The organism is Neisseria canis (genome assembly GCF_900636765.1).
GTDB classification, from domain to species: Bacteria; Pseudomonadota; Gammaproteobacteria; order Burkholderiales; family Neisseriaceae; genus Neisseria; species Neisseria canis.
Map to the genome: position 1 here is coordinate 57,672 of NZ_LR134313.1, position 57,671 is coordinate 115,342.

A 57,671-nucleotide genomic window follows, 5' to 3' on the forward strand; every position below is an offset into this window, starting at 1 on the left:
CTTCTTCCTGTTTGTTCAGGCGCACTCTGAGCTGATACAGTGAAGCCGGATTATCATAACCGCAACGCCGCGCCAATTCGGAAATGGAACCCGCTTCCTCAATCAGGCGGTTGAAATTTTCATTACGGATTTCTTTTTTTGTTTTCATAAAGTCCACTTACTTTAGTTAATTGGGTTTTAAGATTGAAGTTGTAATATTTTTCAAAACATTTAAAACAGCATCATTCTGTTCAGGGGTGCCTACAGTAATGCGCAGACATTGCTCTAAAAGAGGATGCGTTCCATGTAGTTTTTTAATAAGAATGTTATTCTGCCGTAAAGTTTCAAATACTTTTACAGCATCATTCACTTTTACCGTAATAAAATTGGCTTCACTGGAAAAAACTTTCATTCCCAAATCTGAAAACGCTTCGCTCAAACGGCTGCGTTCCTGTTTCAAAATATCAATGTGCCGGTCAATCCAAGCTCGATTCTGCAAGGCAAATTTTGCAGCGGCAAGGCTCAATTGGTTCATATTATAAGGCGGCACAATCTTGGCCAGCTCCCTCATCACTAAAGAATGGCCGGCCGCATAACCTATTCTCAAGCCTGCAAAACCGATTTTGCTTAATGTGCGCATCACCACCAAATGGCTGCGACTGCCCGCCTGCGGTAAGAAGCTGTCGCCGCTGAACGCTCCATAAGCCTCATCCACCACGATGATTCCCGGAGCGGCATCAACAAGCGCCTGCACTTCTTCCCGCTTAAAACATACACCCGTGGGGTTATTGGGATAAGCTACGAAAACCAAAGCCGGCTGATGTGTTTCAATTGCAGACAACACAGCCGGCAGATTCATGGTGAAATCTTCGTTCAGCGGCACGCCGATATATTCCAAGCCAAACAGCTTTGCATTGTGCCGATACATCACAAAGCTCGGCTCCAAAGCCAAAACTTTTGCTCCGGGCTTGGCCACCAGCAGAGTCAATAGCTGGATGAGTTCGTCGGAACCATTGCCGAGAGCAATATCCGCCTTATCGGATATGCCGAAAGCTTGGCGTAATGCTTCTTGAAGCCCGCTAGCTGCAGGATTCGGATAAAGATTTTCCGGAGCTTCGGCCAACAAACGCCCCAACCGGGCTTTGAGCTCCTCCGGATAGCGGTAAGGCATTTCCATGGCATCCAACTTGATGCAGGAGGAAGGCGCATCTGCCACGGAATAGGCAGTCATTTCTTGAATATCGGAACGTATGATTTGGTGCAACATAGTTTGTGTATCCATCAACCGTATTAATTATTTGCTATCGGCTTACTGTAATATTACGTTCTAAAACCCATAACATATTAAATAAATATATTAAATATTAAGCCAAGTATAAACTATAACATAAATTATCAAACTTCGTTTACATGTTTGCTGCAAACAGTATCAGTATCGTAAAACCATTCAACAGATAATGCCTGTCTGAACACGCTAACATACTTTCAGACAGGCATTATATTCAGTAGCTAAATGTTTGGCACCATTTACCCGGCGGCAAGTACCTAATTATTCCAAATCCCCTTTTTCTTCTATGATCTGGTTGTAACCGCTCAAGGGATCTTCAAACGATACCGGCGGCGGTAACAAAGTATCCAGTGCCAGCGTATTCTTATCCAAAACCGGGTAGCCGCTGAACGTAACGGAATAGCCGCCATCCGAACTTGGTTTCACTTTGGCATGTCCGCCCAACGGGAAAGTGGATTTGTTGGTAATATGGCCGAACGGAAAACCTGTTAGCACCGGCACTTTGGCCACTCTGCTTATCGTGTTGACCACATGGGTAAAATCATAACTGCTGTCATAAATATCACGGATGGTTCCCATGCGGAAATCACCCAAAATAATGGCTTGCTGCTTTTGCAATACTCCGGCCAAAAGCAGAGTTTGCAGCATACGCTCGATTCGGTAAGGCTGCTCGCCCACATCTTCTAAAAACAAAATGCCGCCTTGGATATCCGGCATATAAGGCGAACCCACCAAAGATGCCAACACGCTTAAATTCCCGCCCCAAAGCGTACCTTCCGCGCTCACGCCTTTGCGCTGGATAGACGATACGGCGATGGTGTTTTGCGTATTGGTGGTACCGCTGATAAACGAATCCATTGTATAAGGACTGGGCATGGTTTTACCGAATTCACTATACACCATCGGCCCTGCAAAACTCATCATATTGCCCTTGGCCAAAAGCGCAAGTTGAATGGCGCACACATCGCTAAAGCCCAAAAACAGAGTTTGCCGCTCGCGCATTCTGGCGCCAAGCGAAGCAAAATCAATGTGCGGCAGCAAACGTGCCGCACCATAACCGCCACGCAGCCCCATCAGCACTTTCGGTGTTGCCACCCGCCCTGCCGCCACATCTTGAAAATCGGCAATCCTTTGCGCATCCGCACCGGCAAAGCGCTGGTAACGGCGGTAAGCCGCTTCTTGGTTGGTTACGGTAAATCCTGCATTATAAAGACGGGTTAATCCGATTTCGATGCGGCTTCGGTCTTCCGCAAAGCCTGAAGGTGCAACAACTCTTAACACATTGTTCCCCGATCGTTTAATGGTCGGCTTCGGCTGAACAGGCACGGCTTTTCCGGCGGATTTCACGGCCGGCTTTTTTTGCGCCCCGCCCGTACAAGCCTGCAACACACCGGCGCCGGCCACCGCCGCTCCTGCGCGCAGCAAATTACGGCGTGAGGTTTGCCAATCCATATCGTTTCCTTTTCATTCAGTTTAATTGATTAATGCTTTGATTTGCTGCGGCCAATCATGCGGCAGCGTAACAGTAGGCGTGCGCTTGGGAGCCGCCCAAATGGGCGCGGGGAAATGTGCGTCTTCGCTGAAACGCGCAATCACATGCCAATGCAAGTGCGGAACCACATTGCCCAAACTGGCCAAGTTGATTTTGGCAGGCCGGAACACTTGGCGCATTGCGCTTTCCACGCGGTACACCATATCCATTAATTCATTGCGTTCCGTAGCCGAAAGGTCGGTCATCTCCGCAACATGCCGCTGCCAAATCACGCGGCAGAAAGCCGGTGCATCGGCTTCGTCGTGCACGGCAATCACCCGTAAATTGTCGGTTTGCAGCAAAATGTCTTCGTTTTGCGCATTACATATCGGACACGCCACGGCAGCCTCCTCAAACAAAATGGTGTTTATTTTAAAGGATAAGCGTGTTTGTCGAAAGCCTGCAATGATAACAATGCCTGTCTGAATTTGGCTTTTCAGACAGGCATTGGTGCTCAATCAAGCTTATTGGCGCTGCGCATCCACAGCGGTTAATGCAATCATGTTCACAATCCGGCGTACGGTGGAAATAGGCGTAACGATATGCACGGGTTTATTCATGCCCATCAAAATCGGACCCACCGTGATGCCGTTGGTTGCATTCACACGCAACAAGTTATAGCTGATGTTAGCGGCTTCAACATTGGGCATAACCAGTAGATTGGCGGAACCGGTTAGCGTGGTTTCCGGATAAATGGATTTGCGCATATCTTCATCCATCGCCACGTCTGCCTGCATCTCACCGTCGATTTCCAATTCGGGATCCAGCTCCCGTATTATTTCGAGCGCACCCTGCATTTTCACGGCATCTTTATCTTGGCGCGAACCGTAGTTCGAGTTCGACACCAACGCCACCTTCGGCTTGATGCCGAACCGCTTCATTTCTTTGGCGCACATCAGGGTACCTTTAGCCAATTGCTCGGCATCCGGGTCTTCGTTGATATAAGTATCTGCAATAAAGAAATTGCCTTTATTGGAAATCAGCGCATTCATGGCAAATGCGTGTTTTTCAAGGTTGTTATAACCGATTACTTCTTCAAAAATGCCGAAGTGGTCGTAAAAGCGCCCCATTGTGCCGCACAACATGCCGTCGGCATGACCCAAACGCACCATCAACGCACCAATCAAAGTGCTGTTGGCGCGTACGCGGCGGCGTGCCATTTCTTCGGTAACGCCTTTACGCTGACGCAAGCGGTAATATTCTTTCCAACTTTCTTCAAAGTGCGGGTTATCGTCAATATCGATCAGCTCAAAATCGCGCCCCGGCTGAATAGTCAGGCCTTGCGACTGCAAACGCTCTTCGATCACTTTGCGCTGCCCCACCAAAATCGGGAAAGCCAGTTTTTGCGAAACCACTTGCTGCGCAGCGTGCAAAATACGCTCGTCTTCTCCCTCGGTCAGCACAATGCGTTTAATCTGTTTGCGCGCTTGATTAAATATCGGACGCATAAACAGGCTGGTTTTGTAAACGAACTGGTGCAGCTTCTCAACATAGGCATCCATGTCGGTAATCGGACGGGTTGCCACGCCGGAATCCATTGCCGCCTGCGCCACAGCCGGCGCGATTTTCGCAATCAGACGCGGGTCGAACGGTTTCGGAATCAGATACTCCGGGCCGAAAGTCAGATCGGCATCCTCATATGCACCCGCCACTTCCGCACTTGACTCAGCCATCGCCAAATCGGCAATCGCGCGCACACATGCCAACTTCATTTCTTCGTTGATGGTGGTTGCTCCCACATCCAGCGCGCCACGGAAAATGAACGGGAAACACAATACATTGTTCACTTGGTTGGGGAAATCCGAACGGCCCGTACCGATTACTACATCGGGGCGCGCAGCTTTGGCTTCAGGCGGCCAAATTTCAGGCTGCGGGTTCGCCAAAGCCAGTACGATAGGCTTGTCGTTCATGGTTTTGAGCATATCCACGCTCAAAAGATTCGGGCCGGAAAGGCCTAAGAAAATGTCTTTACCCACCACGGCATCGGCCAACACACGTTGCCCGTTATCTGCAATGGCATAGCGGATTTTAGATTCGTCCATGCGTTCGCGGTCTTCGCGAGTTTGGTAAATCACACCTTTTGAATCGCAAACCGTGATGTTTTCGGTTTTCATACCCAGCGCAACCAACAAATCCAAGCAGGCAATTGCGGCCGCACCGGCACCGGAACACACCAAACTCACATCGGCAATATTTTTGCCTACCACACGCAAGCCGTTGATTACCGCTGCTGCGGTGATGATCGCCGTACCGTGCTGGTCATCGTGGAATACGGGGATATTACAGCGTTCGCGCAGCTTTTTCTCGATATAGAAACATTCGGGCGCTTTAATGTCTTCCAAATTGATACCGCCGAATGTCGGCTCCAAAGAAGCAATGATTTCCACCAATTTATCGGGGTCTGTTTCGTTTACTTCGATATCGAAAACATCAATACCGGCAAACTTTTTAAACAAAACGCCTTTACCTTCCATCACGGGTTTACCGGCCAGCGCGCCGATATTGCCCAATCCCAACACAGCCGTACCGTTCGAAATCACCGCAACCAAATTGCCCCGTGCAGTATATTTGTAAGAGGCAAGCGGATCATTATAAATTTCCATACAAGGCGCCGCTACGCCGGGCGAGTACGCCAACGAAAGGTCATACTGGGTGGCCAAAGGCTTGGTTGGTGCCACTTGAATCTTGCCCGGAAACGGGTATTCATGGAAATGAAGTGCTGCTTCTTTGATTAAATCGTCCATTTTGTTTTCAATCCTAAATATCTGTATTTTTTGTGGGGTGTAATTTGGTGTAACCGTAATGTTAACACGGGAGGCGGTTATAAGGTAAGGCTTTTGCTGCGCGCGCCTGCTGGTTTTAACGGTTTCCTATGATGGTTAAACCAACTTGTTCGGCAATACCTGCCGCCAAGCATTATTGAAAAACAGATACCCCAAGCAAGCTTAAGCATAACTTATCATCAATCAAGCAAAATGCCTGTCTGAAAGTTTTCAGACAGGCATTTGGTATCATGGTCTCATATGAAACCAGAAAGAAACCGGTGTTTCGTTTGCCGAAATCTCAGCTGCCGGCCTCCGGCAGTTTTTCCATGGGAGACAGCGTTAAAGCGTTGCCTTTGTTTACCAGCCATTTATCTTCCACTCGCCATTTGCCGTCAGCATCCTCCACTCGCACATACCAATGCTTGGCAGGCGGAAGCGGTTTGAACACGGCGTGATATTCATATTTATCGCCGGATAAGCCTCCCGAACCCGCTTGCAGCGTTACGGTTTGATCATCTGCCTGACGTGCAGGATGCATAAACAGAATATTAATCTTTTCTTTAGGATTGAAATCGCCGCTGATAAATACTTTGGCCGCATCATTCGAAGGGCTGATCAACACTTGCGCCTGAATATTGCGCTTCTGTGCTTCCTGATCCCGCTCGATTTGCAGGTTGATGTATTTACCGTCTTTATAATAGTCATCAATTACCAAGTCCGAATTATTGGTTTTGGCAATGAAGAAAGTGGCTGTCGCGGCCACCACCACAATGGCAGGGCCAGCCATAAGAATCCAAGGCCAGGGCTCTTTATACCAAACCTTGGATTTTTTCGGTTCGCTCACGTTTTATTCTCCAACAAATGAGGATTTTTCTACCAGCTCCTCGGCATTTTCGGATGCTTCGGCCGCTTTTCTGTATTTGAATTTAAATTCAATCGGATGCGTGCCTTTATCGGCATATTCGGGATAAGTGGCAACCTGCACCGGCACGGTCAGCGTTTCACTTGGCGGCACGCGCAAACCTCCTTCAGGCAGCCCTGTCAGGACGATATCTTCAAAGCCGCTTACCGTTGCCGTAACGATTTGCTCTTCCTCGCTGTAGTTAACAACCCTCAGGTTATACGCATTTTCCAAACGGCCTTGTTTATTCTCGCGCACCATCACGCCACGGTCTTTAATGATGTCGACTTTCAAACTGTCGCGCGTAGAAAGGCCGAACAGTAATGCGGATACCGCGGCCAACAAAAACAAACCGTATCCAATCACTCTAGGTCTGAGCAGGCGCTTTTTGATTTGCTCTTCGGGATATTGATGTTTGAGCGCCGCTTCGGTGGTGTATCGGATCAGGCCGCGCGGATAATTCATCTTATCCATAATCTCGTCGCACGCATCGATACACGCGGCACAACCGATACACTCATATTGTAAACCGTCGCGGATGTCGATGCCGACAGGGCAAACTTGCACACACATGGTGCAGTTGATACAGTCCCCCAGCCCGCTTTCCTCTTTGCTCATATTTTTCTTACGCGCCCCGCGAGGCTCGCCGCGCTCTTCATCGTAAGAAATAATCAGGGTATCCGGGTCAAACATGGCGCTTTGGAAACGCGCATACGGGCACATGTATTTACACACTTGTTCACGCATCATATGCGCCATCAGCCAAGTCATAAAGCCGTAAAACGCAGCAGCAATCATGGGGGCGGTGTTGGCCGTGCCGTTGAAAATATTCGGCACAAATTCGCGTATCGGCGTAAACCAACCCGCAAATGAAATACCCGTCCATGCACATACGGCAAAAATCAACAGGTATTTAGTGGCTTTAATACGGATTTTGGTGAAATTCCAAGGCGATTTTTCCAGCTTCAAACGCTTGTTCCGATCGCCCTCAACCAAATGGTCGATCCACAGCATTACTTCGGTATAAACCGTTTGCGGGCATGCATAGCCACACCACAAACGTCCGGCAATGGTTGTCCACCAAAACAGGCCGAAAGCCGACACAATCAAAAGGCCGGAAAGATAAATCAAATCACCCGTGCCTAACGACAAGCCGAAGATATAAAAATGCCTGTCGGGAATATCGAACAACACCGCCTGCCTGCCGTTAACATTGAGCCAGGGCAACACATAAAACACAAACTGCGTTGCAAAAATGGCCACCACGCGCCAATTGGCAAAACGCCCTTTTGCCAGCTTGGGATGGATCCGCTTGCTGCCTTGATAAAGATTGATTACCTGCTCTTTAGGCTGGTTTCCAGCCTGTTTGGATGAGTTTGGTTTATGTTTGTCCGGCTGTGGGTTGGTTTGCTCAGACATATCACGTTCCTTAAAATATTAACTTATCTTGGTAATGAATATAATCTTATGTTTATTATTTGTTTTTTTATAAAAACAAATCAGAAAGAGGAAATTTTATTAACAGCTTCCATATTTCCGACTTCTGATATGACTATTATAAAACTATATGTGTAACGAAGAAAGCTGGCAGCCGTTTTTTTCAGAAACATCATCATAATAGAAATGCCTGTCTGAACCGTTTACATCCGTTCAGACAGGCATATTCAAAAACTGCAATCAAATTCTGGCAAATTTTAAGGCGTGGTTGATTTTAACAAATTGTTCTGATCTAGAATTTTCAGGCATCAATTTGCAAACCAATTCCATAGAATTGGTAATCGTGCGCACACCCACACGACGCATTTCAGTAATGGCGCACAATGTATCTTCCGCATCAAACCCGCGGCAGGCAGCCAAATTTAAAACGATATCCCAGTTGCCGAAAAAGCGTAACTGTTTAACCGTATCCTTTAAGCTGCGGTCTATTGCCGTGCCGCCTATAATCAAGGTAGATGCTTCCTGCTCCAGCAGCCATTCGATAAGCCCGGTACTCTTCAATTCTTCTTTATCGTGAAAACACAGGCTTTGATGCGCATCATTGGCGCAATTAACAGAAAAAATCTTGTGGTAACGGGACTCCGAAGGCATCCCTTGCAGCAGCTCGCTCCCCTCCATCGCATTAATCACATCAACAAAACCGGAACTCTTAAAAGGGGATTTACACGGCTGATCAAAAGCGTTCAATAAAGTATCAGGCTGGCTTCTGACCAAGATGCGTTGTTGGGCGAACAATGCGTTCTTGTTTAACTCTGCAACCATTTCCCCCATATAGGCTGCCGCAACCCTTCTCGATTGCCCGAGAAAGCTGCGTTGCGGTTGAAAGTCGATAGAAATGGTTTTCATGGTTGGGGGATGCCTGAAAATGATTATTTAGGGTGTCATATAACCTTCTTAAAGATAAGTGGCATTCTAAACAGACAATCGGTATTTTCCAATATTTTTTTTCATATTTTTATTGCACCAAATCAAACAACTTTCTTGATTATAAACTTAAGAAACCATATCGCCATGATTTATAACCAATTTATTTGTTTAACATATAAATAAACGTTTATCTCAAATAAAAACCGATTATTCCGATTTTTTCAACTTTTACACAACAATTATGATTATACGTCCCTTATAGCTTGACAAATACTTTTCACAACCGGTATTAACCCAAAGGTTCAAATAACAGAAGGCCAAAATACGGCAGATAAAACACAATGCCTGTCTGAAAACCGTTTCAGACAGGCATTGTGTTTTACATACAGCTTATTTACTCATTCAAATTTACCGCATGCTCGCGGGTTTCATGAAACACGATATCCGGCCAGCGCTCCTGCGTCAAATTCAGGTTCACACGGTTGGGCGCCAAGTAAGCCAAATTACCGCCTGCATCAATCGACAAATTAACGGCATTCGCTTTTTCAAACTCCGCCAGCTTTTTCTTGTCTTCGCAAGACACCCAGCGCGCCGACCAAATGCCGACATTATCAAACACCGCTTCCACGCCGTATTCGGCAGCCAAACGCGATGTAACCACTTCAAACTGCAACACACCCACCGCGCCCAAAATCAAATCGCCGCCTGAATGCGGTTTAAACACCTGCACCGCACCTTCTTCGCCAAGCTGTTGCAAACCTTTTTGCAGCTGTTTGATTTTCAGAGGGTTTTTAATCCGAACGCTACGAAACAGCTCCGGCGCAAAAAACGGAATACCGGTAAATGCCAACTGTTCACCCTCGGAAAAGCTGTCGCCGATTTGAATATTGCCGTGGTTGGGAATGCCGATGATGTCGCCGGCGTAAGCTTCTTCCACCAGCTCTCGGTCGTGCGACATAAACGTAACCACGCTGGAAGCGGCAATATCTCGGTTGATACGCAGATGTTTCATTTTCATGCCGCGCTCGAATTTGCCGGAGCACACGCGTAAAAAGGCAATACGGTCGCGGTGTTTCGGATCCATATTGGCTTGGATTTTAAACACGAAACCGGAAAACTTTTCTTCAGACGGCTCAACCACGCGCACAGTAGCATCCCTGCCTTTCGGTGCAGGAGCCCAATCGATCAGCGAGTTAAGAATTTCCTGAATGCCGAAATTATTGATGGCCGAGCCGAAAAACACGGGGGTCAACTCGCCGGCCAAAAATTCTTCAAGGTTAAATTCGTTTGATGCGGCCTGAACCAATTCGATCTCGGCACGCAGGTTTTCCATTTCCAGCGGAAACAGCTCATCCAAGCGCGGATTATCAATGCCTTCGATAATCTCGAATTCATGCGGCAGCTTTTCCCCGCCCGCATCAAACAAATATACTTCGTCATTCAGAATGTGGTACACACCCTTGAAGTTTTTACCCATGCCTATCGGCCAGGTTACCGGCGCGCAGCAGATTTTCAGGATGCTCTCAACTTCATCCAAAAGCTCAAGCGAATCGCGCACTTCTCGGTCGTATTTGTTCATGAAAGTAACAATCGGCGTATTGCGCAGGCGGCAGACGTTCAAAAGCTTGATGGTTTGCGCTTCTACACCTTTGGCCGCATCAATCACCATCAACGCGCTGTCGACGGCGGTGAGCACGCGGTAAGTGTCTTCCGAGAAATCTTGGTGGCCGGGGGTGTCGAGCAGGTTGACGGTGTGGCCTTTATACTCGAACTGCATCACCGAAGAAGCAACGGAAATGCCGCGCTGCTTCTCGATTTCCATCCAGTCGGAAGTGGCGAATTTGCCGGTTTTCTTGCCTTTCACCGTGCCGGCGCTTTGAATGGCACCTGAAAACAGCAGCAGCTTTTCGGTCAAGGTGGTTTTACCCGCATCCGGGTGGGAAATAATGGCAAACGTGCGGCGGCGGCGCACTTCTGAAGGAATATTCGACATTTTTTATTCTCAAAACAGCGTCTAGCGAAAAAACCTAATCACGGCACGAGCACAAGGCCGGAATATTCGGCAAGGCTGTCGAATGATTAGGTTTCACAGTTTAATCAGGCAGCGGATTCACCGCACCTGCATCACATTAAAGATGCGCGATTGTACTAAAAAACACGTTTTCATTCAATGCAGAACCCAAACCAATGCCTGTCTGAAAATTTTCAGACAGGCATGTTCCAAGCCACAATACAGCAATAGCAAATAAAGCTTACCGGCTATCCGCTGCGGCGAAAAACCGCACACTTTGTCTACAATTCGTGCAAACCGCCGGCTTTCGGATAAAATCCGTCTATAACATTTATACCCATAATATTTATATCCACAGTCAGCCAAACTGCAACAACACCGCAGTAAAAGTTAAATTGGTTGACTGTATTTCCACATCATGAAACGAATCCGCATACTCATTACCCTTATTTCCCTTATTGCCGGCATTTTCTATCTGCTGCCCGCCTGTCTCAAACACCGCGAGATCCGAGCCGCACAAGCCGATCTGCAACTTCTGGCTTCGGAAAACACGGAACCATCCAAGCATCCGAATAACGGCTACGCCGCATTATGACTCTTGCCCTACCAAACCGGCTCTGCAGCCGAACGCACCGGCTTAATGAAAAAATACCAAGAAGCCCTGCACAATACCGACGCTGAAATACCGCAAGAATTACAGGCATTGGCACTGCCTCTGCCTCAAAATGAAGAAATGCGCTGCGCTCCTAACGCATCCGAATGCCTGTCTGAAATCAAAGCCAAGCTTCCCGAATACAAGCAAGCTCTTTATCGATACCGCGACCTCATCCGCAATATCGACGCGCTTGCAGATTATGAAAATCTGTATCTCGACCATCCGCCCGGCGATGGTTTGCCCCCGTTCAAACAGCGCCTGCCCCAACTCAACCTACTTTCCTACGGGCGCGCCGCTGCTGCCGTAGAATGGGCAGACAACCAACCCAAACAGGCCCTGCAACGCGCCTGCCGCCAAATCAAATTAGGCAAAACCCTGATCCAGAAGCAACAAGAACTCGTCTACGCCATGATGGGCGATGTTTTAGTTTCCGGTAACACCCGTTTGGTTGCGCACATGCTTTCGGAAAAGCCCGAATGGGCAACGCACCTGCCCGAAACATGCACTCAAGCGCTCATGCCGTTCACACAAAACGAACACAACATTTGCGGTTCAATAAAAAAAGAATTCCGTTCGATCCGCAACCTGAATCGACAAATGGGAGCAAATTCCTCTTTCAACATCCGCCTTGAGCTTCTTACCAAACCGGAAAACTCATGGTTTCTGCTGCTTGACGATAACGAACCCTTTTGGCCGTTGGCTCTCCAAGCCATGACGCTGCCGGTGTGCGATACGGAACACAATGAAGCCATCCTTGCCGCATCCTACGCACCTTTCTGCCGCTCATCTGCTTTGCAGGCCTCGAAACAAGATACCGGCCCTGTCTCAATGCCAGAAGCAATCAGCTATCACAGCTGGTCATGCAAAAGCAATGTACTCGGCTGCCGGTTCTTCGGCTCAACCCTTGTTGATTTCTCCGACTATCAAAACCGCCTGCAAGACACCCAAATGCTATTGCGTGCCATCCAAGCTGGCTTGGATTTGTACCGGTTACCGACACAGCAAAGACAAGTTGCATTAAATTCCATTTTAGACCGCCATAGCAGCCCGTCCCGACAGCTACGGTGGGATACGGAAACACACCACATCACCTTCCCTCTCTATTTATTACACCCGCCATCAAGCACCCATGAGCATACCGGTTGCATTATCCAGCCCATAAACCAAATGCCTGTCTGAAACATTTCAGACAGGCATTTGTTATCGTGAAACAACGCTGCTCAAAGCATTTTATGCGACAAGGCCGGCAGCCTTGCGCGGACGCTTTTCAACCGCCCCACGTCCAACTCCGCCGTTACGATGCCCTCCCCTTCGCCCAAAACATTCAGTACCTCGCCCCACGGATCAACAATCATCGTATGCCCAAACGTTTTACGGCCGCTCTCATGCAAGCCGCCTTGTGCAGCCGCCACAACATAGCACTGGTTTTCCACCGCACGCGCGCGAAGCAACAGTTCCCAATGCGCCAAACCGGTCGTATAAGTAAACGCAGCCGGCAGCATCAACACATCAAAAGGCAATTGCGCTCGAAAAAACTCAGGAAAGCGGACATCATAGCATACGCCCTGTGCCACGCCCCAACCATCAACCCGCAAGCTGGGCACCGACTGACCTGCCAAAATCGTATCGGCTTCGGCATAACGTTCGCCCAAACCCGAATAACCGAACAAATGCATTTTGTCATAGCAGCTCAAGCGCTCGCCATCCGCATCAAACACCAGCATGGTATTTAAAACCTTATCCAGCTCTCTGCTTTTCAAAGGCACCGTTCCACCGAACAAAACCACACCGCATTCATGCGCCAGCTCACTCAAAGCCTGCTGAAACGGCCCGCAGCCCAAAGGCTCCGCCACAGCCAGCTTATCCGAATCCTGTTTGCCCATGAGCGGCCAATACTCCGGCAACAACACCCAATCCGCTTGCAATTTGGCAGCGCTCCGCACCAAATTTTTCATAGTTTCAAGGTTTTCATCCGGATGTGTAGAAGAAACCATTTGAATGGCCGCCACTTTAATATTATTCATACTTATTCCTTATTCGATACCGAAGTAACTTGATAATAACTGAAGCCACTAGATATCAGCAATGTTTTATCATCGAGTAACCGACACAGCCATATCAAATAAGTTTAAAAATCAGCATACCTTCCACATTCGGGCTTGACCAGAGTATCTTGAGTTTTGTTAACTTTTGGAGATGCTCGGGTCAAGCCCGAGTATGACGAAACACAAAAATACAGTTTATTCACAATATAACAAAGCCTGTCTGAAAAACAGTTTACAAACACTTTTCAGACAGGCATATATCTAATCCCAAGTAATAAAGCCCAAATAAAAACTTCTCAAGCTCCGGCCATAAATCCGTTTAGCTTGAGAAGTTTTATCTTTGAAACTGAAAATATATTCGGTATTAGCCTTTACGCGCAGGCAATTTTTCTTTAATACGGGCAGCTTTACCAGTCAAGCCACGCAGATAGTAAAGTTTGGCACGGCGCACATCACCACGGCGTTTCACTTCGATTTTCTCAAGACGCGGAGAATACAATGGGAAAGTACGCTCAACACCTTCACCGCTGGAAATTTTACGCACGATAAAGTTGCTGTTTAAGCCACGGTTGCGGCGTGAAATCACCACACCTTCATAAGCTTGCAAACGGGTACGGTTACCCTCTACCACGCGCGCCCATACCACAACGGTGTCACCCGGAGCAAATTCAGGGATATCTTTGTTTAAACGAGCAATTTCTTCTTGCTCTAATTGTTCAATCAGGTTCATTTCATTTCCTTAATTATGATTGGATTTTCCGTTGCTCTTCTTCAATTTCCTGTAAGAGTCGGATTTCCTCTGGGATTAAATTGCGCTTTTCCAGCAAATCCGGTCGGCGCAGTAAAGTGCGTTGCAGCGATTGTTTTAACCGCCACTTCGCTATCAAACCATGGTTTCCCGAACGCAGCACATCCGGAATATCCATACCTCGAAACTCTAAAGGGCGTGTGTAGTGCGGGCAATCCAACAGACCGTCGGCAAAAGAATCCTGCTCTGCCGACTGACTGTCGCCCAACACGCCGGGAATCAGGCGCAGCACCGCGTCCATCAGCATCATGGCCGGCAACTCGCCGCCTGACACTACAAAATCACCTATACTGATTTCTTGATCAACGCTTGTCGATAATATGCGTTCATCTACACCTTCATAGCGCCCACAAAGCAAAATCAAATCGCTCATCTGAGCGAATTCTGCCACTTTTTGATGTGTCAGCGGCATACCTTGCGGGCTTAAATAAATCACAACAGGCTGATTACCGGAAAGATTTTCCTTTGCCGCATCAATAGCTGCCTGCAATGGCGGCGCCATCATAATCATTCCGGGTCCGCCGCCAAAAGGGCGGTCATCGATATAACCCAGTTTGTTATCGGCAAACCGGCGCGGGTTAATGCTATCGAACTGCCACAATCCTTGCTTAAGGGCGCGGGAAGTTACGCCGTATTGCGTGATGCTCTCAAACATCTCGGGAAACAGGGTAATGGCTTGGATTTTCATCAATAATCCAAGCCCCAATCTACCGTAATGGATTGTGTTTCGGAATCAACGCGGTCGATATAGTGCGACACAAACGGTATCAGCTTCTTTCCGTAACTGCCGTTAACCATCAAAACATCATGCGCACCTGTTTCCATCAGGTTTTCGACTTTGCCTAACGAAACGCCGTCACGGTTGAATACTTCCATACCTACCAAATCGGCCCAGTAGTATTCATCTTCTTCAACCGGAGCAAATTCTTCGCGGGGAATTTCAATCGTATAGCCGCGCAGAGCATGTGCGATGTCGCGGTCGTCAACTCCTTCAAATTTCACTTGAAGCTCGCCGCCGACCAGCTTTCCGCTTTCTACGGCAACATTATTGATTTGACCGTCTTTAACCAAGCGCCACTCGGCATAATCCAAAAGGCTATCAGGATATTCGGTATTTGCAGCCACTTTAACCCAGCCTTTAATACCGAACGCACCTTTAATGTAGCCCATAGCTATCCATTGCCGAGAGTCGTTCATGGTGTATTTGCTTTATTGGAACTTAAGCGGCAGCTTTTTGTTCTTTAACCAGTTTGGCTACTGCTTCGCTCACTTGCGCGCCTTGGCTTACCCAGTGGTTCAAACGCTCAGCATTCAAACGAACACGCTCTTGTTTTTCATTGGCAACAGGATTGTAGAAACCAACGCGCTCAATGAAACGGCCGTCGCGACGGCTGCGGCTGTCTGCTACGATAATGCTGTAAAAAGGGCGTTTTTTAGAGCCGCCACGGGCTAAACGGATAACTACCATGTTTAAAAATTCCTTGGAGAAAAATAGAATATATGGGAAACCGCTAATTTTAGGATAGTTTGGCGTTTTAATGCAAGTGTTTGTTGTATCAGTTTCATTTTTCCCGCTTGCCAAAATGTGTAAGTGTCGGATTTACACAGATTTCAAGCAGCATCAACCGCCCAGCACACGGCGCAAGATTTCCATATCGTTGATCGGAGTAATACAGGCCTCGCCCAATCGGTTCAAACTGACAAAACGCATGGTTCCGCCGCTGACTTTTTTATCGTGCTGCATATGCTCGATCCAACGCTCGAAACCAAATTCCGGCGCCTCGGTGGGCAGCCCGGTCTTTGCAAGCAAACGGATAACACGCTGAGTGTCGGCTCCGCTCAATTTGCCCAATTCCTGCGACAAACGGCATGCCAGCACAGTACCCGCGGCAACAGCCTCTCCGTGCAGCCATACTCCATACCCCATTTCCGCTTCAATGGCGTGGCCGAATGTGTGGCCGAGATTAAGCCATGCGCGTATACCTTGCTCTTTTTCGTCAGCCGCCACGATTTGGGCTTTCATCTTGCAGCAATGGTAAACGGCATAACTTAATGCCTCTTCTTTTTGCTCCATCAAATCGTGGATATTGTTTTCCAGCCAAACAAGAAAATCGGCATCTCCCAGCAAAGCATACTTAATCACTTCGGCCATGCCCGCAGAAAATTCGCGCGGCGGTAACGTAGCCAAAGTAGATAAATCGGCCAATACGGCTTGCGGCTGGTAAAATGCGCCGATCATATTTTTGCCCAACGGGTGATTAACCGCCGTTTTTCCACCTACTGAAGAATCCACCTGGCTCAGCAAAGTGGTGGGCACTTGGATAAAAGGTGCGCCACGTTGGTACACCGCAGCGGCAAAACCGACCATATCGCCGATTACTCCTCCGCCCAATGCGATTAACGTGGTTTGCCGCTCTGCCCTGTTTTGGAGCAAACCATCGAAAATCAGGTTGAGCGTCTGCCAGTTTTTATGTTCTTCACCGTCCGGCAGGATGATGGGAAAGTGATCCACACCCAAACTATCCAAACCTTTTTGCATGACTTCCAAATAAAGCGGCGCAATGGTTTCATTGGTAACAACCGCGGCTTTTTGCTTGATATAAGGGCGCAATATTTCTATCTGGCTTTGGCTTAACAGATCTTTGCCTATAAAGATGGGATAACTGTGCGACGGGGTGTTGACTGTGAGTGTTTGCATTTAGGGTTACTCTTGAATCAGGTTCAATATGGTTTCAATGGTTTTGCGGCAACTTCCTTCGCCGGCCTCCACCACAGCCGCTGCGGCTTCGCGGTAAACGGGATCACGGGCTTCGTAAAGCTCCTGCAGCTTTTCCAGGGGATTGTCCACTTGCAGCAGCGGGCGGTTTTTATCGCAACGGGTGCGCTTGAGCAAAACTTCCGGGCTGGCATGCAGATAAACAACCAATCCGCGCTCTTGCAGGCAGCGGCGGTTTTCCTCACGCAGCACCGCGCCGCCGCCGGTAGCCAGAATAATACCTTTTTTGCCGGTTAATTCGTTAATGACACAAGCTTCTCTTGTGCGGAACCCTTCTTCTCCTTCCAACTCGAAAATAGTGGGAATCGACACACCGGTTTTTTCACAGATAACATGGTCGCTATCGTAAAAAGGCTGCCCTAATTCTTGGGATAGCCGCCTGCCTATTGTGGTTTTGCCCGCACCCATCAGGCCGATCAGAAATAGATTTTTTTTTGATGTGTTCATGGGCTTGATTGTAACTGAAAATCCGCCTGAAGCGGCGATGGAAATGCCTGTCTGAAGCCGGCTTTCCTAATTCTACCAAGCCCCGGGCTTACGACAAATACAAATCTGCTACAATCCCTGATTTTTGCGTATTCTTTGCCATGCTCTGTAAAACAGATATCGCCCGCCGCTTTACCCGCGCGCTGCCCTCTTACGCGCAAAACGCACCGGCACAAACCCAAATCGCCGGGAAGCTGCTTGCTCTGCTGAAGCAGCAGTTCTCCGGCGAAGCGGCGTGCGCGCTGGAAATCGGTTGCGGTTCGGGTATTTATTCCCGCTTGCTGCAAAGCAGCCTGCCCGTGCGAGAATGGCATGTCAACGATCTATCTACGGCGTGCGAAGCGTGGGTAAGCGCCCACCGTTTTTTAGGCGGCGATATCGAAACGCTGGCTTTAAACACGCAATATGATTTAATTACCTCTTCTTCCACTTTCCAATGGCTTGCCGATCCCGCTGCTTTGGTGCGCAAACTCAATGCCTGTCTGAACACCGGCGGCATACTCGCCTTCAGTACGTTCACACCCGAAAACCTTTTTCAAATCAAATCTCTGACCGGAGCGGGTTTGGATTACCCAACCGAACAGGAATGGCGCCAGCTGCTGCTGGACTGCGGTTTTCACGTTTGCCATACCGAATCCGAAAGCCTTACTTTATACTTCGACAGCCCTCTGGCCGTGTTGCAGCATTTGAAAAACACCGGCGTAACCGCGACGCAAAAACAAATGTGGACAAAATCCCGCATGCAACATTTTGCCGAACTATACCGCAACCGCTACGCAACCGACGGCCGCTACCCGCTCACCTACACGCCGCTTTACATTATGGCGCAAAAACCGCTTAACACACCATGACCCAACGCATTTTCCTTATCAGCGGCATCGATACCGACATCGGAAAAACCGTTGCCACCGCCCGCTACGCCCAAGAGCTTGCCGCACAAGGCCTTTCCGTAATCACGCAAAAAATGGTTCAGACAGGCAATACCGGCATCGCCCAAGACATTCTTACCCACCGGAAATTGCAGGGCGTGCCTCTGACCGAACACGATTTAAACGGCACCACCGCGCCCTATGTGTTCCCCTACCCATGCTCGCCGCATATGGCTGCCGAACGGGAAAACACGGTGATAGACCCCGACCGCATCCTGCAAGCCACCGCCACCTTGTTGCAGCACTATGACACCGTATTACTGGAAGGCGCTGGCGGCCTGATGGTGCCGCTTACCCGCGATGCCACCATCCTCGACTACGCCGCCCAACACCGCTACCCCATCATTCTGGTTACATCGGGCAAGCTGGGCAGCATCAACCACACCCTGCTCAGCATACACGCCGTCGCCCAACGCAACCTGCCCCTGCATCGGATAATCTATAACCGCTACCCCGAATACGACCCGGCCATCAACGCCGAAACCGAGCGCTTTTTACAAAACTATATCCGCACGCATTTTCCGCAAACCGAATGGCAGGTGCTTGAAAAGCTGACAATGCCTGTCTGAAACAGTTTTCAGACAGGCATCCGGCTTTTCAAGCATGAAGGGATTCACGCCCCCGCCACCGTCATTTCCGAAACCAACAGCGAGCCGACTTTATGGTTGGAGCGGCGCAGTGCGTCATCCGCCACGCCGGCGATGTTCATAAACATATCCTGCAAGCGCGAGGCGATGGTGATTTCTTCCACGGGATAAACAATCACGCCGTTTTCCACCCAAAAGCCTGCCGCACCGCGCGAATAATCGCCGGTCAGCATATTCACGCCCTGCCCCATCAACTCGGTAACCAGCAGCCCCGTGCCCATTTCTTTCAACAGCGCCGCCTGTCCGGCATGGGTAGGCGCAAGAATCAGATTGTGCGCGCCGCCGGCATTGCCCGTGGTTTGCATGCCCAACTTGCGCGCGCTGTAACTGTTGAGAAAATAGCCCTGCACCACACCTTGCTCAACCACGAAACGCGGCCGGGTCGCCACGCCGTCTGCATCGAAATAAGTGCTGCTCCACGCCTGCGGAATGTGCGGCTCTTCGCGCAGATTGATGAAGTCGGAAAAAATCCGCTTGCCTAAGCTGTCGGTCAAAAAGCTGCTTTGGCGGTAAAGTGCACCGCCGCTCAAACCGCCTACCAAATGCCCGATTAGGCCGGCGGCAACGGTTGTATCAAACAGCACGGGATAGTTGCCGGTAGGTACACTTCTCGCCCCCAAGCGGCGCACCGCGCGTTCCGCGGCGGTTTTGCCGATGGCTTCGGCACTTTCCAAGCCCGAAGCCGCTCGCGCCATATCATACCAATAATCGCGCTGCATACCGGACTCATCCTCCGCCACCACGCTGCACGAAATGCTGTGCCTCGTGCCCCGCTGGTGCTGCAAAAAGCCATGTGTGTTGCCGTAAACAAACTGATAATGATAAGTCTGAACCGAAGCGCCTTCCGAATTCTGAATGCGCCCGTCGGCATCCAGAGCCGCTTCCTCGCAACGCAAAGCCAGCGCCGCTGCGTCTGCGCTGCTCAAGTCCCACTCATGATATTTGTCGAGATCGCCGAACTGCGTAGCCATCAGCTCCGCATCGGCCAAGCCCGCGCAATCGTCTTCTGCCGTGTATTTAGCAATATCAACGGCAGACTGCACGGTTTCTTCCAAAGCCGCCCGCGAAAAATCGGCGGTGCTGGCGCGGCCCTTGCGCTGCCCCACATACACCGTGAGATCAAGCGATTTATCTTGTTGGTATTCAATCTGCTCGGTTTGGCGCAAACGCACCTGCACACTCTGCCCCTGCGATTCGCTCAAATCCGCCTCGGCAGCCGTAGCCCCTTTTTGTTTGCCCAAATCCAACACCTGTGCGCACAGGTTGCCCAAATCCTCTGAAGTGTGGTGAAACATATTTTTTCCTGTTTGAAAACTAAAGGTATTTTAACCTTTTTCGGTAGCAGCCGTTGAAGAAATCGGCTATGGCTATGTTAGAATGCGGAAATCCTTAAATCGAGTATGAAACATGAGTGAGCAGCAAGAAGAGCGCATCAGCAAAACGCAAATGAAAAAGCGCATGGACGAATTGCAGGATTTGGGCATGGAATTAACCCGCCTTTCCGCCGAAACCCTGAAAAAAATCGACCTGCCCGAAGATTTGTATGAAGCGGTGCGCGAATACAAAAAAATCACTTCCAACGGCGCGCTCAAACGCCAAACCCAATACATCGGCCGCCTGATGCGCGAAACCGATCCCGCTCCGATACGCGAATTTCTCGCCAAGCTCAAAGGCGAAAACACCGCACACAATGCCTTTTTGCAGCGCATCGAGCAAATGCGCGCGCGGCTTTTGGCGAATGACGACGCGCTTACCGCATTTGTAGCCGACTACCCGCATGCCGATACCGGCGCCTTGCGCACCTTAATCCGCAACACACGCAAAGAACAAGAGCTGGGCAAGCCGCCGAAAAATTTCCGCGCCCTGTATCAGGAAATCAAAGCCGTGATGTCGGATGGCAGCAGCGCAGACGGTTCAGCCGACAAAGCCGAAGAATAAAGGTTCCGCTATGTACACCGCATTTGAAGATTCCGAATACCAGCGTTTTATCGACACTTTGCTCGACACCCAAACCGTTTACACGCTTGCCGACGAAAACGGCGTGGCCGAATGCCCTTCCACAGAATACAACGGTGCCGACGGCGAACCGGTAGCCGTTTTATGCTATTGGTCCTCAGCCGAAGCGGCGCGCGCCTGCCAAAGCGAAGAATGGAGCATTTATCAGATTGAAGCCGTGTCTCTGGCCGAATTCATGAGCACTTGGCTGATTAATATGGATGAAGACCAATGCTTGGCCGGCATAGAATTCGACGCCGGTTTGTACGGATTGGAAATCGAGCCCATCGAGCTTCTCGGCGATTTGATGGACAACGCCCAAAAACGCGGCATCACGCTGGACATCCCCGACTATGAAGAGCTGGTCGCCTACCGCCTCGAATGGGAACGCATGGCCGCCGGGCAAACTTTATTAAACTGACCGCCGCCATAATGCCGGATAAGCCTGTCTGAAAACCATCCGTATGTTTCAGACAGGCATTTAATTCAATATAGCCAACCTACTTACATAACAACACCGTCATACTCGGGCTTACCCGTGTATCTCCTAAAGTTACTGAAGCTCAAGATACTATAGTTAATCAAATTAATTTTTAATACAAGGCAGCAAGCCGAAGACAGTACAGATAGTACGGCAAGGCGCAGCAACGCCGTAGTAAAAGTTAAGTTGATTAACTATAGAGGCAAGCTGAGAATGACGGGTGTACTATGGTTAAGCCGATTCACTATATCATGCCGGCCGGCGCAGCCCTCCTTCAACCTGCTTTCAGACAGGCATCATCCCAAACACACACCACCTTTTCCATGAACCTAAAAAAACTGATCCCGCCACCCGGCCTTTTACTGATGCTGTTCCTCGGCATCCTCATTCCCCTGCTGATTATCGGGGAAATCGCCGAACACCTGTTGGTACACGAACGCTTCGCCTTTGAGCAGCCTTTGATGCTGGCCGTCCGCCAGCATACCCAAAACTGCCCGATCACTTATCTTGCCCTCATCCTGCACTGGATAGGCAAATGGCCCGCCGCCACATCAATCGCCGCCCTGATTGCCTGGTACGAACTGCGCAACCTCCGCCCCAACCGGGCCGTGTTCGTGATTCTCAGCACCGCCCTGCCCACCGCCGTTATGAGTGCTGCCAAAGCCTTCTTCAGCCGCACCCGCCCCGAATTCTGGCCGCGCATCGTTGAAGAACAAAGCGCCTCATTCCCCAGCGGCCACAGCACTTTTGCCGCCGCACTAGCCACCACCGTCGTGATTTTGTGTTGGCAAAGCCCCCACCGCGCCTGGATTATCCTCGGTGCCCTCAGTTTTACCCTGCTGGCAGGCTTCTCCCGCATCGTCTTAGGCGTTCACTACCCCACCGACGTACTCGTCGGCTGGCTTACCGGCATGAGCACCGTAATCGGCATCTATCAACTGATGCGCAATAAAATCAAACAATCGCGCTGAACACACAATATGCCTGTCTGAAAAGAGGTTCTGCAAAAAGAAACCCGCTTTTCAGACAGGCATTTTCTTATATAAGATAGCCAACCCACACCCTAACAACACCGTCATACCCAGGCCTGATCCAAGTATCTTGAGTCCCAGTAAGGTCGGGAGATACTCGGAGCCAGCCCGAGTATGACGAGCGTACTATTTCTAAGTTGATTAACTATATAACCCAAGCATCCGATAGACCTTGCCAAGCTTTTGCATTAACATACGGCCCAATCCGCACCAATCCCAAACGGTTGATTATCTATGGCGCGGATACACGTTTCCCTATTCACGCCTGTCTGAAAACAGCGGCAACAGCGCTTTTCAGACAGGCATATCCAAACGGCCGCATACCATGAACGACATCCTGCAAAAAATCCTCGCCACTAAAGCCGAAGAAGTTGCCGCCGCCAAAGCCGCAGTTTCTCCTGAAGCCATCCGCCACCAAGCCGAACATGCTGGGCCTGTGCGCAACTTCACCGAAGCCATCCGCGCCAAACATGCGCAAGGCCTGCCCGCCATCATTGCGGAAATCAAAAAAGCCAGCCCGTCCAAAGGCTTGATCCGCCCTGATTTCAACCCGGCCGCCCATGCGCAGGATTACGAACGCGCCGGCGCCGCCTGCCTTTCCGTGCTGACCGACGAGCAATATTTCCAAGGCTCGCCCGAATACATGAAGCAGGCACGCGCCGCCGTTAGACTGCCCGTGTTGCGCAAAGATTTTATCGTTGACGAATACCAAATCTACCAAGCGCGCGCATGGGGCGCCGATGCCATTTTGCTGATTGCCGCCACACTCGGCGCCGAAGAACTGGAGCGTTTCGAGCAAACCGCCCATGCGCTGGGGATGTCGGTATTGCTGGAGCTGCACGACCCTGCCGAGCTGGAGAAATGCCGCCGCCTCACTACACCTTTGCGCGGTGTAAACAACCGCAATTTACGCACGTTCGAAGTGAACATGCAGCAAACCCTCGTTCTGCTGCCACAGCTCGAAGGCCATATCGTGATCGCCGAAAGCGGCATCCGAGGCAAAGAAGATGTGGATTTCATGCGCAGCCACGGCGTGCATACTTTCTTAATCGGCGAAACCTTCATGCGTGCCGACGATATTGAAGCCGAAGTGAAAAAGCTGTTTTGATTTACCGCTGCGAGCAGAGGTTTAAACCATATTGCAAATCAACTGTATCTTTACCATATAATTAATCAACTTAAATTTTAGGGCTAATCTACTTCAGCCTCTAACTTTTACTACGGTGTTGCTGCGCCTTGCCGTACTATCTGTACTGTCTTCGGCTTGCTGCCTATTAAAAATGTGTTGATTAACTATAAGTGAGCCTGTCTGAAAGATTTTTTGACAGCGGGTAGATTGATTTAGGCCGTAGGCCGTAGGCCGTAACCCAACACCCAATCTAAATACTGACAATGCGAATGTTCGGTTTTCGCTGTGCTGCAACCCAACATACCCAACTGCGTTGCAACATTGTTTGCCATACAAAATGCCTGTCTGAAACTTTCAGACAGGCATTTGCCGTTTGCACAACTTTATTTGATTGACGTGCCGATGCGGCTGCGGTCGCTAAAGTTCAACCAAATGAAAAACGCTTTACCCACCAGCAACTTGTCGTCTACAAAGCCCCAATAACGCGAATCTTCGCTGGCATCCCGGTTATCGCCGAGCACGAAGTAATTGCCTTCGGGCACTTTGCAGCGGAACCATGAACCGTCGCGCGAATAATCGCAGTTTTCACGGTATGCGAAGTTGGCACGTACATGGCTGGGCGAGAATGCCGGGTTGCCGTTGATGCGCAAAGTTTGATACTCGCGCCCGTTCAAACGCTCCTCATATTGATCGGCCTGCACTTCCTGCAAACCGAAAGGGGTGTTTTCCTGATAGTGGTACAGCCCTTCCGATTTCGCTTCCACTTCCTCTCCGTTAACAAACAGGGTTTTGTTGCGGTATTCCACCACATCGCCCGGCACGCCGATAGCGCGTTTAATATAATTGATGCTGTTGTCTTCAGGGTAATTAAACACCACCACATCGCCGCGCTCCACCTGCCCGGTAGGAATCAAAACCGTATTCAAAATCGGCACGCGGATGCCGTAAGACGATTTTTTCACCAAGATAAAGTCGCCCACCACCAAACCCGGGCGCATCGAGCTTGAAGGAATCTGAAACGGCTCGGCGATAAACGTGCGCAACACAAATACCAGCAGGATAATCGGGAAAAAGCCGCTCATATAATCGCGGAAATGGTTATCGTCGCTAATCCTTTCCGACACTTCCGGCGCCCATTTCGACGTGAGCTTATGCCAAACCCATATCACACCGGTAAACAGAACAAAAATAAGCAACACAGCAGTAAAGCTCATCATGGCGGCGAGCAAACCGAACACCCCCACCATCATTAAAAGGTAGCCCCATTGCAGGCCGTTGCTCCATTCGCCCTTGATATTGCGCTCTTTATCGCTGGCCGCATACAAAACTCCGCCGACAACCAGCGCCAGCGCCGCCATTACAACCCATTGGTTAACCATGCTTTATTTATCTCCCACTTGTAAAATCGCCAAAAACGCGCTTTGCGGAATTTCCACATTGCCCACCTGCTTCATGCGGCGTTTACCTGCTTTTTGCTTTTCCAACAATTTCTTCTTACGCGTAATATCGCCGCCGTAACACTTGGCCAATACGTTTTTACGCAATGCCTTCACGTTTTCGCGCGCGATAATCTGGCTGCCGATGGCTGCCTGAACGGCAATATCAAACATCTGGCGCGGAATCAGTTCGCGCATTTTGGCGGCCAGCTCACGCCCACGGTGAACGGCGCTCTGGCGGTGCACAATCAGGCTCAAGGCATCCACTTTTTCACTGTTTACCATAATATCGAGCTTAATCAAATCGGAAGGCTGGAATTCTTTGAATTCGTAATCCAAAGAAGCATAACCGCGCGAAGTGGATTTAAGCTTGTCGAAGAAATCCATCACCACTTCGTTCATCGGCAAATCGTAAGTGAGCATTACCTGGCGGCCCATGTATTGCATATTGACCTGCACACCGCGCTTTTGGTTGCACAAAGTCATTACGTTGCCCACATATTCCTGCGGCACCAAAATAGTAGCCGTAATAATCGGTTCCAAAATCGTTTCGATGCTGCCGATATCGGGCAGCTTAGAGGGGTTTTCCACCTCGATTTTTTCACCGTTTTTCATGATTACTTCATACACCACCGTCGGCGCGGTGGTAATCAAGTCCATATCGAACTCGCGTTCCAAACGCTCCTGCACGATTTCCAAATGCAGAAGGCCGAGGAAACCGCAACGGAAACCGAATCCCAAAGCCTGCGATACTTCCGGCTCGAATTTCAGCGAGGCATCGTTCAATTGCAGCTTTTCCAGCGCTTCGCGCAAAGCTTCGTAATCGTGGCTTTCAACGGGATACAAGCCGGCAAACACCTGCGATTGCACCTCTTGAAAGCCCGGCAGCGGTTCGACGGCGGGATTGGACACCAGCGTTACCGTGTCGCCCACTTTAGCCTGCCCCAGCTCTTTCACGCCGGTAATCAGAAAGCCCACTTCTCCCGCGCCCAGCTGCTGCTTGGCAACGGATTTCGGTGTGAACACGCCCAGCTGCTCTACCAGCGTTTCCGCTTTGGTCGACATAAAACGGACTTTGTCTTTAAGCTTCAAAGTGCCGTTTTTCACGCGGATCAGCATCACCACGCCCACATAATTGTCAAACCATGAGTCGATAATCATGGCTTGCAGAGGCGCTTCGGGGTCGCCGGTCGGAGCGGGGATTTTTGCCACGATTTCTTCCAGCACATCTTCCACACCCAAGCCGCTTTTGGCCGAACAGGTTACCGCACCCACTGCGTCGATGCCGATAATGTCTTCAATCTCCTGAGCCACACGGTCGGGGTCGGCAGCGGGCAGGTCGATTTTGTTCAATACCGGCACCACTTCCACACCCAAATCAATCGCGGTGTAACAGTTGGCAACGGTTTGCGCTTCCACGCCCTGAGAAGCGTCCACCACCAGCAGCGCCCCTTCGCAGGCAGACAGTGAACGCGATACTTCATATGAAAAATCGACGTGTCCGGGCGTGTCGATCAGGTTGAGCTGGTAAACCTGCCCGTCGCGCGCTTTGTAGTTTAACGCTGCGGTTTGCGCCTTAATGGTAATGCCGCGCTCTTTTTCAATGTCCATAGAATCAAGCACTTGAGTGCTCATTTCGCGCATTTCCAAGCCACCGCAATATTGGATGAAGCGGTCGGCCAGCGTGGATTTGCCGTGGTCGATATGGGCGATGATAGAGAAATTTCGGATATTGTTCATAGTGTTCATGATGATGCAGTATTTTGAAATGCCTGTCTGAACGCTTTCAGACAGGCATTCGGTATCAGGCCAAATAGCAGAATATTTTAACCTAAAAAACCGCCAAACGCCGCAAAACTTTATCGGCAGGCAACACAAATGCCTGTCTGAAAGCGTTCAGACAGGCATTTCGAAATACCGCGCCGATATAAATCGAATCGGCTAAAAACAGCACACGGTCATACTCTCTTTAATTAAGTTTGTTTGCGATAAAAAGCGCTTCAAGGCGGCTCACTCCGCCCGATGCCTGTCTGAAAACAGCATTTCACTATATAATCTTTCTCTCCCAACCAGCGGTAAAACCATGAAAAACTCCTCCTCCAAACGCAAAATCAGCGGCGTATTGCTGCTCGACAAACCCGCCGGACTTTCCAGCAATACCGCGCTGCAAAAAGCCCGCCGTTTGTTTAATGCAGAAAAAGCAGGCCACACCGGCGTGCTCGACCCGCTGGCTACCGGGCTTTTGCCCGTATGTTTCGGCGAAGCCGCCAAGTTCGCCCAATATCTTTTGGATGCCGACAAAGCCTACACCGCCACGCTCAAGCTCGGCGAAGCCACCACCACTGGTGATGCCGAAGGCGAAATCATTGCCACCGCGCCCATACCCGGCCGCAAAGCCGACTTCCAATCCGCCTGTGCCGCCCTCACCGGTGCCATACGCCAAGTGCCGCCCATGTTTTCCGCGCTCAAACATGAAGGCCGCCCGCTTTACGAATACGCGCGCAAAGGTATCGTGATTGAGCGCAAACCGCGCGACATTATCATCTACTCTATTGATATTGCAGAATTTTCACCACCTAAAGCCGTGATTAACGTGCGTTGCAGCAAAGGCACCTATATCCGTACCCTCAGCGAAGATATTGCCAAACAAATGGGCACTTTCGCCCACCTTACCGCTCTGCGCCGCACCGAAACCGCGGGTTTCACCATCAGCCAAACTCATACCCTCGAAGCGTTGGAGGCACTTAGCGAAACCGAGCGCGACGCCCTGCTGCTGCCTTGCGACGCTTTGGTACAGCATCTCCTAGCCATCCGGCTGACTGACGCCGACATCAAAATGCTGCGTTTCGGCCGGCAACCGGCTTTCAACACACCGAATACACCGGCAGAAACACCACTGCGTGCATACAGCACAGAAAACGAGTTTGTCGGCCTGGTTGAATATCTGCCCCGCAATGCCTGTCTGAAAAGCATGAGGCTGATGAATACAGGCAGCTAAAATAAGCCTTCTACATTCGACCGACGGAATGCGCCAACTTCACAATCAATCATGCCAATGTCTATTCCAAAGCCAAATACCGCAGAATGCCTGCCTGAAAACGGATTTCAGACAGGCATTCTTTAAAAAGCCCTTTGCGCTCTGTCTCGACAGCTACGCAAACGCCTTTAAAAATAAAGGTTTGCCAAACACCTGTGCATTATACCCCTCGAAAACACATGGAACACGGCATCAAACACACATCAGAAATGTTACAATACGCCATTCTTTCCACCACCGAACCCTCTAAAAATGACCCAAATCACTCTATCCCATATCCAAGCCGCCGCTTTCGATTTAGACGGCACACTTTGTGATTCCATCCCCGATTTGGCCGCCGCCGCCAACGCCACCCGCCGGCATATGGGGCTGCCCGCCTTACCTGATAAAGTGGTCGAAAGCCATGTGGGTGACGGGATTGCGAAACTGGTTCACCGCGTGCTTACCGATACCCGCGAAGAGGAAGCGCCGCAAGCACAATGGGAAGAAGCATTTTCCTTTTTTGTGAAATACTACCGCGAACATTTATCCGACTTTACCCGCTCTTATCCCGAAACGGAAACAGGTTTGGGCTTACTCAAATCGCTCGGCATCCCGCTCGCCGTGGTTACTAACAAAAACGAACTGCTGGCCGTTGAGCTGCTCAAACAACTCAACCTTGCCGACTACTTCAGCCTGATTCTCGGCGGCGACAGCCTGTCTGAAAAGAAGCCCAGCCCTCTTCCACTGCAACATACGGCGCAAGTGTTGGGTGTGGATGTCAAAAATATGATTATGGTAGGCGATTCGCACAATGATATTCTGGCGGCAAAAGCAGCAGGCTGCATAAGCGTAGGCGTGTCTTTCGGCTACGGAAATATGATGGAACTTTCAAAAAACAGTGCGACCAAACCCGACTGGGTTATCAACTCACTGCCTGAAATCTACGAAAACCTGCGGCCGCAAAAAGAGCAAGGATAGCGAATAAAATATTTATGCCTGTCTGAAAACGATTCAGACAGGCATAAGTGCTTCTATGCTAGTTCAGCTTAACTACATCTGTTGCTGCGCCGTAACTCAAAGAAAATAATTGTACAAAATATCGAAAGCAACAACACAATCAGTTTCTTACCATTATTCTGCTTCTGAATTTCCACACAGCTCAAATACTTATCCTAATTAAAACGATTAAAACAACATGCCTCCGAAATCCCTACGCGCCCGCGCCCTTGATATCCTTTCACGCAGAGAAATCAGCCGTGCAGAGCTCAAGCGCAAACTTGCTCCGTATGCAGAAAGTGAAGCAGAAGTGGAAAAAGTGCTGAATGAGTTTGCCGAACGCAATTGGCAATCAGACCAGCGCTTTACTGAAGCATTTGTTCACTGCAAAAGCCGCAAATATGGCTCACGCAAACTGAAGCAGGCGCTGTTAGACAAAGGTATCGATGCAGACACTGCCCAAACTTTTATGCCGAGTGAAACAGAAGAATTAGAAGCCGCTCAAAATGTGCTGCTCAAAAAATTCAAGCATCCTCCTACGGATTTAGCAGAAAAACATAAATATATGCGTTTTCTCGCTTACCGCGGCTTTGATATGGATACCATTAACCGTGCTATTAAATCAGCTTGGAATAACGAATACAAATAAAATAAAACGGCACCATCAATAGGTGCCGTTTATTCGTTTCATTATCAATAACGCAAATTGCTGCCTTGATAATCGATGATGCGCGGAGTGATAAAAATCAACAGCTCGCTGCGCTCTTCGCTACGAGTACGCGATTTGAACAGATTACCAACCACCGGAATATCACCCAACAAAGGTACTTTTCTTATACCATTGGAATTCACTTCCTCATAAATGCCGCCGAGAACCAAAGTTCCGCCGTCTTCAACCATGGCGCGTGTTTCCAAGTTATTGGTATCAATACAAGGCTCACCGTTGCTACCACCGCAGCTCTGGTTTACAGAATCTTTATTGATTTTCACATCCATAATGATTTGACCGTCAGGCGTAATATGCGGCGTTACACGCAAGCCCAATACAGCTTTTTTAAACTCTACATCAGTCGCGCCGCTGGATGTTTCAGAAGTATAAGGAATCTCAGTACCCGATTCAATTACCGCTTCTTTTCTGTCTTGAGTTAAAACTCGCGGATTCGAAATGGTTTTAGCCTTATTCTGAGCTTGCTGGGCTTGCAATTCCAAACTCAATGCGCCAGATGCCATTTTATGGATTAATGCAACACTAGAAGTAGCTGCAGCAATAGGTAAGTTAACATTAGGATCCCATGAATAAGGCGTAAGTGCAGGAGCTTGGTCACTATTACGTGCATTATATCTTGCTCGTGCATTCTCAACATAAGCATTGTTGTTGTTAATGGCATTGTTAAGATTATTTCCCCAGCTGTTGGTTCCATTTGAACCGGCATAACCAAACTTCACACCAATATCGCGCGAGAATCCATCGGAGGCACGCACAATACGAGCCTCAACCATTACTTGGCGGGTAGGAACATCCAACTCTTCTATAAGCTTTTGGAATTTCCGGATAACCGTATTGTTATCAGTAATAATCAGCGTGTTGGTGCCTGGATCAATTAAAGCGCTACCGCGTTTACTTAAAATGCTGTTTGCAGTATTGTTGCTGCCGCCTTCTTCAAGTCTCAAAACTTTACGGAACTCTTCTACGTTTTTGTACTTGAGTTGGAATGTTTGGGAATATAAAGGCCCTAAATCGTTAATTTCATTTTGAGCCTGCAAAGTGGCTTTATCTTTGGCTAATAATTCATCTCTCGGAGCAACATTGATAATGTTACCTTGACGGCGCATATCCAAGTTACGCGCTTCTAACACTAAATCTAGTGCCTGATCCCACGGTACATCTTTTAAGCTAAGCGTCATTTTGCCGTTTACGCTATCGCTGGCAACGATATTCATGCCCGACTCTTTAGCCAAAATCTGCAAGATGGTACGTACTTCTACGTCTTGGAAATCAAAAGATACTCTACGGCCAGTAAAGTTTTTATTTCTTTTATTATTCTGCAATCCCGAATCTGCAACATTTGCTTTGGGGAAAACTTCAAAAGACATGTGTCCGCCTGAAACTTTCTCACGAACATCCCAGCCGCCTTTGTTCCTGATAACGATTTCAGTATCATTACCGATTCGCTTCAATACTATACCACGCACAGGAGTATTGAAATCAGAAACATCCAAACTACGCTGTGCTTGTGCGGGCAATGGATGATTTTTCAATGTAATCACAACGCGGTCATTCTGGCGCTTAATAGTCGGATTGCCACTAAACGAAGGTGCACTAACATCGACAATACCTGTATTACCGCTTCCTTTACGGAAATCAACTGATGCAGAACTTACTGCTTGCTCCTGTTTTTTAACAATCACACGCTCGTTCGTAACAGTTTGAGCAGATGCGGTAGAACCTTCCGGCGCTTCATTCACATAAATCCATACTTCGTTTCCTTTGATTTCAGAAGTATATCGTCCTGCTTTGTTCAAACTTAACACAACCCGAGCCTGACTGCCGTTTTTAGCAGCACTAATTTGATTCAACAAAGGATCAGCATATTCCAGCACAGGCTGCTGCAAATTAAGACCTGTGGTAGGAAAATCCAGTGCAATTCTAGCCGGAGAGTTAGTTACAAATCCACTGGGAGACACTACATCACGGTCGAATTTAATTTTGATAATTTTTTGGTTGCTCGGCAAAGTTGATACATTAATATCTGTAATATTGCCTGCAAAAGCTGAAGCCTGCATAGCCAAGCCTAAGCTGATAGCTGAAATGGTTTTCATACTGATAGGTTTCATTAAAAGTTACCCCTTAAATATTAATTGTCTGTTTTAATGCTCTGATTGTCTTTACTATTATCCAACAGTAGCTCGGCATTACGGAAAGTCCAATTACCATCGGAATTCTCAATAACCTCGGTAATGACCAACTTATCCGGCATAATCGAAGTAATCCTACCAAAATTTTGGCCTATATAATTACCCGTTTTTACTGTATAAACATGACCATCTATTTCGATATAACCTGTTTTTTGCTTACCTGAAATAAATGATCCTACATACTTCATATTTTCCAAGCTAAATGCTTCCAACACTTCCTTAGGTCGATTGGTATTCGGCGCATTATTGCCGGAAAGCCCCTCGTTCAACCGTTTTGCATTAAAAGCATTCAAACCTAATGTTTTGGGTGGGATGTAAGTAACAGAAGGGTTAACAGTCGGTTGCTCAAATGGTTGTATATGTTTCTGGGCATCTTTTTGTGTTTGTTCCATCCATTCTCTTAAATCTTCATGCGCAGGGGAACATGCTGTAACCATTAACACCATTAAGCCTGGGAGTAAGATTTTATGATTCATTGTTTTATTCCTCTCGTAATGTTACTGCTGATTTTGCTCGTCAGTATTGCCTGCTTGAGAAGCAGCTTTTTGTTCCGCAGCAACTTCCTCCGCCGGTCTCGCTTTATAGGTATTAGCAGTAGCAGTTAAGGTTAGCTTATCTCCTTTTTCTTCATTACTTAGGTTAATAGATTCCAAAGTAATGATTCGGGAAAGAGAACCCACATCTCTCGCAAACTGGCTAATTTGATCATATTTACCGGCAATTGAAATGGCATAAGGCAAAATCTGAATAGGGCCGTCATTTTGCGTAGGCTGTGGCGTCACACTATTCATGCTCATTCCGTTAGTTGCCCCTGCTTGATGCAGCTCCTGAATCAGATTAGGAATTTCGGCATCTGTCGGTAACTGCTTCAATAAAACGTCAAATGATGAGCGAATCGCAACTAATTCGGCTTTAAGATTGTCCAAGCTGGCCGCTTGAATGGTTTTTTCGGCATAACTTACTTTTAACTCTTCTTCTTTTTGCTTACTGGCTGCCAATTCTTCTAACTGTGTCCGGAAGACTGCAAAATAACCTGCACCCAATACAGCCACAACAACCAAAGCAGCTATTGCCAATTTAGCCGGTTTATTAAGCAAATGAAGCGTTTGTAAATCAACGTCTTTTAGTTTCTTATTGTTGGCCATTGTTTTCATCCCCTGTATTTTCCAACTTAGCCTCATTAGTATTACCGTTTTTTTGTACAGGTGCACTATATTGATTCAACAATACCTTTAGTGAAAATTCCTGTACTTTATCAACCTGCTTGATACTTAAAAGCTCAGGTTGCATAAACAAACCCGTACTGGGTATTGATCGCATAAATATTGCAATCTTATTGTCACTTGTTGCTTTCCCATTGATAAGATATGTATTTGGATTGTCACCCACTTTAATCGAAGTAAGCTGAGTTCCTTCTGGAATTAATACATTTAAAGTATCAACAATGTAGGCTGCTTGAAACCTCTTATGTTGAAGTTCTTCAATTTTTTGCTTTCTATCCAAAAAGTTGCGCTTCTCTTGACTAAGCTTTTTGATTTCAATCAGTTTTTTGTCTTCTTTTTCGATTTCTTGAGTTAAAAAAGAATTTCTTTCCTCTTGTTTACTGATGGCTGCCCCAATTCCCATATAGGCTACTGCTGACAAACCAATACCGGTTGCAAATGCCAAAAGCATTAAAGTTTTAAAGCGCTGCTTTTGACGCTGCTCAATCTGCTCCCGATAAGGTAGAAGATTAATTCGCATTAATTCAATCATTTTATAAACCCCTTAGTGCTAAGCCGAAAGCTGTTGTCAACAATGCGGCATCTTGCTGTAATTGTGATAAATCAATTTTTTTACTGTGTGTAGCATAAATAATCGGGCTAACACACTGAGTTGCCGTATTGGTTTGTGAAAATACGGTTTCAGGCAAGCCCTCTTGAAGTGAAGCAGATCCGGTAAGAAAAATGTGTTTTACACTTGAAAACTGATCACTTGCTTGTGTCGTATAATAAAATTGGAGAACACGCTGTATTTCTTGAGCAACTTGGATATTGAAGCGATCTGCTATTTGTGATTGATAATCAAGCGGCCTACTTTCCATTGAAGTTTTCATGTTCTCAGCTTCGTCTTCTGTAACTTGGTAGGTACGTTGAATCAACTGAATCAACTGCTCGCCACTAACAGTTGTTTCTTGCTTGTAAAGAATCTGGCCTTTTTGCAACACCATCGCCTGCATTTGGTTATCACCAACATCAATAACTGCAATTTTTTCGTCGGTAAGCTCGGGAGCATGTTGGTTAATCCAAAAAGAAAACGCATTACTTTGCGCAAACAAATCGACATCCATATAAGCTGGATTCAGATTGGCACTTTCCAATGCCTCAATTCGCGGCTCAATGTCTTCCTTGCGTGCAGCAACCAATAAAACTTGTTTGCCCAACGGCATGATTGAGTTACCCATCACTTGGTAATCGTAATTCATCTCTTCAATTGCACCAAATTGAGAGATCTCATTTTCCACAAATGCCTCTAAACTCATCTCACTTTCACGAGGATGTATGGCGGTTTCAACAGTAGCCATTCCTTGTGGCATTGCTGCTACAATATTTTTACTGGTGGTATTCAGCTGATTGTAAGCATGTTGCAAATAAGATACTAATTGATCGTAATCTTGAATTTGATTACCGCGAATGATATTTTTTGGTAGCTTTGTAATAACGTACTTTTCCAACTGAATTTGGTTTAAACTACGCCCCGTCAGCTGAACCATTTTAATGGCTTTCTGACTAATATCCACACCTACCGATCCGCGTGAAGTAAGACCTGCCGAAGCTTTGTTCGTTGTATTATTTTGGTTTTTCAATAAACGCATAATGTAAGTTTCCTGCCAAGTAGAGTAAGCAACAGTGTTGGCTTCCGTAAGTTGTTTAAGTATATTTTATGGATTAAATTCAAGTATTCCACGAAATATTTGTATCATTTTACTTTATTTACTGCCACCAATGGCAAAATTTATTATCCAATTATGATTAAAAAAATTATTACCGTACTCTTAGGACTTTTTTTAGGATTAACACTGTTTGCGATCGGCTTGCTTGCCATTGCAATATTGGTTACCTATCCTAAGCTTCCGTCATTAGATACAGTTCAACACTATCAACCTAGAATGCCCCTCACTATTTATTCCTCTGATGGAAAACTGATTGGCTTATATGGTGAAGAAAGACGTGCTTTTACCAAGATAGAGGATTTCCCAAAAGTTTTAAAAGATGCTGTATTGGCAGCGGAAGACAAACGTTTTTATAACCACTGGGGTGTTGATGTTATCGGGGTTGGTCGTGCCATCATCAGCAATATGACCGGTGGTGTGCGTTCCGGCGCCAGCACAATCACACAACAGGTTGCAAGAAACTTCTTTTTAACAAACGAGCGAACGTTTACCCGTAAATTCAATGAAGCCTTGTTGGCATACAAAATTGAGCAGTCTTTAACCAAAGACCAAATTTTGGAACTGTATTTCAACCAAATCTACTTAGGCCAACGCGCATACGGTTTTGCGGCAGCCTCTCAAATTTATTTCAACAAGCCCGTACAGAAACTCACCTTGGCAGAAGCAACGATTTTGGCCGGTCTGCCCAAAGCTCCGTCAACATTCAACCCCATTGTTAACCCCGAGCGCGCCAAACTCCGCCAAGAGTATATTTTGAACAACATGGTTCAAGAAAAAATGATTACTCCGGATGAGCGCGCCCAAGCCTTGAACGAAAAGCTGCATTACGAGCGCTATGTGCAGCAAATCGATCAAAGTGCTCTGTATGTGGCAGAAATGGTTCGACAAGAGCTTTATGAAAAATACGGCGAATCGGCTTATACCCAAGGCTTTAAAGTCTATACAACTGTCAGCACAGAAAACCAAAAAGTAGCAACGGAAGCTTTGCGCCGGACATTACGCGGCTTTGACCGTGGCAGCAGCTATCGCGGAGCCGAACATTACATTGATTTAGAGAAAAGTGAAAACGAAGAAGAAGAAATCGGCGATTATCTGTCTAAATTATATGACGTAGACGGTATGGTGCCTGCCGTGGTTACTTCTGCCGGAAAAAAAGGCGTGCAAGTCCAACTGCCTAACGGTAAAAGAACCAACGTTAACCTCGGTTTCGCAGCCCGTGCCTTAAACAATTCAAAAATGGGTGATGCGCAGATCCGACGCGGTGCCGTTATCCGTTTGAGCAAGCTGAAAGGTGGCGGCTGGACTGTTGTACAAGAGCCGCTCCTACAAGGCGCCCTAGTATCTCTCGAAGCAAAAACAGGAGCGATCAGAGCATTAGTAGGCGGCTATGATTTCCACAGCAAAAGCTTCAACCGCGCCACCCAGGCGCAACGCCAACCCGGCTCGACCTTTAAACCTTTTATTTATTCGGCTGCCTTGGCCAAAGGCATGACTGCCGCCACTGTAATAAACGATGCGCCTTTATCGCTTCCCGGACACGGTGCCGGCGGAAAACCCTGGCAGCCTAAAAATGCAGATGGAACATATTCGGGTTTTATCACATTGCGTCAGGCTCTTACTAAATCTAAAAACATGGTATCCATCAGGATTTTGATGTCTATCGGCATCCCTTACGCCCAACAATATATTCAGCGCTTTGGATTTAACCCCGCAGACCATCCTGCAGGCCTGTCTATGTCTCTCGGTACGGGTTTGGCAACGCCTTTACAAGTTGCTGAAGGTTATGCCGTGTTTGCCAACGGCGGTTATAAAGTGTCGTCTTTTGTGATCGATAAAATTTATGACAGCAACAATAATCTGCGCGCGCAAATGAAACCTTTGGTAGCAGGAGAAACCGCACCTCAAGTAATTGACCCGCGCAACGCCTACATTATGTACAAAATGATGCAGGATGTCATACGCCGGGGCACAGCTACCCGTGCCAACGCATTAGGCCGTTCGGATATTGCCGGCAAAACGGGTACGACCAATGACAACAAAGACGCATGGTTTGTCGGCTTCAACCCCGAAGTTGTTACGGCCGTTTATATCGGCTTTGACAAACCGACCAGCATGGGGCGTGCAGGCTACGGCGGCACCATCGCCCTGCCTGTTTGGGTAAGCTATATGCGTTTTGCCCTCAAAGGCACGCCGAGTAAAGGTATGGCGGTTCCTTCCGGGTTGGTTAACCGTGGTGGTGAGTATTTCTTGAAAGAACAACAATCTACCAACCCCAAACTGGCTCTTGATAACCGTGCCAGCGGACCGATTACCGCTCAAAGACGCCCGAATACCAACGCTTCCAAACCGCGTTCTTCAGGCAATACTTCTAACTCAAATCAAGAGACCGTTGTAGAGCCTATTAACAAGCCCACGCCTGAAAATTCAGGAAGAAGAAGCAACAACAATCTGGATGCTTTATTCTAAAAGAACCAATACCTAGATAAAGAAAGCCGGCTGTACACAAACAGTCGGCTTTATTATTGGTTACGGCAATTAAAAAAGCTTTCCACCTGCCGCCATAATACCTGTCTGAAAACTGTTTTTCAGACAGGCATTATGCACCTTCGTATCATTACGGCCACTCAAAATACTCAAATCAAATCCAAGTATGACAAATATGCGATTTCAAGCTATTCATCATAGCTAAGCTGGCTATAGTCAATCAACACATTTTTAATACAAGGCAGCAAGCCGAAGACAGTACTGATAGTACGGGACTGATTTTGTTGCTGCTTCAGCAGCTTACAAAATCGTTCTCTTTGAGCTAAGACGCAGTAACGCCGTATTAAAAATGTGTTGATTAACTATATACCATCCTCCCTCCTTCATATCAAACATATCAAAACAAAATGCCTGTCTGAAAACTTTCAGGCAGGCATTCCAAAATAAACCAAAGGGTTTCAGACAGGCATTACATCATGCCGCCCATACCACCCATACCGCCCATGCCACCCATATCCGGCATAGCAGGTTTATCTTCCGGGATTTCAGCAATCATACAGTCGGTAGTCAGCATCAAACCGGCAACTGAAGCCGCATGCTGCAGCGCTGAACGGGTTACTTTGGCGGGATCCAACACACCCATTTCCAACATGTCGCCATAAGTATCGCTACCGGCGTTGTAACCGTAATTACCTTTGCCTTCCAGCACTTTATTCACGACCACGCTGGGCTCGCCGCCTGCATTTTTCACAATTTGACGCAGCGGAGATTCAACGGCACGCAACACGATTTGCACGCCTGCATCCTGATCAGCATTACCGGTATGCAGATTTTCCAAAGCAGCGCGGGCGCGCAGCAAAGCCACACCACCGCCTGCGACAATACCTTCTTCAACCGCAGCGCGGGTTGCATGCAAAGCATCGTCCACACGGTCTTTCTTCTCTTTCATTTCCACTTCGGTTGCAGCACCGACTTTAATCACGGCAACACCGCCGGCCAATTTGGCCACACGTTCTTGCAGTTTTTCTTTATCGTAATCGCTGGTCGCCGTTTCGATTTGCTGGCGGATTTCTGCAACACGCGCCTCAATCAAACCCGCATCACCGAATCCGTCAATGATTGTGGTGTTTTCTTTACCTACTTCAATGCGTTTTGCCTGACCTAAATCTTCCAAAGTAGCTTTCTCCAAAGACAAGCCTACCTCTTCGGCAATCACGGTACCGCCGGTCAAAATCGCAATATCCTGCAACATGGCTTTACGGCGGTCGCCGAAGCCAGGGGCTTTCACAGCAACGGTTTTCAAAATACCGCGCAAGTTATTTACCACCAAAGTAGCCAGAGCTTCACCCTCAACGTCTTCGGCAATAATCAAAAGCGGACGGCTGGTTTTGGCCACTTGCTCCAACACCGGCAGCAAATCGCGGATATTGCTGATTTTTTTGTCGAACAGCAACACAAAAGGGTTATCCAAAGCAGCAATTTGTTTTTCGGGATCGTTGATGAAGTAAGGAGAAAGATAGCCGCGGTCAAATTGCATACCTTCCACAACATCCAACTCGTTTTCCAAAGATTTGCCGTCTTCAACGGTAATCACACCTTCTTTGCCCACTTTTTCCATCGCTTCGGCAATGATGGCACCGACTTGCTCGTCGGAGTTGGCAGAAATGGCGCCGACTTGTGCAATCTCTTTGGAGGTATCGCAAGGTTTGGAAATATTTTTCAGCTCCTCAACCAAAGCAGCAACTGCTTTATCGATACCGCGTTTCAAATCGGTTGGATTCATACCGGCAGTAACGTATTTCATACCCTCTGCTACGATGGCTTGCGCCAATACAGTGGCGGTAGTGGTGCCGTCGCCGGCGATGTCGTTGGTTTTGGACGCTACTTCTTTCACCATTTGTGCGCCCATGTTTTCGAATTTGTCCTTCAATTCGATTTCTTTGGCTACGGTTACGCCGTCTTTAGTAATGTGCGGACCGCCGAAAGCGCGGTCAAGCACCACATTTCGGCCTTTCGGGCCTAAGGTTACCTTAACGGCATCGGCCAACACATTCACACCTTTAACCATTTTTTGGCGTACGTCGTTACCAAACTGTACATCTTTAGCAGCCATGTTGATTACTCCTAAAATATTGAATATATAAAATTAAATTATCGGATTTTCCTATATTGCCCGGCAAGCGAGCCGCCGCCGGAGCAAAAATAATGAAGTGTGGTTTTATTTTTCGAGCGGATATCCAGCTTATTTTTTCCGAATATCAAATAGAAGCGCCCGGCTTCCGAATCTGCCGACAAAGTATGTTTATCTGCAGGCTTGGCGATGAACGAACCGGAACAGGTCGGCTTTTTAATATCGTTGCGTGATTTCACCACTACGCGGTAGTACCGGTTTTTCAAAGGTTCAACGTGTACACCCACCCAATCATGGCCCTGTTTACGCTTGACATAACCATCATCGGCATAAAAACCGGCAAACGGATTTTTCGACGGAGGTGCTGCATGGCAAACTGCGCCAAATAGCAGAATAAACAGCGGAAAACCAATTTTCTTCATTAACGTTACAGCAAAGCTTATTCAACGATACCGAAGATATCTTCTTCGCGCATCACCAACAGCTCTTCTCCGTCGGCCTTAACGGTTTGACCGCTGTATTTGCCGAAAATCACTTTATCGCCCACTTTCACATCCAGCTGACGGCGTTGGCCGTCTTTACCGATTTTGCCTTCGCCCACAGCAATCACTTCGCCCATATCGGGCTTTTCAGCGGCCGCGCCCGGCAACACAATACCGGATGCGGTTTTCTCTTCAGCTTCCAAACGTTTTACAACTACACGGTCGTGTAAAGGACGGATACGCATAAAATAGCTCCTAAAATAACTCAACTCATAACCGTTTGTTTTACAGAAATAAAACAAACTTACCTTATTAACGGAAAGCTAGATAAGGTTTTTAGCCGGAAATTCAAGAGACCTGCGCCAAATTTTTTCAGACAGGCATTCCTTGCCAACCCCTCTTCCACATCATACCTATGCCAATCCCTACTCCTTAATCAAGTATAAATTCTAAGTTTTTATATCCAGCACACATCAAAATTGAGGATAAACCCTATGCACTCCTCCCCCTTATTTAAAATGTGAAGAACCTGCGGGCGACGGCAACTCTACGAACCAAGTGGAAACCATCGGTGCCAACTTAAACCTCGGCAGCCGCCTGTTTGACCGCCTTACTTTGAAATACGGCCTCAACTGGCGCCGGTAAGAATCCACACTGGGCAGCCGTATCTACAGACCGCGCGGTGGCCGCGGTCAGTCTAAGCTGCTGAATACGGTTAACGAGAAAAAACCGACGTAGGCGCCTATGTTGAAGGCATTTGGGATTTGCACCCGGTAACGTTCACCACCGGCCTGCGTCACGACTATTACAAAATGCGCACATCCCGCGGCAAAGAAGTGTCCGGCAGCAACCTCAACCCCAGTATCGGCGTGATTTACGATGTAACCGATAATTTGTCGCTCAACACCAGCCTTGCCTACGCCACCCACAGCCCACACATGTATGAAGCCACTTTGGCAGGCGGGCGCAATATTTCCTATGAAGGCGATCTGAAGGCCGAACGTTCGCGCAATCTCGAACTCGGCATCAAATACAATTGGAATTCCGCACTGTCGCTGACCGGCAGCGTGTTCCACCAATCCATCAAAGACGTTCAAGCCTACACCAGTGATGCCGAAAACATCACTTGGTATAACGGCGGTAAGCTGAAAAACAAAGGTTACGAGCTGGGTGCGGCCTACAAATGGGGCGGCTTAACCGCCCGTGCCGGCGTGGCATACAGTAAACCGAAGCCGGACAGCCAAACTGCCGACACCATCACCACAGCCATCCCGATGGGCCGCACTTGGACAACCAGGCTGGCTTACCAATTTGACAATCCAAATCTAGAAATCGGCTGGCGCGGCCGTTATATGCAAAATGCCGGCAACACCCAAAGCTCCCGCGGCTCTAACGGTTCGGTTTCATCTTCTCCGGTGCGGCGCTCCGGCTACGGCGTGAACGATATTTATGCCAACTGGAAACCGACCGGCAAAGACGATCTGAACGTCAACTTCTCCATCAACAACGTGCTGGATAAAAACTATAAAAACCACAGCCAGCGTGCAGGCACCAACAGCCTGACCGAGCCCGGTCGGGATTTCCACCTGAACGTAAATTACCGCTTCTAATCGGTGCGGCAACGGCAGCTATTTTTCAGACAGGCATGCCTGTCTGAATCACTGAACGCACGCATCAAGGAGTGAACCTGATTATGAACCGCCGTTTAACCACTTTATTGGCACTGGCAGCACTTGCCGCCTGCTCCTCTCAAGAGGAAAAACCGGCAGGCCATGCATCCGCCCCCACCTCACATACCGCGCCCGCGGCTGCTAAAATCACCGGCGAGGCCGTAACCATAGAAACCGCCCGCGGCTCGGCGCAAGTGCCGAAAAATCCTAAAAACATCGCCGTGTATGACTGGGGCATGATGGATACCCTCAATGCGTTGGGCGTTGCGGTTGGCGCCGGCACCGATGACATCAGTCTTGAAAATATTGAAGCGGCCAACCAAAACCGCGTAAAAGTCGGCACCCTGTTCGAGCCGAACTACGAAGCGCTGAACGCATTCAAACCCGATTTAATCATAACCGGTTCCCATACAGCCAAAGCATTTGACCGGCTCAATGCCATCGCGCCGACCATCGAAATGACAGCCGATACCCACAACATGCGCATCAACGTAGAAGATCGCATCGATGCGTTTGCCAAAATCTTCAGTAAAGAGCAGGAAGCCGAAGCGCTTAAAGCCAAAATCAATACTGCATTCGACGAAGCCAGAGCGGCAGCCGCAGGCAAAGGCAAGGGCTTGATTGTTTTAACAAACGACGGAAAAATTGCCGCATTCGGCCAAAACTCCCGCTTCGGCTGGATTCATAAAGACGTAGGCGTGCCGTTAGCCGATGCCCTCATCAAAGAAAACGGCCAACCCGCTTCATTTGAATACATCAAACAAATCAATCCCGACTGGCTGTTCGTCATGGACCGCAGCGCCGCCATCGGCAAAGGTACGCCCGACAACGCCGCCGCTAAAGTGCTGGACAATCCGCTGGTCAATGAAACCAACGCTTGGAAAAAAGGCCAAGTGGTTTACCTGCTTTCATCCAATTATTTGGCCGCAGGCGGCGCACAACAATTAATCGACGCCACAGCACAAGTGCGTAATGCGTTCAAAGCAACAAAATAAGCCGGTTAATATCCGTTCATACATAACCAATAAACTTATTTTTCATGATTTCGCCATACCGGATGAATCCGGGTATGGCGGAGAAATTATTTTTCAACTTATTTGTGCAGGCATACCAAGCTGCCGAACGTTTTCAGACAGGCATTGATCTGTTTTCCTCCGCCCCTCGCCCCATGTTGCAAAAATCTTTTTTCTTAAACCTATTCAGCTTGCTGTTTTTCATGGGCCTGTCGGCTGGCCTGGCCGATTTATGCGGTGCAACCCGTTTGCCCGGTCGCACACGATGTGCAGCTGCTGATGACCAACCGGCTGTCGCGCCCTTTTGCCATTGTGTTAACCGGCGCGTTACCGATGGGAGGCGACATAATTATGCAACCCCTGATTCGTAACTTATTTAATATATCAATGAAAAATGCCTGTCTGAAAATTTTCAGACAGGCTTCTAACTGTATGATTTAAGAATCTTAGTTCATCAAGCCGATTTAAAACGGCAAAGTTTTCGAGAAATCATTTTGCATAAAAAATAAATTTAAATTATAATATCTATGTGGAATATTTTTTATTTCACTATATTACTTTCAAATTATAAGGAGATAGATATGCAAACATTAAATACACATGAATTAGAACAAGTAAGCGGCGGATTTACTTGGACGCCTTCTTGTAGTTTTATCTCTACGCTTGCTAATTTCCTCAAAACTATAGATCCTGAAATTAGTTTATTGCCAACAAGAATTGCCATTGAAATGGCAAGTGATGTTTGTGCCCCACATTTTTAATTGATATTAAAACAATGCCTGTCTGAAGTCTTTCAGACAGGCATTGTTTATTGATGACACACAATGTCATAAATATTCAGGAACAACTATAGTTAATCAAATTAATTTTCAATACAAGGCAGCAAAGCCACAGAGAGTACGGGTAGCACAGCAAGGCGCAGCAACACCGTAGTAATAAAAGTTAAGTTGATTGACTATATTCATCTTAATTATTGAAGCTCATAAGTTTTTAGTAACAAAAACGAAAGCACAGCTAAAAAATAATTCAATAAACAGAATTATCTCTAAGCTGTGCCCATTTAAAACTGGAAATTAAAAATTTTTATTATTCTTAATCGTCACAGTCATAATAACCGTAGCCCCAACCATAGGAAGGAACAGGTACGGGAACAACAGGAACAACCGGTACTACCGGCACTGCTACTGCAGCAACATGCCAAGTAGGACCATAACCACAACAATATCCGTAACCGCCGGACACTTGTTCTACTTCTTTTATATTAAGAATTTCCATGATTATTAAGCTCCATATTTGTTTAAAGTGTTTGAGGTTATGTAACCCCATAAGCATAATATCATTTTATCATAAATAATTCTATTAAATTTATTAATCTTGCATACAAAATAATATGTTTTTCTCAATAAAAAGCCAATAGAAAATATATTTTTTTACAATATTACTATTAATATTATTAATAAAATTAAAATTTCAACAAAAATATAAATTAATAATTATAATACCTCAATATACTAAATAGTGCTTATTCAGAATCCTTTTTCAAAATCCAAAACCCTATCTGCAGCATCTATAGTTTCTTTCCTATGAGCCACTACGATTTTAGTCACATTCAGGCTTTTGAGGTTTTCATTAATCGCTCTTTCGTTTTCCACATCTAAGTTACTTGTTGCTTCATCTAAAAATAAAATTTTGGGTTCTTTGTATAAAGCCCGCGCCAAAATGATCCGTTGTTTTTGCCCTCCCGACAAAGCGCTTCCCATATCACCTATCAGAGTTTCATAAGTCATCGGCATTCTCATAATATCTTCATGTATCCTTGCAATAGCGGCGCATTGTACAATTTTTTGCTGATCGGGAGATTCATCAAAAAAGCAGATGTTTTCACTTATAGAGCCTGCAAATAACACATCATCTTGCGTTACCGTACCAATCAGCCCCCTGATAAAGCGAGGAGAAGTTTTATGGATATCATGACCGTTAACCATTACCGTACCTGTTTCCGGTTTTAAATTACCGATCAGAATATTCATTAAAGTCGACTTACCACAACCTGAACTACCGACAAATGCTACTGACTCACCTTGTTTAATATTTAGATTGATATTCTGCAGAATATACGGTTCATTATCAGAATATCGGAAAGAAACATTATTTACCTCAATATTGAGGTCGCCTTCTATTTCAGGAACAAACATTTCCTCTACTTTTTCAGTTTCCGTTTCCGTCAGCACAATATCAGCCAGCCTTTCTGCATGAAGACTGAGCATTTTGATTTTGATAAACTGATCAATCAATTCCCCTATCCGGGTTTCAAACTGGTTTTTATATGCCCAAAATGCTGTGAGTGCACCTACCGAAAAAACACCGTCTAAAATATCATTGGCACCAAGATAAATAATCACGATACCTTCGATACCAAATAATAATTTATTTGCGAAATCAAAAACATTGGTTAATTTTTGAGTAGTCAGATTGGTATTAACAGTATCTACAAACAAAGTCATCCACGAGCTATGCCTCTGCTCGTTTTTTTCAAACAGTTTTACAGTATGAATACCTCGAACCGTTTCCATAAAATAAGTGTTTTGCTTTGCTTCATGTACGATGTTCTCTTCTGTCGCATTCCGCAACGGATAATAAGCCACGATTCTGATTATGATGTATAAAACCAGAGCCACAAGCACAACTACCGACAAAAGCCAGCTGTATAAAAACATCAACACAAGCGTAAATATCGCCATAATACCGCTTAAAACTGCTTTAAATGCGGTCGAAGTTAATGTTTCTTGGATTGAATCAATTGACCCGAATCGTGAAATCACATCACCCAAGTGCCGTTTGGAAAAATAATCGGCCGGTAATTCCAAAAGCCGTTTGAACATATTGGCTTTCCACTGAACATTCAAAGTGGTAGCCAAATGCATATTTACCCACGCTTGTAACAGACCAGTAAGTTGTTCCAGTATTTTTAACAAACCGAAGGCCAGCACCAAAGTAATCAATAAGTTCTTATCGGCCGATAAAACCACATGGTCGATTACCCATTGCATCAAAAAAGGGCTGACCAAAGTAAAGATTTCCAATACCACGGCCAGTATCAACACTTGTGCCAAAGAGCGTTTAATACCTGTAACGCCTTTGAGCAAGGTAAGGATTCTAACTTTCTGTTTTTCCTCTTTTTCTTCAAAGTGCGTATTAGGCCAAAGTTCGAGCGCGATACCTGTGAATTTTTGGGAAACTTCCTCAAGTTTGATTTTGCGCATACCCATTGCAGGGTCCATGATGACAATACCGTCTTTAACCACCGATTTTAAAACAACAAAATGGTTTAAATCCCAATGTAAAATACATGGTACACGCAGGTTTTCCAAATCACCCAAATCCAATCGCAATGCGCGCGAAGTCAGATTCAGATCATTGGCAAAACGCACAATATCGGCAAGCGTTGATCCCTTTTGTGATAAAGAATATTTGTGGCGCATCGTACGTAAATCAGTATGATAGCCATGATAACCCGCAATTGCTGTTAAGCAGGCCAAGCCGCATTCCGCAATTTCCGTTTGAAGTACGACAGGAAGTTTTTTTCCAAATCCAAAAGATAGGCGTTCTAAATATTTCATCAGTTAAACTTCCCTGTGATGCTGTAAAGCGGGTCAAGCACCCATTCATAAAGTTTCTTACGCTCATGCAAAATATCTGCTTCGGCTACCATCCCGATTTGTAGAGGCCTCTCTTCACCATAAACTTTTATCGTTTGCTTCTCCAATTTAACTTTGACCAAATAAACAGGTTCATTACTCCTAGCCTGTGTTTGGTCGGAAAAAATGCTGCCTAAACTTGCCAGCTCCTGTTTACCCAAAGCAGTTTTCGCCACAGAAATAATTTTGCCCTTCGCATGGCCGAATTTTTCGTAAGGATAAGCTTGATAACGCAACACCACTTCATCGTTAGACTTAATAAAACCTATTGCGCTGCTGGGCACATAAAGATTAGCAATCAACTCGGTATTACCCGGAACAATACTTAATAAAAGCGTAGACGGTTCGACTTGCTGCCCAACCTCCACATTCGAAGTACTTACATAGCCCGACCTGCTGGCACGAATCGTTTGCTCTTGCTGTAAATCCAGATTTAACTCTTCCTGTGTTACTTCCGATACCGTACGATTGAGTTGGCTTAATTCCGATTTCTGCTTTTCGGGCAAATCAGCCAAACTCTGCTGCTGGCTGTTTAATTCTCTCAAAATACTGGCTTCTTCGCGTTTTAAAGCATTCAATTGTGAAACCTGATCCAAATAATCGTTTTCATAACCTATCATTTGTTGTTCGGAAATAAAGCCTTGTTTCATCAAAGGGCGGTATTTGTCTATAATCTGTTTTGCCAAAGCAACCCTTTTCTTCTGGCCGCTTTGCTGGCTTTTCACGTCAGACAATTGGGTTTGAAGCTTATGGATACTGTCTTTTAATGTTTTTGCTTCGCCTTTTTGTAGATTTTTTTTCTGTTCGATTTCTTGCAACAACATTTTCTTCTTGGTTTCGGCCTCCCTCACTAATTCGGCACGAATATCTCCCTGCCCGTTATAACGGGGCATTGATAAGGTCAGGAGCTCATCGCCTTCTCTTACCAAATCTCCATCAGAAACTTTCTTATCAGTAATAAAACCCGTATCCGGCGCATAAACCCGCGCCAAACCGGATACAGGAAGCAACTGACCTTCCACCGTAGTTTTTCGGGTGTAACTACCCCAGAATGCAAAAATAACAATCACCGCAGCAACTGCTACCGCACACCATGTTAAGAACACAAAAGAAAATGGCCGGGTCATAACCACATGACCAGTCCATTTATTTTTCTTTGCTTCAAAAACTTCGGGACGGAAAAAATTGTCTGAACTCATAAAATTGCCAAAATAGCTTTCTTAATGGAAATCTAAAGTATCACAAGACCTGAGTAAATTTCAGTTCATTTTTGAGATAGTAATTTTACAAAATAGTTCAACTTAAATTGCAATATAACTAGGGGTTCAACTTAGGCTATTAAGCGAACCCCCTGTTTTAAAAATAACCAATAGATAACTTAATGATTCAAACTTAGCACTGCCAAGTTAATAAGGCATCAAGCGAACAATATCGACAATAGTAGTATAGATATTAAAAGGTGAATCGCGTGGCTCAGTACTAGGTATACTAGGAAAAATAATGTTTAAATCATCATCCATAATAATCATCACACCACCCACTGCATTTCTTAACTCTCCGGCCGTCAAAGTTTTCATCAAACTATCTCCTTGGTTAAATAAATTTGAATAGCTCGGAAATTCTAGAACCATCCCACCAAACACCATCTTTATCAAAAAATGGAGGCGGGTCAATAAATCTGCGGCCACCCGATACAATCTCAAATTCTTGTAATTCTAAAACGCTCATTTCTCACAGCTCCATAAAAAATGAACAGAATCAGTAAGGATTCGGACAAACTACATCGGGGCACTTATCTCCTGGAGGACAAGGATAACAAGGCACCCAAGGATCAATCGGGCGGGGTATCGGTATAGGCTTCCATCTATCAAACCAATCATCCCAAAAACCACCTCCGGCTACATTTTTTAGCTCATTACTGGTCAAAGCTTTCATTACATTATCTCCTTATGATTAAATTTATTAATTAAATTTCTTAATCTTTCAGAATTTCTCGAATTTCGCGCCAATCATCACGAATTTCGCGCCAGTCATCACGGATATTTTTACCTGCTTCCGAAAAAGCATCACCCAAAGTATTAAAACTTTCTTTAATCAGATCGCGAAATACCTTCCAGTTAGCGCCACCAGAAACTTGTTGCAATTGGTTTTTATCAAGCTCTTTCATAAAAGTTCACTCCTTATAAAATTTAGGAATATCGAAAAATAATAAGTTAACCAGGCATTAAACCCTCTTACATACTATCGCCACTTAAAAAATAATTCAATTGTCATTTTTTTATTTTCGGAAATTTTACGTTTACATTTACAATACAAAAATTTATTAACAAGCCAACAAAAAGTTCTAACAGAAACAATACAAAATGTATATTTATTCTTGCTTTTTTATAGTTTTAACACTAGAAGGATAGTTGGCTCAAACACAAAATATGAAAGCAAGGATGATCAATGATTATAGAAATGCCTGTCTGAGAGAGTTTTCAGACAGGCATTATTTATACTACCAAAAATCCTGCAGCTTTAAGTGTAGCATTAGAGCTAAATTTACTCGAATTTCTTACCATATATAACGGTTTGTTGAGATACAGACGAACCCAACAACTACATTTAGTTGCTCTTTCCTATACAATTACTAACCCCAATGAGCCACATCACTACTTATCTGAATTGTCTGAGCCACTGCGCCCATTGCCAAGCAAGAAGCTTAGCGCGAAGGGCAGGACTCGGTGGAGGGGGAACCGGAAACCGGAATCCACCACTAACATTTTCTAATTCATGCAACTTTAATTCAACCATGTTATTCATAATAAATATCCTTAAGTTAATAAATCTTGAAATTATTTAAGGCTACTTAATCCCAGAACAATACCAGCTAAAAAACCCAACAGCTTTGTTTATACAGATTGTTACAAAAGTTATGATGTATTGATATCAGCGAATTCAATCATTTTTGCATCAATTACAGTACACATTTTGATCAACAGCAAAACCGCATGATATTGAGAACTTTTGGAATCAGGCAAAACGGTCATTATGCGTAAGTTCAATGACATTCCTAAAGCCCATTTTGAGCTATACTCGAAAGGATATGAACTGCGTTTTAATCACAGTAAAATAAAGTTTCAATTATCCGTTTTGAAACAATTAGTAAGCGACAATTTAGCCTAGTTATCTAATAAGACAACACTCAATTATATTAATTTTCAAGGATTTGATTTTTCTAAATTTTTAATTTTTATTAATGATCATTGACTTAGTAAATTCTTGAATAAAATTTACTTAAGACTATTCAAACCAACAAAAACTCCACTCAAAAATCCTACGGATCCTAAAATTGCTAAAGCAAATATAATTAGATTCATTTTTACTCTTTCCATTTGTCAATAAACCTTATTTTAATTTGAGAATTTTAAGTTGTGGCAGTTAGGCTTGCATAACACTGAACGCGTGCAAGCCTAATCTAATAAAGTTAGTGTTTTTGACCAAAATACCTTGCAAACTTATATCCACCATAAGCTGTACCAGCGGTTATAGCAGCGCCTCCGACAACACCTGCAACAATTTTCAATCCTTTAATCACGGCAGGAGCCACCAAAAAAGCAGGCAGCGCACCACCATTAACATATTCCAACTCATGCGATTTTAATTCAACCATATTACTCACAAACAAACTCCTATTACAATAAACAAATTTATTAACTAAAATTTAATAAAGTAAAAACTAGTGTTTTTGACCGAAATATCTTGCAAACTTATATCCACCATAAGCTGCAACACCAGTTACAACAACACCCCCTACAATCCTAAGACCCCAAACAACCAAAGCAGGCAGCGCACCACCATTAACATATTCCAACTCATGCGATTTTAATTCAACCATATTATTCATAAATAAAATCCTAATTACAATAAACAAATTTATTAACTAAAAAATATATAACTAAAGTTCTGCAATATTTATTCTGCGCATTAATCTTTTAAAGAAGCAAGACCTACTGTGATCCCCGAACCAAAGCCAGTAGCTGCAAGTGCTGCATACGCACCGATCAATGCTGGAATTACACCACCTGCTACATTTTCCAATTCATATTGATTCAATTCTTTCATTACTTAATACTCCATAGGTTAAAATTCAATGTAAATAAATATCAAGATCTTAAATTTAAGACCTTGTCATAATCAGAGCCCGCTGCCTCAATTTTGTTTCATTAAGTTTTGCATTTTTATGTAAATTTATTTGTTTGTCATAAAATGCTGTTTAGAAAAAATAGCCAACACTAGTGAAACTCTATAATTCCGAATAACCACAATCATAAAAAGCAAACACGAGTCATACCGCAACTGGAATTTATCCATTTTCTGAATAATATAAAGAACATTTAAAATAAAACGGTCATTTATCTATCTTCTTCCTAACCACAAACCATTACTGAAACAACACCTTAAATTATGGAACTATTAAAAAAAATACCATTCAAACTCTTTTTAATACCAATAATCCTCTAAAGAATCATGTCTCGACTCAAATTCTTAGCAGCTGTATTTCCCATTATTTTCTTCTCATCATCAAACAGTTATGCTTTCTCTCTTGCAGAAGCATGGAAAGCAGCAGTTGACTATTCGGCGGATTATTCAGCTTCAAAACATGAACGCGATGCTGAAGCAGAACAAAAACGGATAGCCCGATCGGCCTTACTGCCCAAAATTACAGCAAACGCTTCTTATCAAAGGCATCCTTCATCCAGTTCTTCAGAAACCCGCTCTCAAGGCTGGAATATTCAAGCCAGCCAAGTTTTGTTTGATAAAAGCCGCTATGCTCAATATAAGCAGGGGAAACTTGCAGAAGAATCGGCCAATGCCAAATTAGACAGTAAAGAAGGAGAGCTGCTGCTTAATGTTTCAAAAGCATATTTCGATGTTTTACTTCAAAAAGACAAGCTTTCTGCCATACGCAAAGAAAAATCTGCGTATGAGCAGCAAATGAAACAAGCAAAAGAAATGTTCAAGCAAGGTGCTGCCACGATTATTGATACCCACGAAGCTAAATCCGGTTATGATGCGGCATTGTCAAAAGAAATTGAAACACTTACACAATTGGAAATTGCTGAAAATACTCTGGCCGATATGACCGGTTTAAATCCCAAACTCATTAGAACCATTAAAATTTCTCCCAATAACACAAATTTGCTCGGCTATACCAAAGAACAAGACTGGCAGTCGCTGGCAGAGAGTCATAACCCTGAATGGCTTCAACAAAAATTAGCCTTGGCAAGTTCCAAAGAAGGGCTTAAAGCAGCCAAAGGAAAACATTGGCCTACGGTCACGCTCAACGGAGGCTACCAAAACAATATGAATACGGTAGAAAACGAAGCTTACGGCGGTGAATATAAGTATCGCAGCAAAGGCGGCACCATCTCGGTTGATGTCAACATGCCCCTCTACACCGGAGGAGAAACCTCCAGCCTAATCCGGCAGGCTGCGGCGCAAGAAATGCAGAATCAGGATCTATTAACCGCAACAGAGCGTAAAATCAAACTGGCAATAAAACAAGCTTACCGATCCACCAGCAGCAATAAAATTTTGATGATGGCTCAAGAGCGGCTGCTGGTAACCAACCAAGCTAAACTGGATTCGACCAAATTAGGCCGCCAAGTCGGCGTACGAAACAACTTAGAAGAAATACAGGCCCAACAAAACAAGGCAGAAGCCGAACAAAAACTCGCAGAAGCAAAATACGCTTATGTACAGTCTTATTTACAGCTGCTACAAAGTGCCGGCGTACTTACCGAACCCGAACGCCAAATCCAGATCCATCAAACACTCTATTAAAGTAAATCCCGTTTATTGGGCTTCTCCCTAAATGCCTGTCTGAAAACCTTTTCAGACAGGCATTCTTCACACTTCATTTGACTACATCCCGCTACATTGCTAACAATACTTCCCTATTCCCTTTTTCAGACAGGCATACCGCCTGCCTTCAAGCTTCACATCATTAATAAGGCAAAAGACACATCATGCAATTTCATCAAATCAACAACCCGAAAGACGCCCCGCTGGCCGAAGACGCCGCATTTTTAGGCCAAGCCCTTATCCGCATGCTGGAAAACGAAACCAGCGAAGCCGTAATTTCCGTGGTCAAACAGCTTGCCGAAAGCCAAGACAGCACCCGCATCATCGCCGCCGCGCTGCCCAATCTCAACGCCAAGCAAACCCAAAACCTGATTATCGCGTGCAGCCTGTTTTCCCAAATGCTCAATATCGCCGAAGACGTGCACCACCAGCGCCGCCGCCGCGCCCACGAACAAGGCAGCAACCGGCATGCCGAAGGCAGCGTATCCGGGTTGATCGAAAAGCTCAAAAATGCCGGCATTGATTCGGCAACCCTGCAAAACCAACTTGAACAAACCACCGTAGCCGCCGTGTTAACCGCCCACCCGACGGAAGTGCAGCGGCAGGCCACCTTGAATTTCCACCGCCGCATACGCGCACTCTTACCCTTGCGCGAACAATGTATCGGCCAAGACGAATTAAACAGCCTCCAGCGCGAAATCGAAACCGTGTTGTTGGCTTTGTGGCAAACCAGCGAAACCCGCCATTACAAAATCACCGTAGAAAACGAAATCAATAACGGCGTATCCATTTTCCCGCTCAGCTTCTTTCAGGCCGTGCCGCAGCTCTACCGCAGCATGCAGCAAACTTTTCAGACAGGCTTTCCCGAAATCAAGCTGCCCGATTTACTGCACATCGGCGGCTGGATAGGCGGCGACCGCGACGGCAACCCGTTTGTTTCCGCCAAAACCCTGCGCCACGCCTTCAAGCAGCACGCCGACGCCGTGTTCCACTACTACCGCAAACAGCTTGGCGAACTCTTCGCCGACCTGCCTTTATCCACCCGCCGCGTGCAGGTCAGCAACGCCGTGTTGTCGCTCTCCGAACAATCGCCCGACAACGAAATCGCCCATTTTGAAGAGCCTTACCGCCGCGCCATTGCGCTGATTTCCTCGCGCATCGTCGCCACCGGCCATGCTCTCGGCCTCACGCTCGGCTGCCGCTGGGGCTTGGGCGAACCTTATCCTGACGCAGAAGCATTTATCAGCGATTTGCGCACTTTGCAGCAATCCCTGTTCGACAACGGCAGCCGCCTGCTGGCTGAAGCACGTATTGCCGATTTGATACGCGCCGCTTCCGTGTTCCGCTTCCATTTAATGCCGCTCGATTTGCGCCAACATGCCGCCAAACACGGCGAAGTAGTGGCCGAACTGTTCCGCCACGCCGGTTTGGAAGCCTACCAATCGCTGGGCGAAGCCGAAAAACAAACCGTTTTGCTGCGCGAGCTGCACACCCAGCGCCCGCTTTACAACCCCTATGTTACTTACAGCGAACACACGCAGCACGAGTTGGATATTTTCCACGAAGCCCGCCGCGTGAAAAACGAATTCGGCGAGCAGGCCATCTGCCAAAGCATCATTTCCAACTGCGGGCAGCCCAGCGACCTGCTCGCTCTCGCCCTGATTCTGAAAGAAAGCGGCCTACTCTCCATCAAAGAAGGCCTGCCTGAAAGCCGCATCAACATCGTGCCGCTGTTTGAAACCATCGAAGCCCTGCAAAACGCCACCCGCGTGATGGACACCCTGTTTTCCCTGCCGTGGTACCAAGCCCTGCTCAAAAGCCGCGGCCATATCCAAGAAATCATGCTCGGCTATTCCGACAGCAATAAAGACGGCGGCTATGTCACCAGCTCATGGTGCCTCTATCAGGCCGAGCAGGAATTGGTCGAACTCTTCCGCCGCCGCAACGTGCGCTTACGCCTGTTCCACGGGCGCGGCGGCAGCGTCGGGCGCGGCGGCGGCCCCTCTTACCAAGCCATTCTCGCCCAACCTGCCGGCAGCGTGGCCGGCCGCATCCGCATCACCGAGCAAGGCGAAGTCATCACCGCCAAATACGCCGACCCGGCCAACGCCTGCCGCAACCTCGAAACCCTGGTCAGCGCCACGCTGGAAGCCAGCCTGCTGCCCTATGCAGGCGGAGAACCCGACCCGCAACTGATGCAGGCACTTTCAGAACACGCGTTCAACCACTACCGCGCCCTCATCACCCACCCCGATTTTATCGACTATTTCCTGCAAACCAGCCCGATTCAGGAAATCGCCACCCTGAATCTCGGCAGCCGCCCCGCCAGCCGCAAAACACTGGCGCGCATTCAAGATTTGCGCGCCATTCCCTGGGTATTCTCCTGGACGCAAAACCGCCTGATGCTCCCCGCCTGGTACGGTTTCGGCACCGCCGTCGCCACACTTTGCCGAGAAGCCGGCAAGCTCGAGGCCTTGCAGGAACACGCCCGCAACAACGCCTTTTTCCGCGCCATGCTTTCCAACATGGAGCAAGTGATGGCCAAAACCGACCTGACCATCGCAGAAAACTACACCACCTTGAGCAACCGCCCCGAAGCCACCCGCGCCTTATTCGACATGATCAAACAAGAATACCAAGCCAGCCGCGAAGCCCTGCTCAAGATCCTGCAAACCGACGGGCTGCTCAGCGAAAACCGCAGCCTCGCCCGCTCCCTCGCCTTGCGCATTCCTTACCTAAACGCACTCAACAGCCTGCAAGTGCTGCTGCTAAAAGAACTGCGCCGCTCGCCGGAAAATCAGGAAATCCTCAAACTCGTCCACCTTACCATCAACGGTGTGGCACAAGGATTACGCAACACAGGTTAAGCCCCCGATTGCTTTGCCAACCAAAATGCCTGTCTGAAAACTTTTTCAGACAGGCATTGTTTGGTTGGAACTCCCTGGCGGATTCGGATTTGAAGTGCAACTTTCCATAACAGAAAAAGGCCGGTATGCGGTAGCATACGGCCTTTCCTGCAAGAAAGATTGCCATGAGCTACACACAACTGACCCAAGACGAACGATACCGCATCCAATACCTGTCCCGCCACCACACCGTTACCGAAATCGCCAAACTGCTTAACCGCCACAAAAGCACCATCAGCCGCGAAATCAGACGGCACAGTACACAGAAAAAGCCATACAACGCCGAAAAAGCCCAACAGCAAAGCCGGCTTACCAAACAGCGTAAGCGAAAACCCTATAAGCTCCATTCCCGGCTGATTCAACACATCGACACCCTCATCCGACTCAAACTCAGTCCCGAACAAGTGTGCGCCTATCTGTACAAGCACCACCAAATCACACTCCACCACAGCACCGTTTACCGCTATCTGCGTCAAGACAAAAGCAACGGCGGCACTTTGCGGCAGCATCTCAGAATAGCCGGCAAATCCTACCGTAAACGCTACGGCAGTACATGGAGCAGAGGCAAAGTACCCGACCGCATCGGCATAGAAAACCGACCCGCCATCGTCGACCAAAAATCCCGCATCGGCGATTGGGAAGCCGATACCATCGTCGGCAAAGATCAGAAAAGCGCATTACTGACCTTGGTCGAGCGGGTTACCCGCTACACCATCATCTGCAAGTTGAAGAACTTCAAAGCCAAAGACACCGCCCGCGCAGTCATCAGGGTATTGAAGGCGCATAAAAACAGGGTACACACCATCACCATGGATAACGGCAAAGAATTCTACCGACACATCCGAATAGCCCGGGCATTGGAGGCAGAAACCTATTTTTGCCGCCCCTACCATTCTTGGGAGAAAGGGCTGAATGAAAATACCAACGGACTCATCCGCCAATATTTCCCCAAACAAACCGATTTCCGCAACATCAGCCATCGGGAGATACGCAGGGTTCAAGATGAACTGAACCATAGGCCAAGAAAAACACTTGGCTATGAAACGCCAAGTGTTTTATTCTTGAATCTGTTCCAACCTCTACTGCCTGAGTGTTGCACTTGAAATTCGAATCTAAGGAGCCATATAGTACGGAACTGATTTTGTTGCTGCTTCGGCAGCTTACAAAACCGTTCTCTTTGAACTAAGGCGCAGCAATGCCGTGACAGAAATATAGTCAATCCACTTAACTTTTACTACGGCGTTGCTGCGCCTTGCCGTACTACCTGTACTGTCTGCGGCTTGCTGCCTTGTATTAAAAATTAAGTGGATTGACTATAAAGTTTATTTGCTATATAAATCCTGCACAATGGATGCCTGTCTGAAACCCTCTGTTCCGCCAAGCCCAACCGTCAAAAGTTCAAGAATCTAAACCAATTTTACCTGCCGCAAAATTTATTGACTCTGCATAGCCACTCAATCTGCCTGAAACGCCCGCTATTTAAGGAATGCACGGCCATCCGCCTGCAATCGGCCGTATTTGTTGAAAATTACCCAAAAATGTTCAAATTATCCCGCTTTTAACGCCTGTTTACGCCAAAGCCGCTAGCATGGGAACCGCTGCAACCCGCAGCTTATATCTATATATTTTTAAAAACAGAGAGAGATCGAATATGAAAAAATTAGTTGTATTGGCATCGTCATTATTGGTTTCAGGCAGCCTGCTGGCTGCGCCGGACACTCCCAATCTGCCGACACCTGACCAACCGACTTCCCTGCCGTCAACGCCGGTAGCCGCCCCTGTTAACCAAACCGCACCTGTTCCGCCTGCTCCGCCTGCCGATGCGGAAACCAGCGCCGCGGTTGACAAGGAAGTGAAAAAAGAGAAAAAGGCCAAATCTGCCAAGGCCAAAAAGAAAAACGCCAAAAAGCAGAAAGCTAAAAAATCATTGAACAACCAGACCGAAGCGCCGAAACAGGAAGCTGATCCTGCCTTACAGGGTCAGCCTTAATCCGGCCGGCCAAGACTAAAATGCCTGTCTGAAAACTTTCAGCTTCGCAGAAACCCGCGCCGCTTGTTTTCAGACAGGCATTCTTTATGGTTTGAACCGGCTAAGCGGTTACCGCGTTATTACACAATCCCGGCGTTCGCCACCAATTCTTCCAGCTCCAAATCAGCCGAAGCGTTTTGAACGGTAATGCTGTTTTGATAGGTGTGGCCGTCTTTCACGCCGGTAAAGCTCAATACACCGGTAGAAGCGTTCCAGTTCAGTTTGGAAGCGTCGTTCAAATCGGTAAACACGATTTTGTCGTAGCCGCGGGTGAAATCGGTAATCACA

At 46.9% G+C, this 57,671-nt stretch carries 58 protein-coding genes and 1 pseudogene (2 of these 59 cut by a window edge); 21 read left to right on the top strand and 38 right to left on the bottom strand.

Going from position 1 to position 57,671, the window contains the following annotated elements:
* From hisB to EL143_RS00320, 9 genes are all read right to left on the bottom strand, one after another.
* Positions 1–148: the start of an imidazoleglycerol-phosphate dehydratase HisB gene (gene hisB / locus EL143_RS00280; RefSeq protein ID WP_085416813.1), read on the bottom strand. It extends 746 nt beyond the left edge of the window; only the first 148 of its 894 coding nucleotides appear in the window; its start codon is at positions 146–148; its stop codon lies off the left edge, out of view.
* A gap of 18 nt (positions 149–166) precedes the next feature.
* A complete protein-coding gene (gene hisC / locus EL143_RS00285) occupies positions 167–1,246 on the bottom strand; it encodes a histidinol-phosphate transaminase (RefSeq protein WP_232001307.1) in 1,080 nt (359 codons plus the stop codon).
* Between the two features lie 282 nt (positions 1,247–1,528).
* Complete coding sequence (locus tag EL143_RS00290; RefSeq protein WP_085416809.1) at positions 1,529–2,719, bottom strand: LD-carboxypeptidase; 1,191 nt, start codon at positions 2,717–2,719, stop codon at positions 1,529–1,531.
* Positions 2,720–2,740: 21 nt separating this feature from the next.
* Complete coding sequence (locus EL143_RS00295; RefSeq protein WP_085416828.1) at positions 2,741–3,139, bottom strand: HIT family protein; 399 nt, start codon at positions 3,137–3,139, stop codon at positions 2,741–2,743.
* Between the two features lie 123 nt (positions 3,140–3,262).
* Positions 3,263–5,542 (bottom strand): NADP-dependent malic enzyme, encoded by a 2,280-nt coding sequence (locus EL143_RS00300; protein ID WP_085416807.1) that lies wholly within the window; start codon positions 5,540–5,542, stop codon positions 3,263–3,265.
* Positions 5,543–5,861: 319 nt separating this feature from the next.
* On the bottom strand, positions 5,862–6,407 hold the full coding sequence (locus EL143_RS00305) for a FixH family protein (protein ID WP_085416806.1): 546 nt from the start codon (positions 6,405–6,407) through the stop codon (positions 5,862–5,864).
* 3 nt (positions 6,408–6,410) lie between these two features.
* The gene (gene ccoG, locus EL143_RS00310; protein WP_085416805.1) at positions 6,411–7,883 is read right to left on the bottom strand and encodes a cytochrome c oxidase accessory protein CcoG; all 1,473 of its coding nucleotides are present in this window, start codon (positions 7,881–7,883) and stop codon (positions 6,411–6,413) included.
* Between the two features lie 258 nt (positions 7,884–8,141).
* Entirely contained in the window at positions 8,142–8,807 is a 666-nt protein-coding gene (locus EL143_RS00315) for a cysteine hydrolase family protein (RefSeq protein ID WP_085416804.1), read from the bottom strand.
* 415 nt (positions 8,808–9,222) lie between these two features.
* Positions 9,223–10,821 (bottom strand): peptide chain release factor 3, encoded by a 1,599-nt coding sequence (locus EL143_RS00320; protein ID WP_085416802.1) that lies wholly within the window; start codon positions 10,819–10,821, stop codon positions 9,223–9,225.
* Positions 10,822–11,257: 436 nt separating this feature from the next.
* On the opposite strand from EL143_RS00320, the gene EL143_RS12185 reads away from it, so the two are divergent.
* Positions 11,258–11,434, top strand: a complete 177-nt coding sequence (locus tag EL143_RS12185; protein WP_158087841.1) for a hypothetical protein — start codon at positions 11,258–11,260, stop codon at positions 11,432–11,434.
* Between the two features lie 3 nt (positions 11,435–11,437).
* Positions 11,438–12,673 (top strand): hypothetical protein, encoded by a 1,236-nt coding sequence (locus EL143_RS00325; protein WP_085416798.1) that lies wholly within the window; start codon positions 11,438–11,440, stop codon positions 12,671–12,673.
* A gap of 41 nt (positions 12,674–12,714) precedes the next feature.
* Here EL143_RS00325 and EL143_RS00330 read toward each other — a convergent pair whose 3' ends face one another.
* The 7 genes from EL143_RS00330 to EL143_RS00360 all read right to left on the bottom strand — a co-directional run bounded on the left by EL143_RS00330 (position 12,715) and on the right by EL143_RS00360 (position 17,570).
* Positions 12,715–13,518, bottom strand: a complete 804-nt coding sequence (locus EL143_RS00330; RefSeq protein WP_085416796.1) for a carbon-nitrogen hydrolase family protein — start codon at positions 13,516–13,518, stop codon at positions 12,715–12,717.
* A gap of 385 nt (positions 13,519–13,903) precedes the next feature.
* Positions 13,904–14,269 carry a 50S ribosomal protein L19 gene (gene rplS, locus EL143_RS00335; protein WP_009115967.1) on the bottom strand — a complete coding sequence of 122 codons (366 nt, stop codon included), beginning with the start codon at positions 14,267–14,269 and terminating at the stop codon, positions 13,904–13,906.
* Positions 14,270–14,282: 13 nt separating this feature from the next.
* Positions 14,283–15,035 (bottom strand): tRNA (guanosine(37)-N1)-methyltransferase TrmD, encoded by a 753-nt coding sequence (gene trmD, locus EL143_RS00340; RefSeq protein ID WP_085416795.1) that lies wholly within the window; start codon positions 15,033–15,035, stop codon positions 14,283–14,285.
* Positions 15,035–15,544 (bottom strand): ribosome maturation factor RimM, encoded by a 510-nt coding sequence (rimM, locus tag EL143_RS00345; RefSeq protein ID WP_085416794.1) that lies wholly within the window; start codon positions 15,542–15,544, stop codon positions 15,035–15,037. The genes trmD and rimM overlap by 1 nt, the downstream gene beginning before the upstream one ends.
* A gap of 22 nt (positions 15,545–15,566) precedes the next feature.
* Entirely contained in the window at positions 15,567–15,815 is a 249-nt protein-coding gene (gene rpsP, locus EL143_RS00350; RefSeq protein ID WP_009115964.1) for a 30S ribosomal protein S16, read from the bottom strand.
* A gap of 153 nt (positions 15,816–15,968) precedes the next feature.
* On the bottom strand, positions 15,969–17,045 hold the full coding sequence (aroB, locus tag EL143_RS00355) for a 3-dehydroquinate synthase (protein WP_085416793.1): 1,077 nt from the start codon (positions 17,043–17,045) through the stop codon (positions 15,969–15,971).
* Positions 17,046–17,051: 6 nt separating this feature from the next.
* A complete protein-coding gene (locus EL143_RS00360; protein ID WP_009115962.1) occupies positions 17,052–17,570 on the bottom strand; it encodes a shikimate kinase in 519 nt (172 codons plus the stop codon).
* Between the two features lie 140 nt (positions 17,571–17,710).
* Between EL143_RS00360 and bioC the strand changes: the two genes are divergently transcribed.
* Together bioC and bioD are read left to right on the top strand one after the other, a co-directional pair.
* The gene (bioC, locus tag EL143_RS00365) at positions 17,711–18,460 is read left to right on the top strand and encodes a malonyl-ACP O-methyltransferase BioC (protein ID WP_085416791.1); all 750 of its coding nucleotides are present in this window, start codon (positions 17,711–17,713) and stop codon (positions 18,458–18,460) included.
* Complete coding sequence (gene bioD, locus EL143_RS00370; RefSeq protein ID WP_085416790.1) at positions 18,457–19,107, top strand: dethiobiotin synthase; 651 nt, start codon at positions 18,457–18,459, stop codon at positions 19,105–19,107. Before bioC ends, bioD begins: the two co-directional genes overlap by 4 nt.
* Before the next feature lie 44 nt (positions 19,108–19,151).
* Here the strand turns inward: bioD and pmbA are convergent, their stop codons facing one another.
* Entirely contained in the window at positions 19,152–20,480 is a 1,329-nt protein-coding gene (gene pmbA, locus EL143_RS00375) for a metalloprotease PmbA (RefSeq protein ID WP_085416788.1), read from the bottom strand.
* Between the two features lie 112 nt (positions 20,481–20,592).
* Here pmbA and yjgA point away from each other — a divergent pair, with 112 nt between their 5' ends.
* From yjgA to trpC, 4 genes are all read left to right on the top strand, one after another.
* Positions 20,593–21,123 carry a ribosome biogenesis factor YjgA gene (yjgA, locus tag EL143_RS00380; protein WP_085416786.1) on the top strand — a complete coding sequence of 177 codons (531 nt, stop codon included), beginning with the start codon at positions 20,593–20,595 and terminating at the stop codon, positions 21,121–21,123.
* A gap of 10 nt (positions 21,124–21,133) precedes the next feature.
* Positions 21,134–21,601: a DUF2750 domain-containing protein gene (locus tag EL143_RS00385; RefSeq protein WP_085416784.1), complete on the top strand. Its 468-nt coding sequence runs from the start codon at positions 21,134–21,136 to the stop codon at positions 21,599–21,601.
* A gap of 287 nt (positions 21,602–21,888) precedes the next feature.
* Positions 21,889–22,632 (top strand): phosphatase PAP2 family protein, encoded by a 744-nt coding sequence (locus tag EL143_RS00390; protein WP_085416782.1) that lies wholly within the window; start codon positions 21,889–21,891, stop codon positions 22,630–22,632.
* Between the two features lie 385 nt (positions 22,633–23,017).
* Entirely contained in the window at positions 23,018–23,800 is a 783-nt protein-coding gene (gene trpC, locus EL143_RS00395) for an indole-3-glycerol phosphate synthase TrpC (RefSeq protein WP_085416780.1), read from the top strand.
* A gap of 404 nt (positions 23,801–24,204) precedes the next feature.
* Here the strand turns inward: trpC and lepB are convergent, their stop codons facing one another.
* The 3 genes from lepB to EL143_RS12805 form a co-directional block, all read right to left on the bottom strand.
* Positions 24,205–25,200, bottom strand: a complete 996-nt coding sequence (gene lepB / locus EL143_RS00400) for a signal peptidase I (protein WP_085416778.1) — start codon at positions 25,198–25,200, stop codon at positions 24,205–24,207.
* A gap of 3 nt (positions 25,201–25,203) precedes the next feature.
* A complete protein-coding gene (gene lepA, locus EL143_RS00405; protein WP_085416776.1) occupies positions 25,204–26,997 on the bottom strand; it encodes a translation elongation factor 4 in 1,794 nt (597 codons plus the stop codon).
* A 91-nt stretch (positions 26,998–27,088) separates the two neighbouring features.
* Positions 27,089–27,211 carry a hypothetical protein gene (locus EL143_RS12805; protein WP_269471229.1) on the bottom strand — a complete coding sequence of 41 codons (123 nt, stop codon included), beginning with the start codon at positions 27,209–27,211 and terminating at the stop codon, positions 27,089–27,091.
* 129 nt (positions 27,212–27,340) lie between these two features.
* Between EL143_RS12805 and truB the strand changes: the two genes are divergently transcribed.
* The 3 genes from truB (at position 27,341) to recX (ending at position 29,921) form a co-directional block, all read left to right on the top strand.
* Positions 27,341–28,255, top strand: a complete 915-nt coding sequence (gene truB / locus EL143_RS00410; protein ID WP_085416774.1) for a tRNA pseudouridine(55) synthase TruB — start codon at positions 27,341–27,343, stop codon at positions 28,253–28,255.
* 291 nt (positions 28,256–28,546) lie between these two features.
* The gene (locus EL143_RS00415; RefSeq protein ID WP_085416772.1) at positions 28,547–29,254 is read left to right on the top strand and encodes a phosphoglycolate phosphatase; all 708 of its coding nucleotides are present in this window, start codon (positions 28,547–28,549) and stop codon (positions 29,252–29,254) included.
* 217 nt (positions 29,255–29,471) lie between these two features.
* On the top strand, positions 29,472–29,921 hold the full coding sequence (gene recX / locus EL143_RS00420; protein ID WP_085416771.1) for a recombination regulator RecX: 450 nt from the start codon (positions 29,472–29,474) through the stop codon (positions 29,919–29,921).
* Positions 29,922–29,965: 44 nt separating this feature from the next.
* On the opposite strand, the gene pilQ is transcribed toward recX, so the two are convergent.
* Genes pilQ through pilM form a run of 5 tightly spaced genes read right to left on the bottom strand, consistent with a single transcriptional unit; the run spans position 29,966 to position 35,042 of the window.
* Positions 29,966–32,107 (bottom strand): type IV pilus secretin PilQ family protein, encoded by a 2,142-nt coding sequence (gene pilQ / locus EL143_RS00425; protein ID WP_085416770.1) that lies wholly within the window; start codon positions 32,105–32,107, stop codon positions 29,966–29,968.
* Between the two features lie 20 nt (positions 32,108–32,127).
* Positions 32,128–32,664 carry a pilus assembly protein PilP gene (locus EL143_RS00430; protein ID WP_085416769.1) on the bottom strand — a complete coding sequence of 179 codons (537 nt, stop codon included), beginning with the start codon at positions 32,662–32,664 and terminating at the stop codon, positions 32,128–32,130.
* A 21-nt stretch (positions 32,665–32,685) separates the two neighbouring features.
* Complete coding sequence (locus EL143_RS00435; RefSeq protein ID WP_085416768.1) at positions 32,686–33,333, bottom strand: type IV pilus inner membrane component PilO; 648 nt, start codon at positions 33,331–33,333, stop codon at positions 32,686–32,688.
* Positions 33,320–33,943, bottom strand: coding sequence for a PilN domain-containing protein (locus EL143_RS00440; RefSeq protein WP_085416767.1), 624 nt, complete (start codon positions 33,941–33,943; stop codon positions 33,320–33,322). The genes EL143_RS00435 and EL143_RS00440 overlap by 14 nt, the downstream gene beginning before the upstream one ends.
* A gap of 1 nt (position 33,944) precedes the next feature.
* Positions 33,945–35,042, bottom strand: coding sequence for a type IV pilus assembly protein PilM (gene pilM, locus EL143_RS00445; protein WP_085416766.1), 1,098 nt, complete (start codon positions 35,040–35,042; stop codon positions 33,945–33,947).
* A gap of 153 nt (positions 35,043–35,195) precedes the next feature.
* On the opposite strand from pilM, the gene EL143_RS00450 reads away from it, so the two are divergent.
* Positions 35,196–37,586 carry a penicillin-binding protein 1A gene (locus EL143_RS00450; RefSeq protein ID WP_085416826.1) on the top strand — a complete coding sequence of 797 codons (2,391 nt, stop codon included), beginning with the start codon at positions 35,196–35,198 and terminating at the stop codon, positions 37,584–37,586.
* A 487-nt stretch (positions 37,587–38,073) separates the two neighbouring features.
* Here the strand turns inward: EL143_RS00450 and groL are convergent, their stop codons facing one another.
* The 3 genes from groL to groES are packed head-to-tail and all read right to left on the bottom strand — an operon-like array spanning position 38,074 to position 40,462.
* On the bottom strand, positions 38,074–39,717 hold the full coding sequence (gene groL, locus EL143_RS00455; RefSeq protein ID WP_085416765.1) for a chaperonin GroEL: 1,644 nt from the start codon (positions 39,715–39,717) through the stop codon (positions 38,074–38,076).
* 38 nt (positions 39,718–39,755) lie between these two features.
* Positions 39,756–40,157 carry a hypothetical protein gene (locus tag EL143_RS00460; protein WP_085416764.1) on the bottom strand — a complete coding sequence of 134 codons (402 nt, stop codon included), beginning with the start codon at positions 40,155–40,157 and terminating at the stop codon, positions 39,756–39,758.
* Between the two features lie 17 nt (positions 40,158–40,174).
* Entirely contained in the window at positions 40,175–40,462 is a 288-nt protein-coding gene (gene groES / locus EL143_RS00465) for a co-chaperone GroES (RefSeq protein WP_009117470.1), read from the bottom strand.
* 519 nt (positions 40,463–40,981) lie between these two features.
* Between groES and EL143_RS00470 the strand changes: the two genes are divergently transcribed.
* The 4 genes from EL143_RS00470 to EL143_RS00485 all read left to right on the top strand — a co-directional run bounded on the left by EL143_RS00470 (position 40,982) and on the right by EL143_RS00485 (position 43,661).
* Positions 40,982–41,827, top strand: a complete 846-nt coding sequence (locus tag EL143_RS00470; RefSeq protein ID WP_232001309.1) for a TonB-dependent receptor domain-containing protein — start codon at positions 40,982–40,984, stop codon at positions 41,825–41,827.
* An 83-nt stretch (positions 41,828–41,910) separates the two neighbouring features.
* Positions 41,911–42,882: a siderophore ABC transporter substrate-binding protein gene (locus EL143_RS00475; RefSeq protein ID WP_085416763.1), complete on the top strand. Its 972-nt coding sequence runs from the start codon at positions 41,911–41,913 to the stop codon at positions 42,880–42,882.
* A 74-nt stretch (positions 42,883–42,956) separates the two neighbouring features.
* Entirely contained in the window at positions 42,957–43,271 is a 315-nt protein-coding gene (locus EL143_RS00480) for a hypothetical protein (RefSeq protein ID WP_126326458.1), read from the top strand.
* Positions 43,272–43,481: 210 nt separating this feature from the next.
* Positions 43,482–43,661 (top strand): ComC/BlpC family leader-containing pheromone/bacteriocin, encoded by a 180-nt coding sequence (locus tag EL143_RS00485; RefSeq protein WP_158087839.1) that lies wholly within the window; start codon positions 43,482–43,484, stop codon positions 43,659–43,661.
* Positions 43,662–43,992: 331 nt separating this feature from the next.
* On the opposite strand, the gene EL143_RS00490 is transcribed toward EL143_RS00485, so the two are convergent.
* The 6 genes from EL143_RS00490 to EL143_RS00505 form a co-directional block, all read right to left on the bottom strand.
* A complete protein-coding gene (locus EL143_RS00490) occupies positions 43,993–44,175 on the bottom strand; it encodes a hypothetical protein (RefSeq protein WP_126326462.1) in 183 nt (60 codons plus the stop codon).
* A gap of 251 nt (positions 44,176–44,426) precedes the next feature.
* The gene (locus EL143_RS00495; protein WP_085416355.1) at positions 44,427–46,520 is read right to left on the bottom strand and encodes a peptidase domain-containing ABC transporter; all 2,094 of its coding nucleotides are present in this window, start codon (positions 46,518–46,520) and stop codon (positions 44,427–44,429) included.
* Positions 46,520–47,797, bottom strand: a complete 1,278-nt coding sequence (locus EL143_RS00500; protein WP_085416356.1) for an HlyD family secretion protein — start codon at positions 47,795–47,797, stop codon at positions 46,520–46,522. Before EL143_RS00500 ends, EL143_RS00495 begins: the two co-directional genes overlap by 1 nt.
* A gap of 207 nt (positions 47,798–48,004) precedes the next feature.
* Positions 48,005–48,178, bottom strand: a complete 174-nt coding sequence (locus tag EL143_RS12190) for a hypothetical protein (RefSeq protein ID WP_158087826.1) — start codon at positions 48,176–48,178, stop codon at positions 48,005–48,007.
* Positions 48,179–48,191: 13 nt separating this feature from the next.
* Positions 48,192–48,326 carry a hypothetical protein gene (locus EL143_RS12810; RefSeq protein ID WP_269471230.1) on the bottom strand — a complete coding sequence of 45 codons (135 nt, stop codon included), beginning with the start codon at positions 48,324–48,326 and terminating at the stop codon, positions 48,192–48,194.
* Positions 48,327–48,573: 247 nt separating this feature from the next.
* Entirely contained in the window at positions 48,574–48,765 is a 192-nt protein-coding gene (locus tag EL143_RS00505) for a bacteriocin (protein WP_085416358.1), read from the bottom strand.
* A gap of 710 nt (positions 48,766–49,475) precedes the next feature.
* On the opposite strand from EL143_RS00505, the pseudogene EL143_RS00510 reads away from it, so the two are divergent.
* A pseudogene (locus EL143_RS00510) lies at positions 49,476–49,766 on the top strand (transposase); the annotation flags it as partial.
* Positions 49,767–50,067: 301 nt separating this feature from the next.
* On the opposite strand, the gene EL143_RS00515 reads toward EL143_RS00510, so the two are convergent.
* The 3 genes from EL143_RS00515 to EL143_RS00525 form a co-directional block, all read right to left on the bottom strand.
* Positions 50,068–50,262, bottom strand: coding sequence for a class IIb bacteriocin, lactobin A/cerein 7B family (locus EL143_RS00515; RefSeq protein ID WP_126326464.1), 195 nt, complete (start codon positions 50,260–50,262; stop codon positions 50,068–50,070).
* Positions 50,263–50,319: 57 nt separating this feature from the next.
* Entirely contained in the window at positions 50,320–50,487 is a 168-nt protein-coding gene (locus tag EL143_RS00520; RefSeq protein WP_085416360.1) for a class IIb bacteriocin, lactobin A/cerein 7B family, read from the bottom strand.
* 80 nt (positions 50,488–50,567) lie between these two features.
* The gene (locus EL143_RS00525) at positions 50,568–50,705 is read right to left on the bottom strand and encodes a class IIb bacteriocin, lactobin A/cerein 7B family (protein ID WP_085416361.1); all 138 of its coding nucleotides are present in this window, start codon (positions 50,703–50,705) and stop codon (positions 50,568–50,570) included.
* 405 nt (positions 50,706–51,110) lie between these two features.
* Between EL143_RS00525 and EL143_RS00530 the strand changes: the two genes are divergently transcribed.
* The 4 genes from EL143_RS00530 (at position 51,111) to EL143_RS00550 (ending at position 57,344) form a co-directional block, all read left to right on the top strand.
* Entirely contained in the window at positions 51,111–52,427 is a 1,317-nt protein-coding gene (locus tag EL143_RS00530; protein WP_085416362.1) for a TolC family outer membrane protein, read from the top strand.
* Between the two features lie 185 nt (positions 52,428–52,612).
* Entirely contained in the window at positions 52,613–55,315 is a 2,703-nt protein-coding gene (ppc, locus tag EL143_RS00535; RefSeq protein WP_085416363.1) for a phosphoenolpyruvate carboxylase, read from the top strand.
* Positions 55,316–55,479: 164 nt separating this feature from the next.
* Positions 55,480–56,457: an IS30 family transposase gene (locus EL143_RS00540; RefSeq protein ID WP_085416364.1), complete on the top strand. Its 978-nt coding sequence runs from the start codon at positions 55,480–55,482 to the stop codon at positions 56,455–56,457.
* Between the two features lie 548 nt (positions 56,458–57,005).
* Positions 57,006–57,344, top strand: coding sequence for a hypothetical protein (locus EL143_RS00550; protein WP_126326468.1), 339 nt, complete (start codon positions 57,006–57,008; stop codon positions 57,342–57,344).
* Positions 57,345–57,463: 119 nt separating this feature from the next.
* Here EL143_RS00550 and EL143_RS00555 read toward each other — a convergent pair whose 3' ends face one another.
* Positions 57,464–57,671, bottom strand: the final stretch of a protein-coding gene (locus tag EL143_RS00555) for a M10 family metallopeptidase C-terminal domain-containing protein (RefSeq protein ID WP_158087827.1). Its footprint extends 1,562 nt past the window's final position; the window shows 208 of its 1,770 coding nt (coding positions 1,563–1,770); its start codon lies off the right edge, out of view; it ends in the stop codon at positions 57,464–57,466.

Coding starts and splice junctions, on each gene's coding strand:
- EL143_RS00550 (WP_126326468.1), top strand. CDS start 57,006: ATGAAAAAATTAGTTGTATTGGCATCGTCATTATTGGTTTCAGGCAGC.
- EL143_RS00540 (WP_085416364.1), top strand. CDS start 55,480: ATGAGCTACACACAACTGACCCAAGACGAACGATACCGCATCCAATAC.
- hisC (WP_232001307.1), bottom strand. CDS start 1,246: ATGTTGCACCAAATCATACGTTCCGATATTCAAGAAATGACTGCCTAT.
- lepA (WP_085416776.1), bottom strand. CDS start 26,997: ATGAACAATATCCGAAATTTCTCTATCATCGCCCATATCGACCACGGC.
- EL143_RS00330 (WP_085416796.1), bottom strand. CDS start 13,518: ATGAATAATATTAAAGTGGCGGCCATTCAAATGGTTTCTTCTACACAT.
- EL143_RS00485 (WP_158087839.1), top strand. CDS start 43,482: ATGCAAACATTAAATACACATGAATTAGAACAAGTAAGCGGCGGATTT.
- yjgA (WP_085416786.1), top strand. CDS start 20,593: ATGAGTGAGCAGCAAGAAGAGCGCATCAGCAAAACGCAAATGAAAAAG.
- ppc (WP_085416363.1), top strand. CDS start 52,613: ATGCAATTTCATCAAATCAACAACCCGAAAGACGCCCCGCTGGCCGAA.
- pmbA (WP_085416788.1), bottom strand. CDS start 20,480: ATGTTTCACCACACTTCAGAGGATTTGGGCAACCTGTGCGCACAGGTG.
- EL143_RS00460 (WP_085416764.1), bottom strand. CDS start 40,157: ATGAAGAAAATTGGTTTTCCGCTGTTTATTCTGCTATTTGGCGCAGTT.
- ccoG (WP_085416805.1), bottom strand. CDS start 7,883: ATGTCTGAGCAAACCAACCCACAGCCGGACAAACATAAACCAAACTCA.
- EL143_RS00490 (WP_126326462.1), bottom strand. CDS start 44,175: ATGGAAATTCTTAATATAAAAGAAGTAGAACAAGTGTCCGGCGGTTAC.
- EL143_RS00440 (WP_085416767.1), bottom strand. CDS start 33,943: ATGATTGAATTAATGCGAATTAATCTTCTACCTTATCGGGAGCAGATT.
- EL143_RS00315 (WP_085416804.1), bottom strand. CDS start 8,807: ATGAAAACCATTTCTATCGACTTTCAACCGCAACGCAGCTTTCTCGGG.
- lepB (WP_085416778.1), bottom strand. CDS start 25,200: ATGGTTAACCAATGGGTTGTAATGGCGGCGCTGGCGCTGGTTGTCGGC.
- aroB (WP_085416793.1), bottom strand. CDS start 17,045: ATGCAAACACTCACAGTCAACACCCCGTCGCACAGTTATCCCATCTTT.
- EL143_RS00320 (WP_085416802.1), bottom strand. CDS start 10,821: ATGTCGAATATTCCTTCAGAAGTGCGCCGCCGCCGCACGTTTGCCATT.
- bioD (WP_085416790.1), top strand. CDS start 18,457: ATGACCCAACGCATTTTCCTTATCAGCGGCATCGATACCGACATCGGA.
- EL143_RS00385 (WP_085416784.1), top strand. CDS start 21,134: ATGTACACCGCATTTGAAGATTCCGAATACCAGCGTTTTATCGACACT.
- bioC (WP_085416791.1), top strand. CDS start 17,711: ATGCTCTGTAAAACAGATATCGCCCGCCGCTTTACCCGCGCGCTGCCC.
- EL143_RS12810 (WP_269471230.1), bottom strand. CDS start 48,326: ATGAGCGTTTTAGAATTACAAGAATTTGAGATTGTATCGGGTGGCCGC.
- EL143_RS00505 (WP_085416358.1), bottom strand. CDS start 48,765: ATGAAAGAGCTTGATAAAAACCAATTGCAACAAGTTTCTGGTGGCGCT.
- EL143_RS12185 (WP_158087841.1), top strand. CDS start 11,258: ATGAAACGAATCCGCATACTCATTACCCTTATTTCCCTTATTGCCGGC.
- trmD (WP_085416795.1), bottom strand. CDS start 15,035: ATGAAAATCCAAGCCATTACCCTGTTTCCCGAGATGTTTGAGAGCATC.
- EL143_RS00300 (WP_085416807.1), bottom strand. CDS start 5,542: ATGGACGATTTAATCAAAGAAGCAGCACTTCATTTCCATGAATACCCG.
- groL (WP_085416765.1), bottom strand. CDS start 39,717: ATGGCTGCTAAAGATGTACAGTTTGGTAACGACGTACGCCAAAAAATG.
- EL143_RS00500 (WP_085416356.1), bottom strand. CDS start 47,797: ATGAGTTCAGACAATTTTTTCCGTCCCGAAGTTTTTGAAGCAAAGAAA.
- rpsP (WP_009115964.1), bottom strand. CDS start 15,815: ATGGTAGTTATCCGTTTAGCCCGTGGCGGCTCTAAAAAACGCCCTTTT.
- groES (WP_009117470.1), bottom strand. CDS start 40,462: ATGCGTATCCGTCCTTTACACGACCGTGTAGTTGTAAAACGTTTGGAA.
- EL143_RS00495 (WP_085416355.1), bottom strand. CDS start 46,520: ATGAAATATTTAGAACGCCTATCTTTTGGATTTGGAAAAAAACTTCCT.
- rimM (WP_085416794.1), bottom strand. CDS start 15,544: ATGAACGACTCTCGGCAATGGATAGCTATGGGCTACATTAAAGGTGCG.
- pilM (WP_085416766.1), bottom strand. CDS start 35,042: ATGCGTTTATTGAAAAACCAAAATAATACAACGAACAAAGCTTCGGCA.
- EL143_RS00530 (WP_085416362.1), top strand. CDS start 51,111: ATGTCTCGACTCAAATTCTTAGCAGCTGTATTTCCCATTATTTTCTTC.
- EL143_RS00390 (WP_085416782.1), top strand. CDS start 21,889: ATGGTTAAGCCGATTCACTATATCATGCCGGCCGGCGCAGCCCTCCTT.
- EL143_RS00480 (WP_126326458.1), top strand. CDS start 42,957: ATGGCGGAGAAATTATTTTTCAACTTATTTGTGCAGGCATACCAAGCT.
- EL143_RS00360 (WP_009115962.1), bottom strand. CDS start 17,570: ATGAACACATCAAAAAAAAATCTATTTCTGATCGGCCTGATGGGTGCG.
- EL143_RS00415 (WP_085416772.1), top strand. CDS start 28,547: ATGACCCAAATCACTCTATCCCATATCCAAGCCGCCGCTTTCGATTTA.
- EL143_RS00520 (WP_085416360.1), bottom strand. CDS start 50,487: ATGAATAATATGGTTGAATTAAAATCGCATGAGTTGGAATATGTTAAT.
- EL143_RS00435 (WP_085416768.1), bottom strand. CDS start 33,333: ATGGCCAACAATAAGAAACTAAAAGACGTTGATTTACAAACGCTTCAT.
- pilQ (WP_085416770.1), bottom strand. CDS start 32,107: ATGAAACCTATCAGTATGAAAACCATTTCAGCTATCAGCTTAGGCTTG.
- recX (WP_085416771.1), top strand. CDS start 29,472: ATGCCTCCGAAATCCCTACGCGCCCGCGCCCTTGATATCCTTTCACGC.
- EL143_RS00525 (WP_085416361.1), bottom strand. CDS start 50,705: ATGAAAGAATTGAATCAATATGAATTGGAAAATGTAGCAGGTGGTGTA.
- trpC (WP_085416780.1), top strand. CDS start 23,018: ATGAACGACATCCTGCAAAAAATCCTCGCCACTAAAGCCGAAGAAGTT.
- EL143_RS00475 (WP_085416763.1), top strand. CDS start 41,911: ATGAACCGCCGTTTAACCACTTTATTGGCACTGGCAGCACTTGCCGCC.
- EL143_RS00290 (WP_085416809.1), bottom strand. CDS start 2,719: ATGGATTGGCAAACCTCACGCCGTAATTTGCTGCGCGCAGGAGCGGCG.
- rplS (WP_009115967.1), bottom strand. CDS start 14,269: ATGAACCTGATTGAACAATTAGAGCAAGAAGAAATTGCTCGTTTAAAC.
- EL143_RS00430 (WP_085416769.1), bottom strand. CDS start 32,664: ATGAATCATAAAATCTTACTCCCAGGCTTAATGGTGTTAATGGTTACA.
- truB (WP_085416774.1), top strand. CDS start 27,341: ATGAAAAACTCCTCCTCCAAACGCAAAATCAGCGGCGTATTGCTGCTC.
- EL143_RS00450 (WP_085416826.1), top strand. CDS start 35,196: ATGATTAAAAAAATTATTACCGTACTCTTAGGACTTTTTTTAGGATTA.